This window comes from Niabella sp., from assembly GCF_030150205.1.
Classification (GTDB): Bacteria; Bacteroidota; Bacteroidia; order Chitinophagales; family Chitinophagaceae; genus Niabella.
The window spans coordinates 57,672-102,473 of the sequence record NZ_JASLGT010000012.1 but is presented as its reverse complement, the minus strand read 5'-3'; the positions used below and the strand labels follow the sequence as shown (position 1 = coordinate 102,473).

The following is a 44,802-nucleotide window of genomic DNA, read 5'->3' as shown; positions in this document are numbered from 1 at the left end:
CCGGTAGCCCTTTGAAACTGAGCAGCCGAAAGATTCCCGATTTGTTTATAGCGCATCACAAAGGTAAAACCAATTTACCCCAACTTCATATCAAAAACTTTTACACCAATGTGAATTTCGAATTATGAAAGAGGTCTAATGATGAAGGCCCTTGTCAATTCAAGGATAAATAAATGTAAAATATAGAATATCAAACTTCAAATGTAAACGTAAAGAAGGCGCTCTTTCAAACGCATCCTAATGCCGCATTTTACATTTAATATTCTATATTTTAAATACTACATTTTAATCTCTTCCTCTTCGCTGTTGAAAAACCGGTATTCTACCAGCTGATACGTGCTGTTTTGTTCCAGTTTTATTTTCTGGCCGAATTTTTTATTCCACTTCGCCAGTTTGCTGTTGAACCAGAAACCCTTGGTAAGGTACGCAAACACGATGGGGTTTACCACCAGTTTCAGGTCTTTATGCTTATGCGTAATCAGGTAGCTTAAATTCTTTTCGATTTCATCCTCCAGGATGAGGGACGAAGCAATTTTACCGGTACCATTACAGGTGGGACAAATTTCCTGGGTATTGATGTTTACCTCCGGGCGCATACGCTGCCGGGTGATCTGCATCAGTCCAAACTTGGAAATGGGAAGTACCGAATGCCTTGCGCGGTCAACCTTCATAAACTCCTCCATTTTTTCATAGAGGGTCCGTTTGTTCTCCGCCTGTTTCATATCGATAAAATCCACCACAATGATGCCGCCGATATCACGCAGCCGCAGCTGCCGCGATATTTCTTCCGCCGCCTCCAGGTTGGTGGCCAGTGCATTTTGTTCCTGGTTATTGCTTACATTTTTGTAGCCGCTGTTTACATCAATTACATGCAGGGCTTCGGTATGCTCAATAATCAGGTAAGCCCCGCTATTCAGATTCACTGTTTTACCAAACGACGCTTTTACCTGCTTGGTAATGCCAAAGGAATCAAAAATCCCCCCCGGGCTCTGGTAAAGCGAAACGATCTCTGCCTTTTCCGGAGCGATCTTTTGAATGTACTGCTTGGTTTCGGTGTAAATGCTTTTCGAGTTTACGATAATACGGTTAAAATCCGCATTCAGCAGATCCCTTAAAATACTGTTGGTTTTATTCTGCTCGCTCAGGATCTTGGCCGGCGCTACAGCCCCCTTCAGATTCTGCTCAATGGTTTTCCAGGAGGTCACCAGGTTGGTCAGATCTTCATACAGCTCTGCCGTATTCTTACCCTCAGCCGCTGTACGAACGATTACCCCAAAGTTTTTGGGTTTTACCGCCTCTACAATTTTTTGCAGCCGCTTCCGTTCCTCAGAAGAATGAATCTTCTTGGAAACCGCCACAATATTGTTGAAAGGGGTAATAACGATATACCGGCCAGGTAACGAAAGCTCGCAGCTCAGGCGCGGCCCTTTGGCAGCAATGGGTTCTTTTAAAATCTGAACCAGTATATGCGGCTTACCGCTCAATACTTCGGTGATCTTACCGGTTTTAATAATTTCCGGCTCGATCTCAAATTTCGAGAAATCCATTCCCTGATCGCCGCTTTGGTTCATCGCCTGCTGGGTAAATTTCAGCAGGGATTTTACATAAGGGCTCAGGTCCGTATAGTGCAGGAATGCATCCTTTTCGTATCCCAGATCAATAAATGCTGCGTTCAGCCCGGGCATCAGCTTTTTTACCTTACCCAGATAAAGATCGCCTACTGCAAAACGGGAGTCCGTTTTTTCACTATGTAGCTCTACCAGTTTATTGTTCTCAAGCAGGGCTATATCCACCCCCGTAGGCGTGGCATTAATAATAAGGTCTTTATTCATGAGAAACCACCATGAGTACTCATCTTGAAGTATTATAAAGAAACGGCTAGCAGAATAATGAAGGGCAAAATATTATATTATGGCAGCAGACAGGATGGGGTATGCTCACATCATTATTTAAAAAACCGGTCCATACAAAAGCAATAACAGGTAATTTCTATATCAACAGAATACTACCTGTTATTTCAAATGTCTTAAAAGAAAAACGCTATTCTATTTTCTTTTCTTATGACGATTCTTTCTCAGTCTTTTTTTACGTTTGTGTGTTGCGATTTTATGACGTTTTCTTTTTTTACCACAAGGCATACTCAATAAATTTTTTAAAATGAACTTTAATTAAATATTTTTATTTCTTTAATGCTTCAATCCGCTTCTCCAGCTCTGTCTTGATATCCGCTCTTTGCACCAGTTTTACAGCTTTTGAGTACCACTGTATGGCCTGGTCTTTATTACCATCCTTTTCGTATAGATCTCCAAGCATCAGGATTGCCTGGATATTTTGCGGCTGCAATTTTAAAACAGTTTCCAAACGATCCTGCGCTTTTTGCTTTTGACCACTCATAAGGGAAGCCGTGGCCAGCGTCATCTGCGCATAAACATTGGTACTGTCTTTTTCAACAACAGCTCTGATTTTTCCGATACCTTCCATTGGAGTACCAATACCCCCGTAAAGATACGTTGCCCCCAAGCCTACCTGTGCCGAATCATTTGCAGGATTTACAGACAACGTTTTCTCAAACAGGTCTTTTGCCTGCTCAGCCATCCAATGACGTGTTTGCGCATTTTCAACCTGAGTTAACTGGCTTAAGAAGATTTGGGCTGCAAAGTTGAGACTTTTTTCGGAATTTTCCAACCTTGCGGATTCTGCAGTAAACCAGGCGTAGGGGATAAAGGCTTTTGCCGTGTCTTTCCAGAAATGTGCTAACTGATGATAAACATCCAGTTTTTGTTTCTTTACATCACCGCGGGTGATGCTTTGTTCCAACAGGTCAAGCCTCAGCGCCTGATCGGCAGGAAGCTCTTTTTTCGACATAACAAGCACCGTATCAATAGAGAAACCACCGGTGGCATTATCATGATCGTGCTGATCATGTTCCTGCGCCATTTCACCGGCAGCTGGTTTCGGACCCGCTTTAGGGGTTGTACGTCCAAAAGCCAGCAGTAGCACGATTGCTACCACCGCTATAGCGATTGTTATTACCTGGGGTTTCTTCAACTGTCCTTAATTGGACGGCAAAGGTAACTGCAATCCGCTACAAAACGAAGTTTTTTTAAAGAATTCTAATCGTCCGCGTCTTCCCCCGGACCAGTATCTGGTTTGGGTTCAACAAGTTTTTTTACTTCCGCGGTAAACTCTTTTGCCGGCTTAAAGGCAGGGATGTAATGCTCCGGAATGTGAACGGCTACGTTCTTTTTAATATTCCGGCCGATCTTGGCAGCTCTTTTTTTGGTAATGAAACTGCCAAAGCCCCTGATGTAGATGTTTTCGCCGGAAGCAAGTGTATCCTTAACTTCTTTAAACATCGTTTCCAAAGTAACAAGCACATCAACCTTTGGAATACCGGTTTTGTCTGAGATCTTATTTACTAAGTCTGCTTTTCGCATAGTTCCTGATATTAAGATAGTTTAATGATTACTGTTACGTAAAGTTACTGCAATAAATGTGCAAAACTTTAATAAATAGTTTACAATCAATTATTAATCCAAATTTTATAAAATTGAAAAATTTTAAGGTAATTTACTAAATTTAATTGACAATCTCCACTTTTTAATACATAAAAAATTGATCCATAATCTTTTTTCGCATTATTTAATCAACTGGAACCGAAATGAAAACAACCGGAAAATGCCCTGGAAGGGGATCAAAGATCCTTACAAAATTTGGTTAAGCGAAATTATATTACAACAAACACGTGTAGATCAGGGATTAAAGTATTACGAAAATTTCATCACTAACTTTCCGGCCATTCGGGATCTGGCGCAGGCCAATGAAAAAAAAGTCTTTAAACTTTGGGAAGGACTGGGCTATTATTCCCGTTGTAAAAACCTGATACACACGGCTCGTGTATTAAATTCGGAGTACAACGGGCAGTTTCCTGATACTTATAAAGCCATCCTTGAGCTAAAAGGTATTGGTCCTTATACTGCTGCCGCAATCGCTTCCTTTGCCTTTAATCTTCCGCATGCGGTTATCGATGGCAACGTATTCCGGGTGCTTGCAAGGATCTTTGGGATCCGGGAACCGGTGGATACCACTGCAGGCAAAAAGATCATTACCGGGCTGGCCGAACAATTGCTGGATAAAGAAAATCCCGGCGAATACAACCAGGCCATTATGGACTTTGGAGCAACCATTTGTAAACCGGCAAACCCCAGCTGTGAGCAGTGCCCGTTTAAAAACGATTGCATCGCTTATAAAGAAGATATTGTTGCACTGTTGCCGGTAAAAATAAAAAAGACGGCCGTGCGTACCCGGTATTTCTACTTCTTTCTGCCACAATACCGGAACGCACTACCCGTAAGAGAACGGCTTGATAAAGACATCTGGCAACATCTCTATGAATTTCCGCTGATCGAAAAGGAAGAAGAAACCAGTTCAGGAGCTGTCATTGCTGCAGCGGTCAAAAAGGGCTGGATCCCAAAAGGAGCGGCCGTTACCACCAGCCCGGTGTTTTCTCAAAAACTCAGCCACCAGCTTATAAAAGCCGTATTTATTTCCTGCCGCCTCACGGAAAAGAGCACCCGGTTAGAGCAATACAGTTGGGTAAAAGCAGCGGCTTTACAAACCCTGCCCTTTCCCAGGACCATTACCCAATATCTTGACAAAGCCGGCTCTGAAACATTCGACTGACAAGACCAGGATGACCACTGATGGCAGATAGGCGCTTCTTAATTCATTTTAAGGCAGATGCTTTTCTTCGCGCGTCTGTCCCGGAAAAATAAAAGGAACCAGCGAATCAGCGGTATAAAATCATTGATCGTTAGCCGCTCCGGGATTTATGCCATTATACGGCAGCAACGGGTATTTTCCTGATTTCTGAAATCTCATGCTTAATTTTGTTTATCCGCTCAAAAAAATTAATTTTAGTTAGATTTTACAGAAGCCGGGATGTTTTATTTTTTATAGGATATCAACGTTTTTGTTAAGGTTAACCTTCATCAACAAAAAACAAGGAAAAATATATCATATGAGAGGCGTTAATAGAGTTATGCTGATTGGAAATTTAGGAAAAGACCCGGATGTACAATTATTAGAAGGCAATATCGCTGTGGCGAAGTTTCCGCTGGCCACAACCGAAACCTTTAAGGACCGTACCGGTAAACTGATTTCGCAAACCGAATGGCACACCGTTGTGCTGTGGCGCGGACTGGCAGAACTGGCCCAAAAGTTTTTGCGCAAGGCCAGCCTGGTTTATATTGAAGGACGCCTGCGTACCCGTAGCTGGGAAGACAAAGACGGCACCAAAAAATATGTAACAGAAGTGGTGGGAGAAAACCTGATCATGCTGGATAAAAAAACGGAAGGCATTCCTTCGCCCGATGAGCATAGCAGCAACACGGGTCCGGAAGGATTTGATATCCACCCTTTCTGATAAAATAAGGCGGACCGGACCTGCCTTTGAAAGATCTGCTTCACGAAAACTGAAATATTGAAAACCCTATCTGACGGATTTGTTTTTTTAGATGTTGTACAGGGACAGCTTCCTGTTGGCATACAGAACGCAACCCTGCTGGTTGCGGCACTGGTGGTGCTGGTTATTATCTCTTTTTCGATTGCCGGTTCGCAGGCAGCTATTTTTTCGCTGGATGAAAAAGACATTGATGTATTAAAGACCAAACAACAGCCTTCCGCAAAAAGGATTCTGAATTTACTGGAAGAGCCCAAAGAGGTGTTTACATCCATGCTCATCGCCAAAACCCTGGTCAATATCTGTACCATCGTGTTGGCCAATTATCTCATCAACTATTATGTGCCGGCGCAATACCTGGACACAACCTGGGGTATCTTCCTCAAATTTGCCATTATTGCCTTTGCCATCCTCTTCCTGGTAGAGATCTTTCCGCGGGTATGGGCCACCCAGAACAACCTGCGTTTTGCGTTTGAATGGCCCGTGCTCATCATGATCGTGGAAGGAATTTACCTTTCACTCAGAAGGATCAGCCGCTGGACCGTTGCCGTGGCAGACAGTTTTGGCCGCACCGTAGGCGCCAATAAAGTGGAAGAAACCAATATCCAGCAAATCGATGAAACCATCGATATCCAGACGGATGAGGTAACCCCGGAAGAAAAGAATATTATGAAGGGGATCGTGAAGTTTGGAAAGATCTCCGTAAAAAAAGTAATGCGGAACCGCCTCTATGTAAGCGGTGTGGCATACGATACCCCTTTTGAGGAACTGATCCGGCAGGTGGGTGATCTGCATTACTCGCGCCTGCCCGTTTATAAAAACAGCCTCGATGAAATTGCCGGTGTATTAAATATCAAGGACCTGGTGCCCTACCTGGATGACGGATCCGAAATTAAGGACTGGCATACCAAGATACGTGCGCCTTATTTTGTACCCGAAACCAAGCTGATTGAAGACCTGTTGCTGGACTTTCAGAAAAAGCGTATTCATTTTGCGGTAGTAGTGGATGAATTCGGCGGTACCAGCGGCATTGTGACCATGGAAGATATTATTGAAGAAGTGGTAGGTGAGGTGAAAGATGAATTTGATGATGAAGACCTGCTGATCAACAAGATCGACGACAATAATTATATTTTTGAAGGGCGCACCATGCTGCATGATATGTGCAAGGCCTTAAAACTCCCCATTGAAACCTTTGACGAGGTAAGAGGCGACAGCGAATCCCTGGGTGGTCTGATCAATGAACTCTCCGGCGAGCTTACCCATGCCGGCGATGTGGTACGGACCGGCGATTTTGAGTTTACTGTAATGGAAACAGAAAAGAACCGGGTAAAAACGGCAAAAGTGACCATCAGTCACAATTTTAACGGCCGGTGATCGGCATTTTATAAATAAATCCTGTGCGCCCGGCCCCGGGTGCTTAATTTTGCAAAAAAATTGAAGTGATCGTTATCGATAATAAACTCATCAGTGATGATGTAATAGAAAAGCAGTTTGTATGCGACCTGTCTAAATGCAAGGGCGGCTGCTGTGAAGACGGAGATGCGGGAGCTCCCCTGGACGAATCCGAATTGAAACTGACGGAGGAGTACTACGAAATTGTTAAACCCTACCTGCCTGCGCCGGCCATCGAAGTGATTGAAAAAAAGGGGAAATATGTATACGATGAGGAATTTGGATGGGTAACCCCTACCCTTCCCAGCGATAACGAGATCTGCGTATATGCTTACCGGGAGCCGGATGGCCTTATCAAATGTGCCTTTGAGCAGGCATATAATGAAGGGAAAATTCCCTGGAAAAAGCCTATCAGCTGTCACTTATATCCTATTATCTCTTATAAAGGGAAACATGGTGATTATGAACGGCTCAATTACGAGCCCCGCAAAAAAATGTGCAGCCCTGCCTGCAAACTGGGCGCTTCTTTACAGGTGCCGGTATACAAGTTCTTAAAAGAGCCGCTTACCCGCAAATACGGACAGGAATTCTACGACGTACTGGACCAGATCGCCAACAGAAAACAAGACAAGGAGGAACAGTAAACGGAAGCCATGCTGAACGAAGAAGCTTTACATATCAACACGCTGAATTATGGCTATAAGGGCAGCTCACGGCTGATCATCCGGCAACTTCATCTGACAGTGAAACAAGGCAGCCGGTTTGGATTATTCGGTCCGAACGGCGCGGGCAAAACAACCCTGATGAGCCTCATGACCGGACTGCTGCCTTATTCAGACGGATCTATACAGCTATTTGGAAAAGAAGTGCGGAGCAACAGCACTTTTGTAAAAAACACTATCGGGTTTGTACCACAGGACTTTTCGTTTTATGAAGAACTCAGTGCTGCCGAAAACATGGAATTCTTTGGCGCCTGGTATGGTTTAAACAGCGGGCAGATAAAGGAATCCATTTCAAACCTGCTGAACGTAATGGGCTTAAGTAATGTGGCCGATAAACCCCTAAAAGAATTTTCGGGCGGAATGAAACGCCGGGTGAACCTGGCCATCGGCGTTATGAACAATCCCCGCATTCTCTTCCTGGATGAGCCCACTGTGGGCGTGGATGTACAATCGCGCAACGCCATTGTTCAGTTTTTAAAAGAAATCAATCAAAAAGGTACCACGCTTGTTTACACCTCGCACCAGTTAAAAGAAGCAGAGGACCTGTGTACGGAAGTAGCGCTTATTGATGGTGGTTCCATCATTAGTCAGGGTACACTGGAAGCCCTAAAGCAGGAGCACGGACAGGATGGACTGGAGGGGTTGTTTCTTCAACTTACAGGGAGAGCGTACAGGGATTAAGTCGTTCTTTTTTACATTGCCCGGTCTCCCATTTTTGTAAAACCCTGCTATCTGCCAATCATAGCAGCCTTTTAGCAGCGTCATAATAACAGAAAAAATTTTGCTCCCATTATTTAGTGGCCGGAATCCTTTTTTTGGCATAGTTATTTGTGTACCTTTATAATAGAACCCGAATTTTAAACCTAAAAGTTAAAATATTATGAATAAGCTCGTTACAGGTTTTGCCCTTGGCCTAATCGTTGGTATTTTATATGCCCCGGATAAAGGAACCGCTACCCGCAGGCGTATTGCAGATAAGGGAAACGATCTTAAAGATCAGTTTGCGGATTTTATAGACAGTGTTGCCAGCAAATTTGAAGACCGGGCGGATGATTTTGAAGAGTACGTTCATGAAGGAACAGAAAATCTGAAGGCCGAAAGCATTTAATCTGCAATAGCTTTTTACAGGAGGCTGCCTCAAACGGGCGCCTCTTTTTTATTTTAAGCCACTGGCCACGAAGTCTCCAAGGCTCTAAGATGCACGAAGAAAACGGATGCATAACATTTTTTTTGCAACCCTTTTTTTAACGCAAAGGACCAACGAATACGCAATGCCCGCAACGGCGGGCTACTGCTAAATATTTGCAAACCTCGCGTATTCTTCGAACCTTGTGGTTGAAGCCGACCCAAAGAAGTTATAAGGATGTTATGCACCCAAGAAAACTCGCAACGATTTTTGATTCGTTCCTTGTGTTTCTTTGAGTCTTGGCGCCTTTGTGGCGATGAATCTTCCTTAAATAAAATCCATCGTATTATACCGGGCCTTCAGGATCCGGGAAGAATCGGCCGATAGCCATTTATCAAGAATAGTAGCATATACGTCTTTAAAGTCGACATTATATTTCAGATCACCCTGGTTCAGGTCTTCCAGGTTGGGCATGGCATTTAAGATTCCTTTCTTTTTTAACCCACCGCTGATCAGGAACATATTATTCGCCGTACCATGATCAGTACCACTGCTGGCATTCTGCGCCACACGTCTTCCAAATTCTGAAAAGGTAAACAGCAGCACATCTTCCATCCGGCCATTCTTTTTCAGGTCATCTGTGAAGGCTTTAATCGCTTCGCTCATCTGGGTAAACAGCCGTCCCTGCTGGGCATCCTGGCCCACGTGGGTATCAAAACTACCCAGCGATATATAATAGACCTTGGTATTGATATCAGAAAAAATCAGCGAAGCGATCGTTTTCAGTCCGCTGCCCAGGTCGGTATTGGGATAAGATCCGGATGAAGGATGCAGCTGGCTTTGTTTAAAAATATAATCCGCAGAAGACATCGTCTCTGCCAGGGTTTTATACAGGTAATCCACCGGCTTTTCATCATGATGGTCGCCCCCGTGATTTTTATTGATCTCCCGGAAATATTTTTCGTTGGAGGTGCCAAACAAGCGGCGCGGATCTTTTACCGCCAGTGCATTGTTCTGTTCGCCTTTCAATGCCAGGCTTAATACATCATCTACCTCCAGCGCCTGTGTGGGTTTATCGCAGCCGTGGCATTGCGCATCCAGGTAACGGCCGATCCAGCCATTGTTCCAGTACTCATTGCTTTGACTGGCCGAATGCCAGATATCCATACTGCGGAAATGCGACCGGTCCGGGTTCGGGTACCCCACGTTGTTCAGGATAGCCATATTGCCTTCATCATACAATCCTTTTAAAGCAGTAAGTGACGGATGTAATGCCACTTCATCGGTAAGCGAAAGTGCTTTGTCTCTTTGTATACCCAGGCCCGGCCGCAGTTTGTAATAAATATCATTGCGTACCGGTATTACCGTATTTAATCCATCGTTACCACCGCTTAGCTGTAATACTACTACCACCTTATTACCCGCCGGCACCGCTGCCGGGTTCTCCAATGCCTTCAGAAATTTGGGCATCATCAGCGAGGCCGTTGCCAGGGAACCCAGCTGTATGAATTCTTTACGTTTGATCAGCAGACCGGGGCCTGTATGTTTTTTGTTGAAGAAAGAAGCGCTTTTTTTGTTCATGGCGTTGGGTTTAACACATTTGATATTCCGGGGTACTCATTAATTGTATGGTTACCGACCGGATGTATGCGTCCCGGTCTGTGCTGTCTACAAACTTCGTGGCCACCTGGTCCACATTAGCCGCATTTACCTGGAACAGGTAATCGGATATGGTAGAAAAGATGGCTTCTCTTTTTACTTTTTCAAATTTGGTAACATACTGGGGCCAGTCAATTTTTGCATTGATCAAACCGGCACCAGGCACCGGTTTTGCTGCTTTTTTTACCGGGATATTGGCCATCCCATCGGCCTTGCGACCCATCATTACATCATCATCCTGCTTGGGCTTTACATTCAGCAGGTCTTTATCATTGAACAGCTGTGGTATCCGCAACCGCATCATCAGGGTACTGCTGTCGATCCAAGATTTTCCGCCCGGCCATCCGGCCACATTGGGCGGGTACAGCAACTGTTGTCCCAGGATCCGTTGCAGGTTCATCAGCGCGTTGTCATTATCCAGCCGCATGGGTACCATCCGCTGAATACCGGCCAGCAACTCAATGGGTGATTTAATACGCGCCCCGATATTTTGATCATCATAAAACCAATCGGATGTAAAGATCCGCTCCATTAGTTTTCCAATATCATAATCCTTATAAAAGGCTTCAGAAAGGGCTTGTACGCGATCTTTGTCGATGGTGTCATTCACAAAAAAGCGATAGATCTTCCCGGTAATAAAGGTAGCTGTTTGCCGTTTTTCCAGGATGATATCCAGCACATCATTCCCATCAAAATTGCCCTTTTTGCCCAGGAATTCTTTAGTGCCGTCGTCATGTTGTTTTTTATTAAATTCAAACTCCCCCCGGGCATTTGCCGTCCACCCGGTAAAGGCTCTTGCCCCTTCCTTTACATCGTTCTCCGTATAATTTCCACGCCCCAATGTAAACAGCTCCATTACTTCCCGGGCAAAATTTTCATTGGCATGTCCTTTTTTATTTTGCTGGTTATTGAGAAAATAGAGCATGGCCGCTGATTGCGATACCTGTTTCAGCAGGGTTCTGAAATCGCCCAGTGCATTTTCACGGAGGGTATGTAAGAAAAGCTGGTTATAAAACAGGTTACCGTTGCGACAGGCAAAATGTCCATGCCAGAAATAGGCCATCTTTTCGCGCAGCTGACCGGAACTAGCGATCATTTCCTTGAGCCAGTACAGGTTCAGATCCTTTACTGCGGCCTGTTGTTTCCGGTTTAAGATCCGGCGGTCATCTGCTGTTAGCGTACCCCGCTTTCCGGGTGCCAGGTATGATTCATATAGCTGTAACAGATCATCACTGGCAATATTTATGTACTGCGGCGTTTTGGCTGAAGCCTTTACAAGGGCTGTATAATACTCGCCGGGCGTATACCGGTCCAGGTCCTGCAATTGCTCCACCGCGGGCCCAAACCCTGCGCGCCATAAAAGATGCTGATTTTTTTTCTGATTAGAATGCATCATCACATCGTATTTTAACTATTGACTTTTGACATTTTAAAAAGTTTAAATAGGGATCAAAAAGAAAGACAAATTTGAAAATGTGAGAATTTGGAAATGTGAAGGTGTGGAAATGGATCCAACCAGGAACACCTTCTTTGCAAGACGATGCCCGCTCGCTGCATTGAACCTGATTCAGTGTAAAACCTGGAATATTATATCTTAGATTTGTAAAAAGGATCTTTATGAGCTATCAGACGATTTTAACATCTGTTGAAGATGCGATCTTAACCATTACCATCAACCGGCCGGATAAACTGAACGCGCTGAACCAAACCGTGCTGGAAGAACTGGCGCTGATTGTTGATGACTTTATTGCCAACCCGGCACTGAAATCCGCCATCATCACCGGCAGCGGTGAAAAAGCTTTTATTGCCGGTGCCGATATTTCTGAATTTGCCGGACTGGATGCCGTCGCCGGTACTGCGCTTGCAAAAAAGGGACAGCAGCTTTTTGCCCGGATCGAAAACGCGTCCAAGCCCATCATTGCTGCCGTGAACGGTTTTGCGCTGGGTGGCGGATGCGAGCTGGCCATGGCCTGTCATTTCCGTATTGCCAGCGAAAATGCCCGATTCGGACAGCCGGAAGTGAACCTTGGCTTATTGCCGGGATACGGTGGAACCCAGCGACTGACCCGGCTGATCGGTAAGGGAAGGGCCCTGGAATTATTACTGGCAGGAACGATGATCGACGCTGTTACCGCCTTTAATTACGGATTGGTAAACCGTGTGGTGCCACAAGCCGGCCTGCTTGCCGAAGCAAGATCCATCCTGTCTGTTATCCATACAAAAGCGCCCCTGTCCATTGCTGCCTGTATTGAAGCCGCTAACCTTGCGGAAGCGCCCGGAAATACCGGCTACGAAAACGAAGCGGAAAGTTTTGGCAAACTGATTACCACCAATGATGCCCGGGAAGGCATTGCAGCGTTTATGGAAAAGCGGAAGGCGGAGTTCACCGGTAATTAAGCTTTCAGCGATCAGTTTTCAGCTTTCAGCAATCGGTTATCAGTTATCAGTTATCAGTCGACTACCGCCGGAATCGGAGATCTGACAACGAGTGCTACACGATAACACAACCTGAAACATGGAACATGGAACCTGAAACCGCTTCTCCTCCTACAGCTTCTCAAGGTATTTGCTCACATCAAACCGATTTGGTGCATCCGGGTGTTCCCGCAAATACTGCGCACAGGATTCCAGTTCCTCTTTCAACCATTGATCAAAGGGCGTTCGATCCTTACCATCCCATCCGGCATGAAAATATTCACCGGTAAGCGAGCGGTAAAAAAGGAAAGGATCCTCCTTATCAAAACTTCCATAACTATAGCCCTGGATCTTATAATAAGGCGATAGTGCAGAAGGGCGACCAACCAGCTCAAACTGCAGCCGGGCTCCCTTGCCCTCCGCTTTTGTAGCTGCATTAACATTCCGGATCTTTGACAGTACTTCCATCGCATCGATCTCGTCCAGGATCTTTCGCTCACCGGCGGTATATTTAAAGGGGTAAGGAAGATAACCGCCATCCACCGGCAGGTCCTTTTCCGTTTTTCGCTGCTTCATTAATGAAACGGTTTTTCCCTCGCGGTTCACATAAAACGTTTTTGCTTTTTCTTTATACGCCATGGGCGGATGTTCCGGATCCTTACTCCGGTCCCAGTAACAGCCATTACAGGCAAAGGCATACCCGTAATTAAAGGGCGAAACCCAATCCCATTGCGGCCGGATGGTCACTTTTCCCTGCTCGTTTACAAACCCTACTTTTCCCTTCTGCACACAGCGCGCCAGCCCTTCTTCAAAATAATCCGGACCATTATCATAAGCCAGTGGGCGGTATAAGAACTGCCCCTTCCGGTTATAAACACTACCAAAAGAAATGGCCGTACCGGTATCGGTGCTATCCATATCAAAAAGATTGATCAGCGAATCCGTGATCGGTTCACCTGCCTCCACATTCATGAAAGGGGCGCCTTTTGCAGGAATCACCACCCGGCCCCGATCGTCTTTTACACCAATTAATGAATCTTTCGGATCTATGAAATAGTACAACTGTCCCTGCGCCCGCAGCAACACCGGAAGCAGGGAAATAACTACAAGTATACAGGAGCGGAACAGGCGATTCTTCATGCGTTTCTTTTTTGCACGTTTTTATATTTAAACCCGGCACTGAAGGTAAATAAACTTTATTTACCAATACCTTTGCGGCAAAGGACCTGTAAGGTTTTAAGAAACCTTTACCGGTCTTCATCAAACTTAAAAAACGAATATGGAGTACAGAATTGAAAAAGACACAATGGGCGAGGTAAAAGTGCCGGCAGACGCGCTCTATGGCGCTCAGACGCAACGCTCGATTGACAATTTTAAGATTGCCGCCGACATTAACCGGATGCCCAAGGAGATCATTAAGGCTTTTGCTTACCTGAAAAAAGCAGCGGCCATTACCAATGCAAAGGCAAAGGTGCTTCCTAAGAAAAAGGCAGACCTTATCGGGAAAGTTTGCAATGAAATACTGGAAGGAAAACTGGACGACAGCTTTCCGCTGGTAGTATGGCAAACCGGCAGTGGTACACAAAGCAATATGAATGTAAACGAGGTGATCGCCTACCGCGGCCATGTGCTCAATGGTGGTCAGCTTACCGATAAAGAAAAGGTGCTGCATCCGAATGATGACGTCAATAAATCGCAAAGCAGTAATGATACTTTCCCTACGGCAATGCATATTGCCGCCTATAAGATCCTGGTGGAAGTAACTATTCCGGGTATTGAAAAATTAAGGGATACGCTGCAAAAGAAGAGCAAGCAATTTATGAAGGTGGTAAAGATCGGCCGTACCCATTTTATGGACGCCACCCCTTTAACCCTGGGCCAGGAGCTGAGCGGCTATGTATCCCAACTGAATCATGGTTTAAAAGCCATAAAGAATACCCTTCCGCATTTATCCGAACTGGCATTGGGTGGTACGGCAGTAGGAACCGGCATCAACACGCCTCCTGATTATGCAAAGAATGTGGCCGCGGAAATCGCCAAACTGACCAAACTGCCGTTTAAAACTGCAGAAAACAAATTTGAAGCGCTTGCTGCACACGATGCCATTGTAGAATCGCATGGTGCGCTGAAAACAGTAGCGGTAAGCCTGATGAAGATTGCCAACGATATCCGCATGCTGTCTTCTGGTCCGCGCAGTGGCATTGGCGAACTGTTCATCCCGGATAATGAGCCCGGTTCTTCCATTATGCCCGGCAAGGTAAACCCCACGCAGTGCGAGGCGCTTACCATGATTGCAGCGCAGGTACTGGGCAACGATGTAGCCATTAATATTGGCGGTGCTACCGGTCATTTTGAGCTGAATGTATTCAAGCCCGTAATGATCTATAATTTCCTGCACAGCGCCCGTTTGATCGGGGATGGTTGTGTGTCCTTTAATGACAAATGTGCGGTTGGACTGAAGCCGATCGAGGAAAATATTAAGAAGCACCTGGATAATTCCCTGATGCTGGTAACCGCGCTGAATACGAAAATCGGGTATTACAAGGCTGCGGAAATTGCTCAAAAGGCACATAAAGAAAATACCACACTGAAGGCAATGGCCGTTAAACTGGGCTATCTTACCGAAAAGGAATTTGATGAGTGGGTTGTGCCGGCTAAAATGGTTGGAAAAATATAACCGGTCCCTAACATAAAATGGACCTTATTGTCCAATTACACATAAAAAGGAAAATAACGACTTTTGTTATTTTCCTTTTTTGCGAAAAAGGAAAATAGTGAGCCCGTTAATTTTCCCTTTTGCTACATTTCAAATCATCTGTGAAACAAAAAAACGCCCTGTTCAGGCGTTCTTGGTATAAATTTTCAGTAGAAAAAACCGTCTATTTTTTTGATATTTTTTTCTTTTTGTCGTCCAAAAGCCGGAAATAAGTAGCCTGAAACCGGCCGTTCATCACTTCACCCTGAACCTCCGCCTTCCGGACGCTGTTGCAAAAACCGTCTTTAGCGTGGGCATCTCCATGATCATCAATAGAAGTACCATCCACAAAATAAGACTTGCCATCGATCTTTACTGCCAGGTCGCAGCTTTTTCCCTCCATTCCAAACTGGCATTCGCCGCAGGCCGCGTCCACAACCTGTATCTTTTTTGATGGATCCGGTGCCGTTGCTTTAGATGCCTTTTGCCCCTGTGCTCCAAGGAATAGCGCGGTAAGAAAAAAGGTAAAAAGAACGGTCTTCATGGTATCGTATTTAATCTGCAGACGATGTTTCGCTGCCGGAATTATTTGCAACCACTTCATCGGATGACCCGACCCCGCCCGTTTTCCGGTAAAACTTCTTTTGAAACACCAGCAGTGCAATTACGCCGGTAGAAATGGCCATATCGGCAATATTAAAGATGGGTGCAAAAAATTCAAATGGCTGTCCGCCCACCCAGGGAAACCAGGAGGGATAATGGGTTTTCACCATCGGAAAGTATAGCATATCTACCACGCTGCCGTGTAAAAAGGAAGCATACCCCTTGCCGCCCATTTTGGCAATACCGTCATAACCTACATAATCACCAAATGCCGGGTCAAAGTGCAGCCCTTTGTCGAAGATCATCCCATAAAACATGCTATCGATCAGGTTCCCCAGCGCACCGGCATAGATCAGGGCCACGCAAACCATAAAGCCGCGGGTATATTTTTCTCGGGCAAACCGCACCAGCAGGAAGGATCCAAAGATCACGGCAGCCAGCCGGAACAGGGTAAGGGTTACTTTTCCGGCCTCATTCCCAAATTTCCAGCCCCAGGCCATACCCGAGTTTTCAATAAAGTGCAGCCGCGCCCAGTTCATTCCAAAAATGCGGGTTACCTCTCCTATCGGGTAATGTGTTTTTATATAGATCTTTACCACCTGGTCTACCAATAAAACCAACAGTATGATCCCAATTGCTGTGCTTAATTTTCCTGCTTTCATGCGGCAGCAAATATACGAGAGTTTAGGTTTATGGCTGTCGATTGCAAAGATGCTGATGCAAATGGCTTTTTTTATTGTCCGGGCTGTGGTGCTGGTGGCAGCGGTGTTGCGTCGCACACTTCAGCAGCTCAATATATGGCAGCTTTTTTTCGGGGGACCTGGGCGACTGGTGTGACATGGAGTAATCCTCAGTGTTTGGTTGATGGGCAACACATATTATTTCACCTTCCTAAAAAGCCGTAATACCCATGCCCCACAAGTCCCACCTGTCCCCTCAACGATGAAAAAATGCACTGCTGCACCAGTGTGCGACGCAAGACAGCCGCTATCTGTACCACAGCCGGGCCCAAAAACCTAACGGGCATTACCCTTCACCATAATAAACCCGCTTTACACGCTGTGAAATACCGGTCATAATCTCATAGGGAATGGTGCCGATCCATTGGGCCAGTTGCTGCACGGGAACGGGCGCGCCAAAAATAATGACATCATCGCCCTCTTTTACGCCGGGGATATGCGTGATGTCGATCATGGTCATGTCCATGCAAACGGTGCCGATCACCGGGGCCAGCTGACCGTTTACCCAAACCTTGCCCACGCCATTGCCCAGCCGGCGCGAATAGCCATCGGCATACCCGATCCGCAGGGTGGCGATCACCGAATCTTCTTTAGCAACGCCCCGGCGGTTATAACTCACCGTTTCGCCTTTTTTGATCTTTTTGATTTGAGAGATGGTAGTTTTTAATGTAGCTACCGTTTGCAGCGGCACCCGTTCATTGCCGGAGATGCCATAAAGGCCAATGCCCAACCGTACCATATCCAATTGCAATTGAGGAAAGCGCAATATTGCAGAAGTGTTGGCTATATGTTTCAAAAACGGATAACCGATGGTGCCTTCCAGCACGCCAACGGCTTCCATCAACAGTTCGTATTGATGCAAGGTAAACGAATCCTCCACCTGGTCTTCACTGGCCGCCAGGTGCGAAAAAACAGATTGCACCCGTATCCATTCATTGTCCTTTAAACAGGCAGCCAGGGCCGCCATATCGCTTACCGCAAAGCCGGTACGGTTCATGCCCGTTTCTACTTCTATATGCACGGGGTAGTGTTTTAACCCGGCGTTTTTTACATGCCGTTCAAAAGCATGCAGCAATTCAAAACTAAAAAGATCCGGCTCCAGGTTATAATCCGTAAGTGCATCAAAGGCATTGGCTTCTGTATTGAGCACCATTACCGGGATGGATATGCCCGCCTTGCGAAGCTCCACACCCTCATCGGCATAGGCCACACCCAGGTAATCGGCCTTATGAAACTGCACCACATTGGCGATCTCTGCAGCGCCGCTCCCATAGCCAAAGGCTTTTACCATGGCCATTACTTTTACTCCTGGCTTCAGTTGCTGCTGGATCAGCTTCAGGTTCTGCGCCACGGCATCCAGGTTAATCTCCAGCACCGTTTCATGCACTTTTTGTTCCAGCTGGTTTACAATGCGCTCAAAGCCATATTTGCGCGCCCCTTTCACCAGTATGTATTCGTCCAGGTACTGCGTACTATGAAACTGCTCTAAAAATGCATCTGTAGATATATAAAAGAAGCATTCCGGAACAGCGGTAAATAAGCCTGCCTGTGCCTGCATTTTTTCACCGATACCAATGAGGCGGTTTACCCCATGACGTTGCAACAGCTCCCGGATGGTGTGGTACAATTGCTGTTCCTCTCCCTTGCTTTCGGGGATATCGGAAAGGATCACCGTTTTCCGTTTGCCCCGGGCCTGTTGCTGCAGGAACTCCAGAGCTACTGTAAGCGAGTTCAGATCCGCGCTGTAACTATCATTGATGACAATGCAATTATTGATGCCCTGTTTAAATTCCATGCGCATGTTCACCGGCTGCAACCCCTTCATACCACTGATGATGGAAGCCGGCGTAATGCCTAGCCAAAGCAACACCGTGGTACAGGTAAGCGCATTTTCAATAGAAGCCTGATCAGTGAACGGTATCGTTAATTCAAAAGGATCCGCATCCGGCGGCTTTATCCGGATCACGGTTTCCGCTTCTTTCACCAGGATATCCAGCACCTGCACCGCGTTATGCTCCTGTTTGCCCCAGGAGAAAAAAATGGCCGGATAATTTTTGATGCCTTCGCTGATCAGCGGATGATCGCCATTGGCGATGATGACCTTTGCCTGTTTAAACAGTTTTAATTTTTCAGAGAGCTTTTCAGCATCATCTTTAAAGCCTTCGGCATGCGCCGGGCCGATATTGGTCAGCACACCAATAGTGGGTTTAATAATGGCTTCCAGCATTTCCATTTCGCCGGGCCGGCTGATACCGGCTTCAAAAATGGCCAGGTTATTTTCGGCGCTCATCTGCCAAACGCTCAGTGGCACGCCCAACTGGGAGTTAAAGCTCTTGGGACTTCGTACCATATTTTTATACGGTTGCAGCAGTTGATACAGCCATTCCTTTACCACGGTTTTGCCATTACTACCGGTAATACCGATCACATCCATGGAAAAACGATGGCGATGAGCGGCAGCTACCTGCTGCAGGGCCTGTAACGGATCCTTTACCTGCAGGAATATCGCACCGGGATAAGCCGCTTCATCTGCCGGTTGCGCCACTACAAAACTGCGGACACCTTTTTTGTATAATTCACTAATAAAAAGATGTCCGTTCCGCTGCGGGCCCTCTAAAGCAAAAAACAGGGATGTAGCCGGGGAGACCAGTTTCCGGCTGTCGGTAAGCAGGGTATCTATTATCCCGGCAGCAGTTCCGGCCGGGGTTTGCAGCCCCAGCAACCCTGCAATTTCATTTATAGCATATGGTTGATCGCCCACAATTATTGATTTATACTACCATCTTCCACTTCCTCCGGAACACCTTTTTTCTTTTTGTAGATCGAAAAAAGGATACTGCCCACAATACAAAGCACGATAATACCCAGGGAAATACCTACCTGTTGCTGTTTGCTGAGCCACTGGTTGATCCAATATTCGCAAAGCATTTTTACCCCGATAAATACCAGCACGATAGCAATGCCCTGCTGGAGGTAATCAAATTTATTTACGGCACCTCTTAACAGGAAGAAGAGCGAACGCAGGCCCAGCACGGCAAAAATATTTGAGGTATAAATGATCATGGGGTGCCGGGAAATACCCATTACTGCGGGAATGGAATCCAGCGCAAATACGAGGTCGATCCCCGCCAGCATGAGCACTACCACAAAAAGCATGGTGTATTTCTTTTTACCATTTTCGATCACCGAAAACTTACCGTTACCGTCGTGCGGCACCAGCGGGATCACTTTTTTGATCCATTTATAAATGGCATAGTCATGAGGATCTTTTTCCTCACCCTCACCAGAGGAGAACATTTTAATACCCGTATACAGCAGGAAGGCGCCGAAAATATACAGCACAAAGTGAAATCGCTCTACCAGTGCCACGCCCACCGTAATAAATATGATACGGAATACGATGGCCATTAATATCCCCAGCAGCAACACGCGCCCAAAATGTTTTTCCTTTACGGCAAAGGATGAAAAAATAAGGATGAACACAAAGATATTATCTACGCTCAGGCTCCATTCCATCAGGTAGGCACTGATGTATTCCAGCGCAAAGGTTCTGCCATCTTCAAACCATACAAATGCAAAAAAACACATCGACAGTGCCACCCAGAAAACGGTCTGTAACAGTGCCTGCTTTATGGTGACTACTTTGTTTTTTTTACTCAGCAGTCCCAGGTCGAAGATCAAAGCCAATACGATGACGATCCCGAAAACCAGGTACGTGATCTGTTCTTGTGTCATTTATTTGTATGTATTTTAATGTGGTAGTTGATCTAAACGGCAAAACTTTCCCCGCAGGCGCAGGTTCTGGACGCATTGGGATTATTGAAATAAAACCCTTTACCGTTCAATCCGTCGGAAAATTCAAGCGTGGTGTCTAAAAGGTAAAGCAAACTTTTCATATCGGTCACCACTTTTACATCATTATCCTCAAATACCTGGTCCATCGGCTTTTGCTGGTTGTCAAAATCCAGCTTATAGCTCAGGCCGGAGCAACCGCCGCTGACCACGCTTACCCGCAAAAAATACGAAGCATTGTCTTCCGCCTGCTTTTCAGCCAGAATTTCCCGGATGCGCTTTTTAGCGCTTTCGCTTACATAGATGTTTCCGGGTATTGTATTTTTAGTATGCTCCGTCATTTTTACCTTTATTTAGAAGTAACAATAACAATTATCCCGCCTAAAATGTTCATCGCAGGGATTACTTCTGCTTTTGCTTTGCAAAGATACTTTAGAAACGGGCTTTTGCCAAAACCGGGGGCTGGCTTTTAATGAGAGGACATTGGGGACTGGGGTGACATGGTGTATCATTCATTTGATTTATACGGGTATGCATGTCTCCAAGGCCTCTAAGTTCCCTTATAGTTACGTTATAATACGGAAACACCTCCCTTCCTTACCATAATTAGCAGCATCTGTCGTACTTTTGTACTTTATTTCAACAGTCTATGATATTACAGGATCTTTATAAAAAAGCCGCGGCGTTTGAATTTTTGAGTGTGGAGGAAGGCGTTTTTCTTTATCACCATGCCCCTCTTTCCGACCTGATGCTGATCGCAGATGAACTGCGGAAACAACAGGTGCCTCATGGGAAGGTAACCTGGCAGATCGACCGCAATGTAAATACAACCAATGTATGTATTGCCAACTGTAAGTTTTGTAATTTTTTCCGTATTCCCGGGCATCCGGATGCCTATATCACGGATATGCCCACCTACCGGAAAAAAATTGAGGAAACGATCAAATACGGGGGCGACCAGTTGCTGTTGCAGGGCGGGCACCACCCGGAACTGGGATTACAGTTTTATGTAGATACGTTCCGGCAGATCAAGGCAGAATTTCCCGACATCCGGTTGCATGCGCTGGGGCCACCCGAAATAGCCCATATTACCAAACTGGAAAAAAGCACGCACCGGGAAGTATTGCAGGCCCTGAAAGATGCCGGCCTGGATTCATTGCCCGGAGCTGGTGCCGAAATACTCATAGACCGGGTACGGCGCCTCATCAGTAAAGGGAAATGTGGTGCCCAGGAATGGCTCGATATTATGCACGAGGCACACAAGCTGGATATTACCACTTCCGCCACTATGATGTTTGGTCACGTAGAAACCATTGAAGAACGTTTTGAGCACCTGGTGAAAATAAGAGAAGTACAGAGCCGGAAACCGGAAGGTACCAATGGGTTCCTGGCTTTTATTGCCTGGACCTTCCAGGATGTAGACACCCTGCTCACAAGGATACGCGGTGTGCACAACCTTACCACCGCAGATGAATACATTAAAATGGTAGCATTGAGTCGCATAATGCTTCCGAATATTAAGAATATCCAGGCATCCTGGCTTACGGTTGGCAAACCCACCGCACAACTGTGCCTGCATGCCGGGGCCAATGATTTCGGAAGCATCATGATTGAAGAAAACGTGGTAAGTGCCGCCGGGGCCCCTCACCGGTTTACCTATAAATCGATACAGGAAGCCATTCGCGAAGCCGGTTTTGAACCCCAGCTGCGCACGCAGAAATATGAATGGCGTAAGATACCGGAGGCTATTGTGGAGCAGGTGGTGAATTATTAGACCTACAGACCTGTGAGGTTTCTCCTGGAATGGATTAAACCTCACAGGTCTGCTCATCATTAAAACAAATTCCTATGGACCAGTCTTCTAAAAAAGTAGTGATCGTTGGTGGAGGATTTGCCGGTGTAACCCTGGCCAAGAAGCTCAACAACAAACCCGGATTTGAAGTAACCCTGGTAGACAGCAACAATTACAACTTCTTTCCCCCGCTGCTGTACCAGGTAGCAACCGGCTTCCTGGAGCCCTCCAGTATTAGCTATCCGTTCCGTAAATTTTTAAGAGGCAAAAAAAATATCCGTTTCCGGATGGGTGAGTTAAAAAAAGTACTCCCCAATGAGCGGCAACTCGTGCTGTCGAACGGCACCCTGAACTATGATCTTTTAGTACTGGCCACCGGCGCCACTACCAATTATTTTGGAATGGAGCAGGTGCAACAGAACGCCATCCCCATGAAAACGCTGAGTGATGCGTTAGCCATGCGGAATACGCTTTTGAACCGGCTTGAAGAAGCATCCCGCACTACGGATGCCGATTATAAAAGAAAGCTCGTCACTTTTGTGGTAGCCGGTGCAGGTCCTACGGGTGTGGAGATCTCCGGTATGTTTGCAGAAATGCGTGCTACGATTATCCGCAAGGATTATCCCGAACTTATCGGAAGAAACCTGGGCGAAATATACCTGGTAGACGGCGGCGATGCGGTACTGAAGCCCATGTCACCTAACGCACAGCAGTACTCAAAAAAATCGCTGGAAGCATTGGGTGTGCATGTAAAATTAAAAACCACAGTAAAGGATTTTATCAATGATACGGTACTCCTGTCTGATGGCAGCACGATCGAAACCAGGAACCTGATCTGGGCAGCCGGTGTGGCGGCAAAAACATTCGAAGGTATCCCGGAGGAATGCTATGGGCGGGGTAAACGCTTGCAGGTAGATGCCTATAATAAGGTGCAGGGTGTTGAAAACATCTATGCCATCGGTGATACCTGCCTGCAAACCACCGACGCCGCTTTTCCCAACGGGCATCCCCAGGTAGCACAGGTGGCGCTTCAGCAGGGCGCCAACCTCGCAAAGAACCTCTTGCATCCGCAACAATTAAAGCCCTTTACCTATGTAGATAAGGGATCGATGGCCATTATTGGTCGCAACAAAGCGGTAGCCGATCTTACCAAACCCAAAATGCGTTTTGGTGGTTTCTTCGCCTGGCTGATCTGGCTGTTCATTCACGTAATGTCATTGCTAACATTAAAGAACCGGCTCCGCACGTTAACGAACTGGATCATTGCTTATTTCAGCCGGGACCAGTCTTTCCGGATGATCATCCGGCCGGAAGACCGGGATGAGGCGGTTTAAGGTTTGAGCCCGCCCGGACGACCCGGTCGGACGGGGTTTAAAGTTTCTCGTTAGACCCGGTTTTATACTTGATGTAAGACGCAGGATTTTAGATGCTGGATACCAGATGTCTATCGCCTAACGTCTATAGAATATCGACCGGAAAAAAGATCACGGAGCAGGAACGACATCTTCATTTTCAAAATTCCACATTCTCAAATTTTCAAATTCCCCAAAAGAATTCCGTATATTAAGGCATGATTGAAAGCAGGCTTTTACTGATCGTTACCATGCTTTTCCTGATTACCCTGCTCACCATGCTGGGTAATAAACTAAAAATTTCATACCCGATATTTTTAGTAATCGCAGGCCTTGTAATCAGCATGCTGCCGGGCACACCCGAAATCAAGATCAACCCCGATATTGTATTTTTGATCTTCCTGCCGCCCATCCTTTTTTCTGCGGCCATGCAAATGCCCTGGGCGGATTTCTGGAAACTGAAACGACGGATTGCCCTGCTGGGTTTTGGGCTGGTATTTTTTACTTCTACTATCATTGCCTTTCTTTCCACAGCCCTCATACCGGGTTTTACGCTGGCACTGGGCTTTGTATTGGGGGGTATCATTTCTCCACCGGATGCCGTTGCAGCCACTTCCGTATTGAAAGGGTTAAAGGTACCCCGCAGCGTGGTAAACCTGCTGGAAGGTGAAAGCCTCGTCAATGATGCTTCCAGTTTGATTGTATACCGCTTTGCGTTACTGGCGGTGATCTCCGGCCAGTTTAGCGCCTGGACGGCCACCAGGAGCTTTTTTATTGTAGCGGGTATGGGCATTTGTATCGGCCTCGCCATTGCAGGCATTATTTACCTGATCCTGCGCTTTTTTCCCACCACTTCGGCCATTGATACGGCCTTCACCCTGCTATCGCCTTATGTCATGTACCTGGTGGCAGAGTACTTTCATTGCTCCGGTGTATTATCGGTGGTAGCAGGCGGATTATTCCTGAGTTATCATACACACCGGATGCTGGGATACCAGTCGCGCATCCATATGGCTGGCGTATGGGACACGCTTACGTTTTTATTAAACGGGTTTATTTTCATCCTTATAGGACTGCAACTACCGTTTATCGTTTCCAATTTTACAAAGAACACCGTAAAAGATGCCCTTGGTTATGGACTCATTATGAGCGCAGCGGTGATCATCATCCGCATCATATGGGTGTACAGTTCTAATTACCTCCGGGTACGTATTAAACGCAGATGGTCGCCCGGCACAGCAATTCCCACCAATAAAGAAACCTTTTTAGTAGCCTGGTGTGGGATGCGGGGAGTGGTATCACTGGCCGCAGCACTGGCCATTCCCTTTTATGTAAAAAACAATGTAGAGTTTCCTTACCGGTACCTGATCCTCTTTATTACGTTTGTGGTGATCATTGTAACACTGGTGATACAGGGGCTTACCATATCGCCCCTGATCCGGCTGCTAAAGATCCGGGATGTTGCAGAAGACAAACGGTATATTGAGAACCAACAGCTGAAATTGCGGCTGGCAGCGCTTTCGCTGAAATACATCGATACACATTATAAAGACGACCTGGAGCAAAGCGAACCCTTTTTGCTGACGCGCAACCGGTATAGTCATATGATTGACGCTGCCCGGCAAAAGCTGGGACTGAAATCCGGAGACGACACGGTGATCGATGAATCCATGCCGCGGTTCCGGCAATTACTGCTGGAGCTGATCGATGTAAAACGCGAGGAACTGATGCAATACCGGTCAAACGGAACCTTCAGTGAGGAGCTTATAAAGGAAAAGGAATGGGAACTGGATTTGGAAGAGGCCCGGCTGAGAAGCCGGAGGCGATAGGTTTGAGCTTTCAGCAGTTAGCTCTCAGATGCTGCTTGACACTGATAACTGATTGCTGATAACTAAAAACTGACCACTGAAAACTGTCGGTTCATTTCAGAATATCAATTTATTTAACCGATGCGTTTTATATTTTGCAAGATTGATTGGGATCACTGTTGAAACTACTAATAAAATCCCATACCCTTCATTTAAATTAAAAAAACGAGCAGGCCTTGGCACAACCAACCCGCTTCGCGCCTGCATGCTGGCCGAAATGCGATACTTTTGCAGGTATGGCAATACGCATCTTTATAACCGGTGGCACTTTTGATAAAGAGTACAATATGTTGAATGGTGAACTTTATTTTAAGGATACACATTTGCATGAATTGCTGGAAAAAGGGCGCAACACCGTTCCGGTTGAAATCCGGACCCTGATGATGGTAGATAGCCTGGAGATGACCGATGAAGACCGCGAACTGATCGCCTATCAATGCGAACAAAGCGAAGAAGAGCAGATCGTGATCACCCATGGAACGGATACCATGTCGGTAACCGCACAGTTATTAGCAGAACGGGTAAAAAACAAAACGATCGTACTAACAGGCGCTATGATTCCCATTAAGTTTGGCAGCTCCGATGGGTTATTTAACCTGGGCAGCGCCATTGCCTTTGCCCAATCCTTACCCCATGGCGTTTATGTAGCCATGAACGGACAATACTTCAAAGCGGGGAAAGTGCGTAAAAACCGGCAAACGGGCGTTTTTGAGGAATTGACGTAAAGAAGCTATTTACAATCAGCCGCAACCGGTTACCTGCAGAAAAGGGTCCTATCCGACACATTGGTCCCGGAAGACAAAAACACCGACAAAAGAAAAAAGTGTAAATTTGTTGTACTATGGAACTGATTATTGATTTTGACAGGATCAACGACTCCGCCAAGAAGAAGTTTCTTTTGGAAACTTTAAAGTTCCTTGGTGTGCCATTCAAAACTGCCGGTAATTCACAAACGTTGGAGGAATATAATCAGGAGCTGGAGAAAGGTGATGCTGAAATTGAAAGCGGCAAATACACTACAATGAAAGACTTACTAAAAGAAATGGAGCGATGGTGATTGTATGGAACGAGCTTGCAAAAAATGAACTCAAGAGGGCCTACGAATACATTCTAAAAGATTCCTATCAAAATGCAGTAAAGGTTCGGCAGGAAATTATTGATGCAGTCCTGAGCTTACCAGGCCAACCAGATAAACATCGCGCGGATAAGTACAAAACCAATAATGATGGAACATGGCGTGCGTTTGAAGTACACCATTATCGCATTTCTTACAGGGTAAAAAACAGTCAGATCCGTATTGTCCGCCTCAGGCATACAAACAGATCGCCCCGCCCTTATTAAATCACTCTTTTTTTTATTCTACAGTTAAACTCGTCCTCAACCGGATATCCGCAGAAGAAGCGCCGATCATAACACTAAAGCTCCCGGGTTCCACTACCCATTTCATCTCCTGGTTCAGCATCTGCAATAATTCCGGTGTGATCAGAAAATCCAGTTCCTTTGTTTCCCCCGGTTTTAGTTGCACCCGCTGAAATCCTTTCAAAGCCAGTACCGGCTGTGCCAGTGAAGCTTCATCGTCGCGGATATAAAGTTGCGGCACTTCATCTCCGGCCACTGCACCTATGTTCCTGATGGTGAAGCGGACATGTACGGAATCAGCGGCCCCTATGCTCCGTTTATCTAACCGGATATTACTGTATTCAAAATCGGCATAGCTCAATCCAAAGCCAAAAGAGAATAAGGGGCGGCCAGACAGATTTTCATAATCATCCCCGCGGCCTGTAGGTTTGTGATTGTATACCAGTGGCAATTGGGCTTCATGCAATGGGAACGTAATGGGCAAACGGCCGGCAGGATTATAATCGCCCATCAACACATCCGCTACGGCATGACCGCCTTCCTCGCCCGGATACCAGGCCTGCAGGATCCCCTTTACGTTATGGATCCAGTTGCTCATGGTGATGGCGCTTCCTCCAACCAGCACCACCACAACCGGCTTCCCTGTTTTTGACACCTGCTGTATCAACTCTTCCTGCATGCCGGGCAGCGATAACAGGGCCCGGTCTCTGAATTCCCCTTCCTCAATGCCCGCAGCAATGATCACCGCATCAGCCTTTTCAGCAATGGCAACCGCCTCCCGGATCTTATCCGCACGGTCGTCTGCTCCCTGGAAGATCAGCTGCAGTGTTCCGTTACCAACGGGCTCATAATACTCTACCTTCAGTTTATACGCTTTCCCTTTTACAAAAGAAACCGGAGTCAGCAGGGTTCTGAAAGATTCTTTTTTCCAGTTATCAATAACCAGCCGGTCATCAAGATACAACCGGAAGCCATCGTTACCATTTAGCCCTACCTGGTAACTGCCCGAAACATCCGGCCGGAATACGCCTTCCCATCGAACCGCATAAAAATCCTGCTTCAGGTTTGGCGACGGACGTGAAAGTGTCCAGAGTTTATTGATGGCTGCATCCACACCCCCATCCACCGGTTGTCCGGAAAAATCGATCTGGTCAAATACGTTAAACTGCAAACCCTTTTTTAAGACCGTCCCTTCATAATGCCAAAGAAAGTCGGCAGGAACGGGCTTCCAGGCCACATCACTCCGGCCCGGCCCCGGTGCATAGGTGATCGTCGTAGAAGTGCCGATCTTTTCCTTTACCCCCTCCAATATCGATACTTTATGAATACCGGGGCCGCTATATCCGCCTAACCGGGCTTCGGCAGCATCGGCTCCAATCACCGCCAGCTTCCGGATATTATTTGCCAGTGGCAGGATCTTGTCTTCATTTTTTAGCAGTACCAGCGATTCAAGTGCTGCCTGCTTTGCCACCGGCCGGTGATCAAATTTTTCAGCTGCTTTTTTTTCATCCACGTAGGGATGATCAAACAAACCCAGCTCAAACTTTGCGCGCAATACCCGAGCCACGGCGTCGTCGATCCGCTTTAAGTCGATCTTCCCATCATAAAAATGCGGGGCAAACAATTTATAATGCTGGTAGTCTGTTTGAAAAATCACATCCAGTCCGCCATTGATAGCCTGGGCGCCAGACTCCGGGTAATCACCGGCGGTATGATGCAGTACCAGGGCTCCGCCGGTGGCACCGGCATCTGAGATTACAAAACCTTTAAATCCCCATTCCTTTTTGAGTTTTGTATTCAGCAACCAGGAGTTGGCAGTGCAGGCTGTTCCATCCAATGAATTATAGGCCGTCATTACCGACCGGCTTCCTCCTTTTTGAAAGCAGGCTTTAAAGGGCAGAAAATGTGTCTCCTCCAGGTAACGTTCACTCCAATGAATGGGGTAACTGTCCCGGCCTCCATCCCCCACATTCGCTACAAAATGCTTAGGTGTTGTAATGATATTCTTTTTTTCAAAAGAGCTTACAAACACAACGCCCATTGCCGACGTCAGAAACGGATCTTCGCCATAGGTTTCTTCCGTTCTTCCCCAGCGCACATCGGAGGCCAGGTTCACGACGGGCGTCAGGATCTGGCGGATACCCCGTTGCCGGGTTTCATCGGCAATGGCATTGGCCACCCGGCGCATCATTGCGGTATCAAAGGTAGCTGCCAGTCCGATGGACTGTGGAAAGGAAGTTGCATCACTACGTACCAGTCCGTGCAGCGCTTCATCAAAAAATAATAATGGGATCCCCAACCGGGTGTTTTCAACAAAATAGCGCTGGATACCGTTGATCTTTTTTGCCAGCGTCAATGCATTTTCCTTGCTCTGGTTATAGCTCAGCATTTGCTGCGCCGCTTCTCCAGCACCTGTTGTGGCCGCGCTTACCTGGAAGCCAAACAGGCCGTTCTTATATTGACCCGCTGCAGCCTTATCCAGGTCGCCCGGTATCATAAACAACTGCCAGAACTTTTCCTCCGGCGTCATACGGGAAAGAAGATCCTGTACGCGGGTTTCGATGGGAAGGGAGGGATTTTTGTAGGGAGGCAAATGTTGCGCCGCTCCGCACAATGATAAATGCAAAAGGCAAATTGCAAAAATTGTATACACCATTTTACCCATAGCACATGTATTAAAAAGGCTACCCCAACAGATGCTGAAGTAGCCTGAAAAGTACGGATATTATTCTTTATTTAACGTCCCAAAAGATCTTAGTAGTGATCTTATCATTGTCTTTTACTGCCGCATAATTTTCGGCATTGTATGTTTGCTCATTCGTTGGATATTGCCAGCGATTGGGCGGCATTTTTTGTGCGTTTGTATTATCAGCTGTAAAGGTTAAAACGGGTAATTTCAGACGCCTAACTTCAGCCCAGTTTTCTAAAGGCTGCAGCACGCTATAATTGATCCACTTTTGCGTTGCTATAAGATTTAATTTAGCAGCGCTTGTGCCCAACCAAATTACACCTGGAGATGCCAGATACGCCGTTTTTAAAACATTGCTAACCGTTCCTCCACTTAGAAAAGCATAATAATCTATAGAGATTTTAACGCCGTTTTCATACGCTGTTTTTGCCGCCGCATCATTGCCCCCGTTCAGATAATATTCTGAAATATAAAAATAGGTTTCAGCGGCATTAATTAACATACCAGGTATATTAATATTCTGAGAAATGTTTGCAAAATTATAACGTGACAATGTTCCGCCATTTGCCAAATCAGATTGAGTGTTAGATGGCAGACTCGGATCTAAGCCTGCATAATTACCTCCTGCATTTGCACCCGGCTGAAACATAAGGGATAATCGGGGATCGGTATTTGCCTTCATATAATCGATCAATTGCTTGGAGGGGATGTCTCCTCCCCCCCAGCCAATAAGACCCTTATAAAAATCTGCGTTCAGGCCAGTACCCGTGCCATTATTTATCCCCGAAGACACACTATATACTTCAATTGCAACTTTATCATCATTAGAGGTAACCACCGGATAGCTGGTTGGGTTGTTCAGAATGGATGCAATTTCTGTATTTACTCTGGATTGAAAAGCCGCAACTCCCGAAGCTCTCATCAGTAGTTTTATTCTAAGGGAATTACAATATTTCTTCCACAAAGTAATATCGCCCTGATTAATAAAATCCTGTGATTTCAAGGTGGCCGCAACCGGCGCTGACAATGCAACCGTATTCAGTTCTTCCGCAAACCCTTTTAAATCATCAAGCATTTTGGTATAAATATCACTGGCTTTGTCATATTTCGCATAAGAAGCGTTAACATCCCCTTTATTGGTGCTTAAAAGGCCGGCGGCCGACCAAGGAATATCTCCATGCAGGTCTACTACTTTCTGAGACTGATCGTAAAAATGAATCGTGGCTAAAGTAATATATATCTTCTTCGCCGCTTTTTCCTCATCAGTGGATTTATTATACACATTAAGCAGCTCTTTATACTGAGCAAGAAAGTTATAAAAGTTTGACCATCGGTCTGATACAGCCGCCGCACCCGGTACAAACCTTGCCGGAATATTATTAACACCTACGGCCTGGGACCATGGCAAAGCTGTATTTTGGAGCACCACAAAATAGTTCCAATATTTATACATAACGTAATCCAAGTCGGCAGCCATAAAACCGGAAAACTGTTTTTCGATAGTTGTCGTTCCTACCGTTTTAGGATTAATATAATGATCGGCAAATTGCTGTTTGGTACAGGACACTATTCCCGTAACAGCAATAACAACCGTAGTAAAAATTATTTTTTTCATATTAGTATCTTTTTCAGTATTAAAATGTTGCCCGAATCATTGCACCAAAAGTCCTTGTAGACGGCTGGCTTCCTGCATTATTAAGATTGTTGTACCATACATTGCTTGTTGTTAACTGTTCGGCGTCCATATCTTTTATTGTCCGGTATATGTAGAATGGATTTCTGGCGAATACAGAAACCGTTACCCTCTGCGCCCAAACCTTTGAGGCAATTCTGGAAGGCAATGTGTATGCAAGCGATATTTCTCTCATTTTGATATAATTGTTTTTTTCTACAAACAGATTATACAATGCACTTGGCGAATATTGAGGGCCGCCCCAATTGTAAATATTCCAATAATAGTACGCCTGAGATATGATATTCGTATTGTCTTTCCCATCAGCGGTAACTCCATTCAACAACATACCATCATGCAAAACCTTTTCGCCTTTAGGGCCGGATGCAGCAGTTGTTGCAATACCCTTTCCATTTGCATCCAAATAATAACTAAGGCCTCCATGAGCAGCGTCCATATATTTAAGACTTTCTTCTGTTATACCACGACTATTCATCCAAAATAAACCGGTTGGAATTACATACCCTCCATATTTAAAATCCGCATTAAATGTGAGTGCAAAGCTCTTGTAGGTAAATGTATTGAGGATGCCACCGGCACCTTTTACCTGACTGTTTCCACCCGACACCATTTTGTTGGGATCCTGCTGATACAAACCATCATCTGTAATAATAGCCTGTCCTTTATCATTTACCAACGTTGGGTGCACATAAATATCGCCTACCGGCTGACCAACTACCGACTTTATCTGATATGCGTTTCCATCGTTATCAGAATGAATCAGTTCTTTAGAACCATTTGCCAGTTTAACTATTTTATTGGTATTCGTAAAGTAGTTTAACGTAAGATTCCAACGAAAATCTTTGCTTTGTATAGGGATCGCATTGATGTTTGCTTCAAACCCTTTATTTGAAAGTTCCGCTATATTTGATAAAATAGTGGAAGCGCCCATACTTTGAGGAAGTGTCAGGTTTATGATAAGGTCATATACTTTATCATGGTAGTATGAAACATCAAAATTAAGCCGTTTATTGAACGTTTCAACAGCCAAGCCAAATTCCAGCGTTTTCTTTTTCTCGGGTCTGATATTGTCATTTCCGTATGGATTTGTAATCGTAGAAGTAGTTAGCACGGGGGTTCCTCCGGCGGTTTGCACACCAAGATTGCCGGTATTATACGCCACATTGGCCAGATAGGCCGCGGGATAACTACCAACCACCCCCCAAGAAGCACGCAGTTTGGCATAATTAATCACCTGCGGCAGTTTGAAGATATCTGATAGAATTAGGCTACCATTTACGGATGGATAAGTAAATGTATTATTCTGAGGATTCATGGTAGATGTTCTATCTCTTCTTATAGTACCCTCAAGGAAAGCGTAACTTTTGTAGTTAAAGTTCAAGGTACCCAGAAATGCATCTGTTGTTAAATACGTTTGGCTTCCACTACTATTGTATGGCGTATTGTATGACGCGGTCAGATCAAATTTATTTTCCACACCAAGCCCTCCATTTGTGCCCACGCTGGTATTCATACCTTTTTCATCCCTAGCGGTATAACCTGCAGTTGCCGACAGGCTAAAATCTTCTGAAATTTGCTTATTGTAATTAAGCAGGACATCACCATACAAAATATTATAGTTGTATGTAGACTGCGTATATCCACCTGAAGGACCGTACGCTATCGGTTGGGATGAAAGTGATTTATTCAGGGTTCTATTAAACGAAAGATCTGTTGCTATTTTTCCGCGTAAAGACAGGTCATTCGTAATTTTCAAGGTATTCGTAATACTTGATATTAAACGGTTGTTGTATTCATCCACATTGTTTGACATTAGATTCCATACATAATCCAAAATATCAGTACGGTAGTTGGGAATTTTAATATTTTCATCAGGTGTTAAACTCGGGTTACTACCCGTAACATATTTGTAGCCAAGACTAGTTCTGTACTTATCAAAATACCATGCCCCGTTATCAAAAGCCGGCATCATACCCGTAAAATTATTTACCATCCGGTCAACTAAAAAAGGACGATTGTGAACATTCTGGTTAATATAATTTATCATCAAATCCAGTGAGTAGTTCTTGCTGAATCTTACCGTGCTATTAAAATTTGCATTTAATTTTTCATCTTTGGAATTTTGGCTTACACCTTCAAACCGTTGATGTGTTAACGACAACCGGATATCCGCTTTGTCTGTTGCACTGCTAACCGCGATATTTTGTGTTGAATTGTTACCCTTTTGAAATAAATTCGCGTATCTATCTGGCTGTGCCGAATAGGGCCTTACCTGACCATCCCAGGTAAGAATTGGTTTACCATCGAACAGCGGCCCGAAATTTAACCCGGCCTGAACGTTTGTCCTATACGTTGTCCCGTTTAAAGTATAACTTCCAAACCCATCAGGATCACTTTTATATACATCATAAGGTACTGGAAATCCAGCGCCTCTCACATTTTGAAGGCGCGGCAAATAGGCTACCCGATCCTGAAAATAGGTGGCATTAAAATCAACCGAAAAACCTTTTCCCTTTGCCTTCTTTGAGGTTAGCAGCAATACGCCATTTTTACCTTCAGAACCATATAATGCAGCCGCAGCAGCCCCCTTAAGCACCGTAACACTTTCCATATCTTCCAGGTTCAAATCAATAAGTCCGTTTCCCCGCACACGTCCATCATTCCAATAGTCTCCGCTATTAAAACCTCCGTCTCTGATTGGAATACCATCAAGAACAATTAAAGGAGTAGAACTATAGCTAATTGAGTTGAGGCCTCTCAACTGCATGACCACGCCAGCGGTAGAACCTCCAGGCGCAGAAGAAACCTGCAATCCGGGTACTTTTCCATATAATGCTGCCGCAAAGTTTGTTGGTGCCGTCTTTACGAGGTCTGCAGCAGACACTGTTGAAGTGGCATATCCCAGCGATCGCTGTTGGCGCTTTACACCCAGTGCTGTAACGACAACACCTTCCAAGCTACCCTGATCGGTGTTCAATATTATCGGCAGGGTACTATCGCTACCTACTTTTAATACTTTCGTTACAAATCCAACAGAGCTAATCTCTAACTCAGGGCTTCCTTCCACGTTAATAGAATATTCCCCTTTTTCATTGGCAACAGCAGCCTGACTGCGGCCCTTAACCGTTATCGTGGCACCTGGGACTGGCTTACCATCCGCGTCTGTAATCACGCCGGTTATCGTCCGCTTAATCTGAGCCTGCAGGCTTCCATAGCCTAACAGCAAAGCAACGAAAACGAACAACACTTGTTTCTTCTTCATTTTTTTCTCATTTAAAATAATTATAAAATGTTTGGCTAATTTTATAGGTATTATTGCAAACTGACTTTAGTAGTTTCTTTAATTTTTGATCTTGAAAGATGCTCCAGCACCAACGCAGCTGCCCCAATTAGCTCTGCTTTATGCCCCAGAACTGACATTTTTACCAATGTATTGCCCACCAGGCGGGGAATGCAATGTTCGTTTACGGCCTGCAGCACCGGGGCCTGCCAGATACGGCCTGCCTGGGCACCACGACCGCTCAGTACAATCAGTTCCGGATTAAACAGGTGGATGAGCACCGCTACGCCCCGGCCAATATCATAACCAGCCGCGGTAAGCAATTTCACTACATACTCATCTCCCACCTGTGCCGCTTTTACAATCGCCTGCCAGTCTTTTTCCACAGAGCCTGTTCGAAAATTTTTTTTCAAAAAGGTTGAAACGTCTTTCCGCTTCAGCCCTTGCTCTGCCTTGTCAATGATCACTTTTAAAGAAGTTTCGGTTTCAAGACAGCCTTTTTTTCCGCAGGAGCATACCTTATTATTGTTAAAAAAAGGTATATGGCTGAATTCTCCCGCAAAGCCGTTTTCACCACGGTATAGCTGGTTGTTGAGAATTAAACCCAGGCCCACTCCCCAGCCCAGATTGACGACCATAGCATTGCGCGATCCGGCCGCGGCACCAAAACGATGTTCTGCCAGCGCAACAATACTGGAATCATTATCGATATAAACCGGTATGCCTAAAGCATCATCCAGGTAATTCGCAATACTCTTGCTCTCATTCGGAAAGAACGAGTAATTAATTCCCTGGAGCGCATCAATGAACCCAGGCATTCCGATACCCACTCCCAGCACTTTCTTTTTTGGGATCTTTGATTTTTTGATGGCCTGTTCAATAAGGGTTTTTAACTGCTGCAGCGCATTGGGATTATGAGCAAGCAGTAATTCATGCTGCGCCACCACACCTACAGGTTTATTGTGAAAATCTACAATGGCGATCCTTGTAATCATTTGATCCATGGCTACAGCAACTACATACATCGCATCGGGTTTTACCGAATACATGGCAGGACGCCGGCCTCCATTTGAAGGAGCCAACCCATTTTCCTCCACCACCCCTTCTTCAATCAGGTTATTGATCATTTGGGTGGTTAACGGAATGCTCTTACCAATACGGGCACTCAGCTCTGCACAGGACAGGGATCCGGCATAGTAAAACTCCCGGAAAATCGAATGTTTATATTGCAATCGTTTTTGCATGACAGCATCGTTAATTCAAATTTAACGAACTTTTTAAAATAATTAATAAGTAAGCTAATTTTTTTTTGAATTAATAAAAAATTTACGGGTCCCCGAATCCTGCTCATCTCCCCTCTTCTTTCAACCCGGGCTGCCGCATCATAAAAAAAACCGTCCCCGATATTTAAAAATACCAGAGACGGCTATGATCAGGATCTAAGATCGCCTAAATTATTGCTGCTTTGCCCACCAGAGCGGAGTCAGCACGGCATCATCTCCGCCCAGCGCGGCTTTTGCCTGTTTGTATCCGTCCGGACTGGAGTTTGGCAAAACTGACGGGTATTTCAACCGCTGCGGGAAGAACTTAATGTTGGAAGTCATGTACGTACCATCCGTCAACGCAGGCAGTGTAGGAATCGACAGTTCAATGGTCGGGTTCTCAAAGAACGGCAGTCCCAGCCTCCGGTGATCGCTCCATGTTTCCAGAGGTAACCAGGGGCATTGAGCGATGAATTTCTGCGTAATGATCTTTGTTAAAAGGTCATTCTTCACCGTACCTGATTTATACAAGGTATTTGCAGGGTATACAATTGCTGCACTTCCGGCGGTACCGGTGTATCCATCCTGAAAGTTCATCGTGCGGGATGCCGGGGGTTCAGCGGTATGATCCCAGCTTACAGAAGTACCACAGTTATTATAACTGGTAGAGGCTAAATAAGCCGTCGCAAAAGGAGATATGGCAGCCGTACCCGGAGATACCACGCTATTATCCCAGTAGTTAAAACTCAGTGTAATGCCTTTTTCATAGGCAGTCTTTCCATTCACAGGAGTTGTCCAGCCGCGAACGCTGGCCTCTGCTAACAGGAAATACGTTTCCCAGGCCGCAAAAAAGATCCGCTTTTGCGTGCTGTTTCTGAATTGCATATTGATCCGGGGCATGGTACCACCATAATTGAATAATTCATTCATAGGATCTTTGGGACCGAAATCGCCGTCGATCCGGGCATTCCAGGTATACTTGGCATCGATGGATTTCAGATTATCACCCGCGGAAGTTTTCAGGTTCCGGACGCTGATCACATCAAAATTGCCATTCTGTTTGGGATAGTTCGGGTTATTCACATCTCCGGGAATGGAAAACGCTTTATAGGCCCGGGGATCGATCGAATAAGGAAGACCATCCAGCCAGTACCCGGTAACCGGGTCATTATTCTTAACCGGGAAATGATTCAGGTAGCGTTGTCCGAGCCAATCGGCCGGTTTGATGGCCGATTGGAATGCAGCACCCAGCAGATCGGAAGATTTAACGCCACCCAGCCCCTGGTATACATTCCGGAGCGTAACAGACAGGGGTTGCGTATCCCAGGAACGAGTCATTACACCGGTTAGGGGCGACCATCCGTCTTTTTCCTGCACCTGGAAGTTGTCATCCAGCGAGGTGATCAGGTTATTCATATCCGCAGATGCATCTTCAAATTCCGTTTTTGCTTTTGTAGCATCCACTTCAGACAACCGCATGGCCAGCCGGAGCCGCATAGAAGTCGCATACTTTTTCCATTGTGTATAATTATAGCCATATGCAGGATCCTGCTTGGCAATATCCGAAGAATTAACAGACAGATCCAGTTTGGAAGCAGCATCCTTCAATTCAGCCAGGATATAGTAATACACCGTTTTTACATCATTGAACTGGGGGTTTGTTCCCTTAAATGCGTCTACAGGCATCGGACCAAAATTATCTGAAAATTCACTCATCAGATAGGCGCGCCATATGCGGGCAACCTGTATCAGATTAGGAGTATACGATTTAGCGGTACCTGCGCTGATCTTCGATTCGCCGATCTGTATGGCCGTATTCGCATTGTTTAACCAGGTGGATAACTGGTTATAATAGTTCGTAGACCATCCGTCGCTATAACTTCCAACGTTTATTGCACCACCATCCCAGTCACTGGCCTGCCGGCCTGCCGGCTTCCAATACAATACAAAGGAGCGTTCTGCAACATCCGGATCCATTTGCGCACCAATGATGGAGTTATTGATAAAATATTCTACCTGTACCTGCGAGGAATCCGCAGCGATGGGATTTACATTTATTTCTGAAAATTTCTTACAGGATGCCAGCAGTAATACCGCGCACATCGATACCGATATCTTCTTTACTATATATTTCATTGTCATAAGAATTAAAAGTTAGAAACCTAAGGTTACATTAAACATGTAATACCTGGATGTGGGTGGTGCCCCGTTTTCAAAGCCAACCGCATTTGAGCCTATGGCGAATACCGACTCAGGATCCATTCCCTGCATATGACTGCTGATCAGCCATACATTGTTGCAGGAAACACCTACCCGCGCTCTTTGAATGAACGACTTACCCAGCATTTTTTGCGGCAGCTGATAGCTCAGCTGCACATTCCTTAAGCGGATATTGGATGCATCATAAAGATTGGCTTCGGTAATACCGATATTACCGCTTTGAATGGCCTGCCAGTATTGTTGTGGGGTTACTTCAATTTCATTTTTAATATACGTTCCATTTTCATCGAGGATCGCACCCGGCACTTTTATCTTATCCCTGGCTCCGTTTACAACAGTAGCGGCCGCTGTTCCTGCACGCTGCATACTTGCCAGGGTTGCCGAAAAGATCTTCCCGCCGAAACGTCCGTCCAGCAGGAACGACAATCCCAAACCTTTATAGGAGAATGTGTTGGTATTACCCAACAGGAAATCCGGCTGCTGACTGGCCAACCTGCGGGCATCTGTTCCCTGTGGTAACCCGGTGGCGCTCAACAGTAACTGACCATTAAACGCACTCTTGGGGTCATTTACCCGCTGGAATGCAGATCCATAGATCTGTCCGTATTTCTGTCCGGACTCTGCATAAACCGTCACAGCATCGTATCCCCCTAAAGAGTACAGATCAATACCCGGCGCAATTGCGTTCACCACATTCTTGTTGTTGGAGAAGTTCACCTGCGTGGTCCAGTTCAGACCATTGGGATTATCCAGGATCTTACCATCCACGATCAACTCAATACCTTTGTTTTGAATATCTCCGGCATTGATCATTTTATATTTGTATCCGCTCAACGGATCGAGTGGGATCGCGATCAGCTGGTTGGTTGCATTGGTTTTATACCAGGAAAAGTCGATTCCCAGCCGGCTGTTAAACATGCGCAGCTCTGCACCCAGTTCATAGGTTTTTAACAACTCGTTCCTAACATTCGGATCAAACAAGGTTTCATTTCTTCCGGCGGTTGTATTGCCATTGGGATCTTTCCCGATGTTATAGGTATTGTACAATTGATAAGGCGCCATATCATTACCGGCCTGCGCCGCCGAAGCTCTCAACTTACCGTAGCTCAGCCAGCTGGGCAGGGAAGCTCCGCCTTGCCGGATCATGTCTGTAATTACAAACGACAAATTGGTAGAACTGTACAGGTAAGAACGGTGGTTCTTACTCAATACTGAAGACCAGTCATTCCGCAGTGTGGTTTCCAGGAACAGGTATCCATCCCAGTTCAGCTGCAACGATCCGTAAGCAGAATTGATCCTTTTATTGCTATAGAGCTCATCAACCGTTGCCGGGTTTTTACCATTGTTCACAGAAAAAAGATCCGGCACTACCAGCTCTCCGGAGTTGGTTTTGATCGAATTTACATTCTGCGACATCAGGTTACCACCCACGGTTGCAAAACCACCCAACTTACCAAACACATTATCTTTCCGCGCCGTGATCAGGGTGCTGTAGTTGGTTTCTGAAAAAGAATACTTGCCAATGCTATACTGGTTGGTAACGGGGCCTCCGGAATAAGTTTTTCCTTCCGCTACCACATTATACATATCCGATCCGCCTTTCACTTCGGCATTCAGCCAATCGGTGATTTGATATTTCAGCGATCCGGTCATAATGTAACGGTTACGGGTATCCGTGTTCAGATAATTATCCTCCGCCCAATAGGGATTTACAGTTGCACTGTTGGGCACATACCAGATCATTTTCCCGTTCTCATCCTTGGTTTTCTTAAAATCTTCAATATTCAGCGAAACCGGAAGTATATACATTAACCGGTAAATATTACCGGCATTATTTCCCGCCTGTGGCCGGTTGGTTGCTTTGGAGTTGATGTATTGCACTTTTGCATCCAGGGTCCAGCGATCGTCCTTTCCGAATTTAGATAAGGCCCTGGTCGTAATATTTGTACGGCCCAGCTTGGCACCCGGTATCATACTTTTATCATCCAGCCGGTTTAAAGATGTATAAACAGAGGTACCATTGAACTGCTGCGAAAACGTAATGCTTTGATTGGAGTTGAAACCCGTTCCGAAATAGTTATGTATATTATCATAGTATTTCAGTGGCACGGTGGCACCGTTCCAGTTCTCTACATTCTGCCCCTCAATCTTCGGTCCCCAGCTGTTTGCCTGTGTTTTATCATAGATCCCTGTAGAACCCTGTCCAAAAGTGGTTTGCCGGTCGGGATTTGTAAAAATGCTTTCCATCCCGATAGTAGAAGAAACAGTAATGCCCAGGCCCTTTTGAGCCTTTCCTGTTTTGGTAGTAATCAATATAACACCATTACCGGCACGGGAACCATATAAAGAAGCGGCAGAAGGTCCTTTCAACACACTGATAGAAGCGATATCATCCGGGTTTATGTCGGATAGCCCGTTCCCCATATCCAGTGAAGGATTCCAGTAATCGTTGGTAGCACCCGGCACGATCCCCGATTGATTGACGCCTTTTCCTACACCGGTTCCGGAAGTGTTGCTGATGGGTATTCCATCCACTACAATTAAGGGCTGGTTATCACCGGTAAGCGAATTATTTCCGCGTAAAATAATACGGGAAGAACCAGCCGGTCCATTGCTGGAACGGGTTACCTGCAATCCAGCCACCCTTCCGGAAAGTGCATTGGTCACATTGGGCTCTTTGGCATCTGATAGAGTTTCTCCTTTTACTTCCTGCACGCCGTATCCAAGCGATTTCCGCTCCCGTTTAATACCCAGCGCCGTAACCACCACACCTTCCAGGCTGCGCTCTACAGAACTTAGCTGGACAGAAAGGTTATTATCGTCGCCCACTTTTACTGTCTGAGTTGTAAAACCTACAGCGCTGATCTCCAGATCCGGGTGGTTTTCTACAGTAATGGTATATGTCCCGTTGTCGGCAGCAACCACGGCCTGCCCGGTGCCTTTAACGGTTATGGTAGCACCCGGTACCGGCTTGCCATCTGCATCCGTAATTACACCGGTAAGGGTACGCTTTACCTGGGCCATTAAGCTTCCCGCACCCAAAAAGAGGGCAAAGAGTACCAGTAGTACATGTTTCTTCTTCATTTTCTCTTGTTTAAAATTTAATTAATTAACAGTGTTTGGCAAAGGTGAAATCGTTTTTGATGGATGTATCTTCTTCGTTTTTGAAAGGTTCTCCAGCACCAGCGCGGCGGCGCCGATCAGTTCTGCTTTGTGCCCGAGGGTAGACATTTTTACCAATGTGTTGCCCACCAGGCGGGGAATGCAATGTTCATTTACCGCCTGCAATACGGGAGCCTGCCAGATGCGTCCTGCCTGGGCACCACGGCCGCTTAATACGATTAGTTCCGGGTTAAACAAATGGATCAGCACGGCCACACCCCGGCCAATATCATAACCGGCAGCAGTAAGCAATTTCACTACATAGTCATCGCCCATCTGTGCGGCTTTTACAATCGCCTGCCAGTCTTTCTCTACAGAACCGGTACGAAAATCTTTTTTCAAAAAAGCAGCAGCACTTTTCCGCTTTAGTCCCTGCTCCGCTTTTTCAATGATTACTTTTAGAGAGGTTTCGGTTTCCAGGCAACCCTTTTTGCCACAGGAACACACTTTATTATTGTCGAAAAAGGGAATATGACTGAATTCCCCGGCAAAGCCATTTCCACCCCTGTACAACTGGTGATTCAGGATCAGGCCCAGCCCGATACCCCAGCCAATATTGACCACCATGGCATTTCCTACACCTGTGGCCGCCCCAAAATGCTGCTCCGCCAGTGCAATGATACTGGAGTCATTATCGATGTATACCGGAACCTCCAGCTCTTTATGCAGATAACCCGATATACTATTATCATCAATGGAAATAAAGGAATAATTCACGCCTTTTTGCGGATCAATAAAGCCGGGCATCCCGATTCCCACACCAAGAATTTTTTTCCTGGGGATCCTGGCTTTCTTAATAACACCTTCAATCAGTGTTTTCAAATGCACCAGTGCTTCGGGGTTCTCCGCCAGCTTCAGCTCCTCCTGCTGCAATGGCATTACCGGTTTATTTTCAAAATCCATCACCACTACCCGGGTCACTAACTGATCCATGGCTACTGCAATCACATACATCGCATCGGGCTTTACCGAATACATTGCCGGTCTCCGGCCGCCAGCCGAAGGGGCTAATCCGTTCTCCAGCAGCGTACCTTCTGCTACCAACGCGGCCAGTAGTTGTGCCGTAAATGGAATGCTTTTACCAATACGCGTGCTGAGTTCCGCACAAGATAAAGCACCGGCGTAATAAAACTCCCTTAAAATCAACAGCTTATATTGCAACCGTTTTTTCATAGTTCTGTTTATTAACACAAACTTAATAAACTTTTTAATTTTTTTAAAAAGTTTATTAAAAAAATATTATTTTAAGGGGAATGTATTTCGCCCGCAAGATCCGAAAAATTTGTTCATCTTTGCTCCCCTTTTTTATAACCGGTATAAAACAGATGGTACCGGAAAAACCAATCAAATGAAACAGTCGCGCAATGCTGCTATCGGTTTTATCTTTATAACGATGACCATTGATGTGATCGGCTTTGGGTTGATCATACCGGTAATGCCGAAGCTGATTGCGGAACTAAAGCATATCAGCATCAGCGAGGCCAGTGTATACGGCGGCGACCTGCTGGCGCTTTATGCCATTATGCAGCTGTTGTTTTCTCCTTTTATGGGTAACCTGAGCGACCGGTACGGAAGAAGACCGGTGCTCCTGCTGTCGTTACTGGGTTTTTGTGTAGACTACCTGATCCTGGCTTTTGCCCACACTTACTCCCTGTTGGTGGTAGGACGTATTTTATCGGGCATCACCGGGGCCAGTTTTACAACAGCCACCGCTTATATAGCAGATATCAGTACCAATGAAAACCGGGCAAAAAATTTTGGATTGATCGGAGCTGCCTTTGGATTGGGTTTTGTTATTGGTCCGGCATTGGGCGGACTGCTGTCCGTATGGGGGTTAAGGGCGCCATTCTTTGCAGCCGCCGGATTGTGTTTGCTCAACTTCCTTTATGGCTATTTTGTACTGCCGGAGTCTTTAAAACCGGAAAACCGGCGGTCCTTTGACTGGCGAAAGGCAAACCCCATCGGATCGCTGCGCCTGTTCTTTAAATATCCGGGTATCCTGGGACTGGTACTTTGCTTTTTCTTCGTATTTCTTGGAAGCCATGCCGTTCAAAGCAACTGGAGTTACTTTACCATGGACCAATTTAAATGGTCCGAGAAAGAAGTAGGTATTTCGCTGGCCATCGTAGGGGTATTGGTGGGCCTGGTCCAGGGAGGTCTGATGCGATATACCAGCCCCCGGCTGGGTAATGAAAAAAGTACCTATACCGGTTTATTTTTCTATGCGTTTGGTATGATCCTGTTTGCCTTTGCCACCAAAAGCTGGATGATGTATGCCTTCCTGGTACCCTATTGTATGGGCGGTATTGCAGGACCGGCCTTGCAGGCAATCATCACCAATGAAGTACCGGCCAATGAACAGGGCGCCTTGCAGGGTGGCCTCAATTGTGTAATGAGCCTCACCGCGATCATTGGCCCGCCAATGATGACCCGCACTTTCTTTTATTTCAGCCATGATCAGGCCCCGTTTTATTTTCCGGGAGCACCTTTTGTACTGGGAGCAGCATTGATGCTGATCAGCGCTGTAATTGCCTATTATGTGCTCCATATTAAAAAGAAACCTGCAAAGGTCCTATAAGGAGGGAATACAAAATTCAAAGCAAAGGCCGGCCCCGTTATCGGCTACCTGCAATTTCTCATTGTAATGCCGCTCCAGCCGCCGGGCCATATTCACCAGTCCTACACCTTTTGAGTGAAAAAGCTGTTCAACTGTTCCCGAAAAAGGACGGCCCGTATTGCTTACGGCAATATGCACTTTTGTGCCTTGTTGCCGGCAGGTAACCGAAACCGCTCCCCCGTCTATCGCAGGCTCTATCCCGTGTTTCACCGCATTTTCTACCAATGGCTGCAACAGCATGGGCGGTATCCGCACCCGGGCAATGCTGCCGTCTGCATCAACAGAAAACCGGAGCCGCTTTCCAAACCGCGCCTGTTCCAAAGCAAGATACGTGCGCATAAAACTGAGCTCATCCGAAAGCGGCACCAACTCTTCGCGGGTAGACAGCAGTGCATAGCGGAAGGTATCTGCCAAACGGGCAATCAGCATCCGTGCCTGCTCCTGTTCGGGCGGTAATGAAGCGCTGATACTGTTAAGCGTATTGAACAAAAAATGCGGCTGTATCTGCGCCTTCAGCGCATTGATCTCTCCCTGATACGCCAGCTCCCGCAACTCTTTTTCTCTTATCAGCTGCGTTTCCCGCTCACGGAAAAAATGATAGATGTGCAGAATGCCAAACACCTGGAAATACCAGAGCAGGTTGGGCCCCAGGTTCTGGATGATTTGTTTGGTAGTCATCAGTGGCAAACCAATCAGGGGGTTATACCATTGATACAGGAGCACCCAAATTGCGTAATAAGGAAATAACCCTGTTGCAATATGCAGCAGGAACCGCTTCCTGGGGGACCAGTGGTGGAGTTTACGGAAATGGATCCACCAAACTGGCCAACTGGCAATCGCCATAAAAGCACAGTCAATGCCTAAGACCTTCAGGTAGTGCAGGGAGCCTCCCTTTTCTAT

Annotated in this window: 36 protein-coding genes (1 of these 36 cut by a window edge); 16 read left to right on the top strand and 20 right to left on the bottom strand. The window is 46.0% G+C overall.

All coding sequences use genetic code 11. The features are described from left to right. Positions 1 to 278: 278 nt before the first annotated feature. The 4 genes from Q1V85_RS12155 to Q1V85_RS12145 form a co-directional block, all read right to left on the bottom strand. The gene (locus Q1V85_RS12155; RefSeq protein ID WP_300600279.1) at positions 279 to 1,832 is read right to left on the bottom strand and encodes an Rne/Rng family ribonuclease; all 1,554 of its coding nucleotides are present in this window, start codon (positions 1,830 to 1,832) and stop codon (positions 279 to 281) included. 213 nt (positions 1,833 to 2,045) lie between these two features. After that, positions 2,046 to 2,138: an AURKAIP1/COX24 domain-containing protein gene (locus Q1V85_RS25195; RefSeq protein ID WP_223710090.1), complete on the bottom strand. Its 93-nt coding sequence runs from the start codon at positions 2,136 to 2,138 to the stop codon at positions 2,046 to 2,048. 40 nt (positions 2,139 to 2,178) lie between these two features. Then, a complete protein-coding gene (locus tag Q1V85_RS12150) occupies positions 2,179 to 3,048 on the bottom strand; it encodes a tetratricopeptide repeat protein (protein WP_300600277.1) in 870 nt (289 codons plus the stop codon). Positions 3,049 to 3,113: 65 nt separating this feature from the next. After that, positions 3,114 to 3,437, bottom strand: a complete 324-nt coding sequence (locus tag Q1V85_RS12145; RefSeq protein ID WP_067759935.1) for an HU family DNA-binding protein — start codon at positions 3,435 to 3,437, stop codon at positions 3,114 to 3,116. 178 nt (positions 3,438 to 3,615) lie between these two features. Here Q1V85_RS12145 and mutY point away from each other — a divergent pair, with 178 nt between their 5' ends. The 6 genes from mutY to Q1V85_RS12115 all read left to right on the top strand — a co-directional run bounded on the left by mutY (position 3,616) and on the right by Q1V85_RS12115 (position 8,686). After that, positions 3,616 to 4,683, top strand: a complete 1,068-nt coding sequence (gene mutY / locus Q1V85_RS12140; protein WP_300600273.1) for an A/G-specific adenine glycosylase — start codon at positions 3,616 to 3,618, stop codon at positions 4,681 to 4,683. Positions 4,684 to 5,020: 337 nt separating this feature from the next. Then, positions 5,021 to 5,425: a single-stranded DNA-binding protein gene (gene ssb, locus Q1V85_RS12135; protein WP_300600271.1), complete on the top strand. Its 405-nt coding sequence runs from the start codon at positions 5,021 to 5,023 to the stop codon at positions 5,423 to 5,425. Between the two features lie 57 nt (positions 5,426 to 5,482). Further along, positions 5,483 to 6,838, top strand: a complete 1,356-nt coding sequence (gene gldE, locus Q1V85_RS12130; protein ID WP_300600269.1) for a gliding motility-associated protein GldE — start codon at positions 5,483 to 5,485, stop codon at positions 6,836 to 6,838. Between the two features lie 65 nt (positions 6,839 to 6,903). Continuing rightward, positions 6,904 to 7,500 carry a DUF3109 family protein gene (locus Q1V85_RS12125; protein WP_300600267.1) on the top strand — a complete coding sequence of 199 codons (597 nt, stop codon included), beginning with the start codon at positions 6,904 to 6,906 and terminating at the stop codon, positions 7,498 to 7,500. A 9-nt stretch (positions 7,501 to 7,509) separates the two neighbouring features. Further along, positions 7,510 to 8,259, top strand: coding sequence for an ABC transporter ATP-binding protein (locus Q1V85_RS12120; RefSeq protein WP_300600265.1), 750 nt, complete (start codon positions 7,510 to 7,512; stop codon positions 8,257 to 8,259). A 199-nt stretch (positions 8,260 to 8,458) separates the two neighbouring features. After that, entirely contained in the window at positions 8,459 to 8,686 is a 228-nt protein-coding gene (locus tag Q1V85_RS12115; RefSeq protein ID WP_300600264.1) for a YtxH domain-containing protein, read from the top strand. 345 nt (positions 8,687 to 9,031) lie between these two features. Here Q1V85_RS12115 and Q1V85_RS12110 read toward each other — a convergent pair whose 3' ends face one another. Continuing rightward, positions 9,032 to 10,285 (bottom strand): DUF1501 domain-containing protein, encoded by a 1,254-nt coding sequence (locus tag Q1V85_RS12110; RefSeq protein WP_300600262.1) that lies wholly within the window; start codon positions 10,283 to 10,285, stop codon positions 9,032 to 9,034. Positions 10,286 to 10,295: 10 nt separating this feature from the next. Then, complete coding sequence (locus tag Q1V85_RS12105) at positions 10,296 to 11,759, bottom strand: DUF1800 domain-containing protein (protein WP_300600260.1); 1,464 nt, start codon at positions 11,757 to 11,759, stop codon at positions 10,296 to 10,298. Positions 11,760 to 11,980: 221 nt separating this feature from the next. Here Q1V85_RS12105 and Q1V85_RS12100 point away from each other — a divergent pair, with 221 nt between their 5' ends. After that, complete coding sequence (locus tag Q1V85_RS12100) at positions 11,981 to 12,760, top strand: enoyl-CoA hydratase-related protein (RefSeq protein WP_300600258.1); 780 nt, start codon at positions 11,981 to 11,983, stop codon at positions 12,758 to 12,760. A 150-nt stretch (positions 12,761 to 12,910) separates the two neighbouring features. Here Q1V85_RS12100 and Q1V85_RS12095 read toward each other — a convergent pair whose 3' ends face one another. Further along, on the bottom strand, positions 12,911 to 13,918 hold the full coding sequence (locus Q1V85_RS12095) for a WG repeat-containing protein (RefSeq protein ID WP_300600256.1): 1,008 nt from the start codon (positions 13,916 to 13,918) through the stop codon (positions 12,911 to 12,913). Between the two features lie 139 nt (positions 13,919 to 14,057). Between Q1V85_RS12095 and fumC the strand changes: the two genes are divergently transcribed. Beyond that, positions 14,058 to 15,455: a class II fumarate hydratase gene (fumC, locus tag Q1V85_RS12090; protein WP_300600254.1), complete on the top strand. Its 1,398-nt coding sequence runs from the start codon at positions 14,058 to 14,060 to the stop codon at positions 15,453 to 15,455. 202 nt (positions 15,456 to 15,657) lie between these two features. Here the strand turns inward: fumC and Q1V85_RS12085 are convergent, their stop codons facing one another. Together Q1V85_RS12085 and Q1V85_RS12080 are read right to left on the bottom strand one after the other, a co-directional pair. After that, the gene (locus tag Q1V85_RS12085; protein WP_300600251.1) at positions 15,658 to 16,017 is read right to left on the bottom strand and encodes a DUF6370 family protein; all 360 of its coding nucleotides are present in this window, start codon (positions 16,015 to 16,017) and stop codon (positions 15,658 to 15,660) included. Between the two features lie 10 nt (positions 16,018 to 16,027). Beyond that, positions 16,028 to 16,738 (bottom strand): lipoprotein signal peptidase, encoded by a 711-nt coding sequence (locus Q1V85_RS12080; protein ID WP_300600249.1) that lies wholly within the window; start codon positions 16,736 to 16,738, stop codon positions 16,028 to 16,030. Between Q1V85_RS12080 and Q1V85_RS12075 the strand changes: the two genes are divergently transcribed. Continuing rightward, positions 16,737 to 16,913, top strand: coding sequence for a hypothetical protein (locus Q1V85_RS12075; RefSeq protein WP_300600247.1), 177 nt, complete (start codon positions 16,737 to 16,739; stop codon positions 16,911 to 16,913). The two genes, Q1V85_RS12080 and Q1V85_RS12075, sit on opposite strands and share 2 nt — an antisense overlap. A 189-nt stretch (positions 16,914 to 17,102) precedes the next feature. Here the strand turns inward: Q1V85_RS12075 and Q1V85_RS12070 are convergent, their stop codons facing one another. Genes Q1V85_RS12070 through Q1V85_RS12060 form a run of 3 tightly spaced genes read right to left on the bottom strand, consistent with a single transcriptional unit; the run spans position 17,103 to position 20,949 of the window. Beyond that, entirely contained in the window at positions 17,103 to 19,577 is a 2,475-nt protein-coding gene (locus Q1V85_RS12070) for a bifunctional UDP-N-acetylmuramoyl-tripeptide:D-alanyl-D-alanine ligase/alanine racemase (RefSeq protein ID WP_300600245.1), read from the bottom strand. A 2-nt stretch (positions 19,578 to 19,579) separates the two neighbouring features. Then, entirely contained in the window at positions 19,580 to 20,551 is a 972-nt protein-coding gene (locus Q1V85_RS12065; RefSeq protein ID WP_300600244.1) for a TerC/Alx family metal homeostasis membrane protein, read from the bottom strand. Positions 20,552 to 20,583: 32 nt separating this feature from the next. Beyond that, positions 20,584 to 20,949, bottom strand: a complete 366-nt coding sequence (locus Q1V85_RS12060) for an iron-sulfur cluster assembly accessory protein (RefSeq protein ID WP_300600241.1) — start codon at positions 20,947 to 20,949, stop codon at positions 20,584 to 20,586. 308 nt (positions 20,950 to 21,257) lie between these two features. On the opposite strand from Q1V85_RS12060, the gene mqnC reads away from it, so the two are divergent. The 6 genes from mqnC to Q1V85_RS12030 all read left to right on the top strand — a co-directional run bounded on the left by mqnC (position 21,258) and on the right by Q1V85_RS12030 (position 26,961). Beyond that, the gene (gene mqnC, locus Q1V85_RS12055) at positions 21,258 to 22,382 is read left to right on the top strand and encodes a cyclic dehypoxanthinyl futalosine synthase (RefSeq protein ID WP_300600239.1); all 1,125 of its coding nucleotides are present in this window, start codon (positions 21,258 to 21,260) and stop codon (positions 22,380 to 22,382) included. A gap of 74 nt (positions 22,383 to 22,456) precedes the next feature. Beyond that, the gene (locus Q1V85_RS12050) at positions 22,457 to 23,734 is read left to right on the top strand and encodes an NAD(P)/FAD-dependent oxidoreductase (protein ID WP_300600237.1); all 1,278 of its coding nucleotides are present in this window, start codon (positions 22,457 to 22,459) and stop codon (positions 23,732 to 23,734) included. Between the two features lie 236 nt (positions 23,735 to 23,970). Next, on the top strand, positions 23,971 to 25,581 hold the full coding sequence (locus tag Q1V85_RS12045; RefSeq protein WP_300600234.1) for a Na+/H+ antiporter: 1,611 nt from the start codon (positions 23,971 to 23,973) through the stop codon (positions 25,579 to 25,581). Between the two features lie 275 nt (positions 25,582 to 25,856). Then, positions 25,857 to 26,345 carry an asparaginase domain-containing protein gene (locus Q1V85_RS12040; protein WP_300600232.1) on the top strand — a complete coding sequence of 163 codons (489 nt, stop codon included), beginning with the start codon at positions 25,857 to 25,859 and terminating at the stop codon, positions 26,343 to 26,345. Between the two features lie 116 nt (positions 26,346 to 26,461). Continuing rightward, the gene (locus Q1V85_RS12035; RefSeq protein ID WP_300600230.1) at positions 26,462 to 26,677 is read left to right on the top strand and encodes a hypothetical protein; all 216 of its coding nucleotides are present in this window, start codon (positions 26,462 to 26,464) and stop codon (positions 26,675 to 26,677) included. After that, the gene (locus Q1V85_RS12030; protein WP_300600228.1) at positions 26,671 to 26,961 is read left to right on the top strand and encodes a type II toxin-antitoxin system RelE/ParE family toxin; all 291 of its coding nucleotides are present in this window, start codon (positions 26,671 to 26,673) and stop codon (positions 26,959 to 26,961) included. The genes Q1V85_RS12035 and Q1V85_RS12030 overlap by 7 nt, the downstream gene beginning before the upstream one ends. 13 nt (positions 26,962 to 26,974) lie before the next feature. Here Q1V85_RS12030 and Q1V85_RS12025 read toward each other — a convergent pair whose 3' ends face one another. From Q1V85_RS12025 to Q1V85_RS11995, 7 genes are all read right to left on the bottom strand, one after another. Next, positions 26,975 to 29,605 carry a glycoside hydrolase family 3 C-terminal domain-containing protein gene (locus Q1V85_RS12025; protein ID WP_300600227.1) on the bottom strand — a complete coding sequence of 877 codons (2,631 nt, stop codon included), beginning with the start codon at positions 29,603 to 29,605 and terminating at the stop codon, positions 26,975 to 26,977. Between the two features lie 106 nt (positions 29,606 to 29,711). After that, on the bottom strand, positions 29,712 to 31,283 hold the full coding sequence (locus tag Q1V85_RS12020) for a SusD/RagB family nutrient-binding outer membrane lipoprotein (protein ID WP_300600225.1): 1,572 nt from the start codon (positions 31,281 to 31,283) through the stop codon (positions 29,712 to 29,714). Positions 31,284 to 31,302: 19 nt separating this feature from the next. After that, positions 31,303 to 34,623 carry a SusC/RagA family TonB-linked outer membrane protein gene (locus Q1V85_RS12015; RefSeq protein WP_300600223.1) on the bottom strand — a complete coding sequence of 1,107 codons (3,321 nt, stop codon included), beginning with the start codon at positions 34,621 to 34,623 and terminating at the stop codon, positions 31,303 to 31,305. Between the two features lie 50 nt (positions 34,624 to 34,673). Further along, positions 34,674 to 35,885 (bottom strand): ROK family transcriptional regulator, encoded by a 1,212-nt coding sequence (locus Q1V85_RS12010; RefSeq protein ID WP_300600222.1) that lies wholly within the window; start codon positions 35,883 to 35,885, stop codon positions 34,674 to 34,676. 210 nt (positions 35,886 to 36,095) lie between these two features. Continuing rightward, entirely contained in the window at positions 36,096 to 38,039 is a 1,944-nt protein-coding gene (locus Q1V85_RS12005; protein WP_300600220.1) for a SusD/RagB family nutrient-binding outer membrane lipoprotein, read from the bottom strand. A gap of 18 nt (positions 38,040 to 38,057) precedes the next feature. Beyond that, a complete protein-coding gene (locus Q1V85_RS12000) occupies positions 38,058 to 41,207 on the bottom strand; it encodes a SusC/RagA family TonB-linked outer membrane protein (RefSeq protein WP_300600217.1) in 3,150 nt (1,049 codons plus the stop codon). A gap of 21 nt (positions 41,208 to 41,228) precedes the next feature. Further along, a complete protein-coding gene (locus Q1V85_RS11995) occupies positions 41,229 to 42,458 on the bottom strand; it encodes an ROK family protein (protein WP_300600215.1) in 1,230 nt (409 codons plus the stop codon). Between the two features lie 175 nt (positions 42,459 to 42,633). Here Q1V85_RS11995 and Q1V85_RS11990 point away from each other — a divergent pair, with 175 nt between their 5' ends. Beyond that, entirely contained in the window at positions 42,634 to 43,863 is a 1,230-nt protein-coding gene (locus Q1V85_RS11990) for a TCR/Tet family MFS transporter (protein WP_300600213.1), read from the top strand. Here the strand turns inward: Q1V85_RS11990 and Q1V85_RS11985 are convergent. Then, positions 43,858 to 44,802: the 3' portion of a histidine kinase gene (locus tag Q1V85_RS11985; RefSeq protein WP_300600212.1), read on the bottom strand. 105 nt of this gene lie beyond the right edge of the window; 945 of the gene's 1,050 nt are visible here — the last part of the coding sequence; the start codon falls outside the window, past its right edge; its stop codon occupies positions 43,858 to 43,860. The two genes, Q1V85_RS11990 and Q1V85_RS11985, sit on opposite strands and share 6 nt — an antisense overlap.

What these genes read in the sequence shown, in the direction of transcription:
- Q1V85_RS12155 (WP_300600279.1), bottom strand. Translation starts at nt 1,832, where the DNA reads ATGAATAAAGACCTTATTATTAATGCCACGCCTACGGGGGTGGATATA.
- Q1V85_RS25195 (WP_223710090.1), bottom strand. Translation starts at nt 2,138, where the DNA reads ATGCCTTGTGGTAAAAAAAGAAAACGTCATAAAATCGCAACACACAAA.
- Q1V85_RS12145 (WP_067759935.1), bottom strand. Translation starts at nt 3,437, where the DNA reads ATGCGAAAAGCAGACTTAGTAAATAAGATCTCAGACAAAACCGGTATT.
- ssb (WP_300600271.1), top strand. Translation starts at nt 5,021, where the DNA reads ATGAGAGGCGTTAATAGAGTTATGCTGATTGGAAATTTAGGAAAAGAC.
- Q1V85_RS12120 (WP_300600265.1), top strand. Translation starts at nt 7,510, where the DNA reads ATGCTGAACGAAGAAGCTTTACATATCAACACGCTGAATTATGGCTAT.
- Q1V85_RS12115 (WP_300600264.1), top strand. Translation starts at nt 8,459, where the DNA reads ATGAATAAGCTCGTTACAGGTTTTGCCCTTGGCCTAATCGTTGGTATT.
- Q1V85_RS12110 (WP_300600262.1), bottom strand. Translation starts at nt 10,285, where the DNA reads ATGAACAAAAAAAGCGCTTCTTTCTTCAACAAAAAACATACAGGCCCC.
- Q1V85_RS12105 (WP_300600260.1), bottom strand. Translation starts at nt 11,759, where the DNA reads ATGATGCATTCTAATCAGAAAAAAAATCAGCATCTTTTATGGCGCGCA.
- Q1V85_RS12100 (WP_300600258.1), top strand. Translation starts at nt 11,981, where the DNA reads ATGAGCTATCAGACGATTTTAACATCTGTTGAAGATGCGATCTTAACC.
- Q1V85_RS12095 (WP_300600256.1), bottom strand. Translation starts at nt 13,918, where the DNA reads ATGAAGAATCGCCTGTTCCGCTCCTGTATACTTGTAGTTATTTCCCTG.
- fumC (WP_300600254.1), top strand. Translation starts at nt 14,058, where the DNA reads ATGGAGTACAGAATTGAAAAAGACACAATGGGCGAGGTAAAAGTGCCG.
- Q1V85_RS12085 (WP_300600251.1), bottom strand. Translation starts at nt 16,017, where the DNA reads ATGAAGACCGTTCTTTTTACCTTTTTTCTTACCGCGCTATTCCTTGGA.
- Q1V85_RS12075 (WP_300600247.1), top strand. Translation starts at nt 16,737, where the DNA reads ATGCGGCAGCAAATATACGAGAGTTTAGGTTTATGGCTGTCGATTGCA.
- Q1V85_RS12080 (WP_300600249.1), bottom strand. Translation starts at nt 16,738, where the DNA reads ATGAAAGCAGGAAAATTAAGCACAGCAATTGGGATCATACTGTTGGTT.
- Q1V85_RS12065 (WP_300600244.1), bottom strand. Translation starts at nt 20,551, where the DNA reads ATGACACAAGAACAGATCACGTACCTGGTTTTCGGGATCGTCATCGTA.
- Q1V85_RS12060 (WP_300600241.1), bottom strand. Translation starts at nt 20,949, where the DNA reads ATGACGGAGCATACTAAAAATACAATACCCGGAAACATCTATGTAAGC.
- mqnC (WP_300600239.1), top strand. Translation starts at nt 21,258, where the DNA reads ATGATATTACAGGATCTTTATAAAAAAGCCGCGGCGTTTGAATTTTTG.
- Q1V85_RS12050 (WP_300600237.1), top strand. Translation starts at nt 22,457, where the DNA reads ATGGACCAGTCTTCTAAAAAAGTAGTGATCGTTGGTGGAGGATTTGCC.
- Q1V85_RS12045 (WP_300600234.1), top strand. Translation starts at nt 23,971, where the DNA reads ATGATTGAAAGCAGGCTTTTACTGATCGTTACCATGCTTTTCCTGATT.
- Q1V85_RS12040 (WP_300600232.1), top strand. Translation starts at nt 25,857, where the DNA reads ATGGCAATACGCATCTTTATAACCGGTGGCACTTTTGATAAAGAGTAC.
- Q1V85_RS12035 (WP_300600230.1), top strand. Translation starts at nt 26,462, where the DNA reads ATGGAACTGATTATTGATTTTGACAGGATCAACGACTCCGCCAAGAAG.
- Q1V85_RS12030 (WP_300600228.1), top strand. Translation starts at nt 26,671, where the DNA reads ATGGTGATTGTATGGAACGAGCTTGCAAAAAATGAACTCAAGAGGGCC.
- Q1V85_RS12020 (WP_300600225.1), bottom strand. Translation starts at nt 31,283, where the DNA reads ATGAAAAAAATAATTTTTACTACGGTTGTTATTGCTGTTACGGGAATA.
- Q1V85_RS12015 (WP_300600223.1), bottom strand. Translation starts at nt 34,623, where the DNA reads ATGAAGAAGAAACAAGTGTTGTTCGTTTTCGTTGCTTTGCTGTTAGGC.
- Q1V85_RS12010 (WP_300600222.1), bottom strand. Translation starts at nt 35,885, where the DNA reads ATGCAAAAACGATTGCAATATAAACATTCGATTTTCCGGGAGTTTTAC.
- Q1V85_RS12005 (WP_300600220.1), bottom strand. Translation starts at nt 38,039, where the DNA reads ATGAAATATATAGTAAAGAAGATATCGGTATCGATGTGCGCGGTATTA.
- Q1V85_RS12000 (WP_300600217.1), bottom strand. Translation starts at nt 41,207, where the DNA reads ATGAAGAAGAAACATGTACTACTGGTACTCTTTGCCCTCTTTTTGGGT.
- Q1V85_RS11995 (WP_300600215.1), bottom strand. Translation starts at nt 42,458, where the DNA reads ATGAAAAAACGGTTGCAATATAAGCTGTTGATTTTAAGGGAGTTTTAT.
- Q1V85_RS11990 (WP_300600213.1), top strand. Translation starts at nt 42,634, where the DNA reads ATGAAACAGTCGCGCAATGCTGCTATCGGTTTTATCTTTATAACGATG.